At 55.6% G+C, this 54,767-nt stretch carries 51 protein-coding genes and 1 pseudogene (1 of these 52 only partly in view); 43 read left to right on the top strand and 9 right to left on the bottom strand.

Annotated elements, in window-relative coordinates; genetic code table 11:
- Positions 1-102: 102 nt before the first annotated feature.
- The 8 genes from F4V43_RS12680 to cysI all read left to right on the top strand — a co-directional run bounded on the left by F4V43_RS12680 (position 103) and on the right by cysI (position 9,822).
- The gene (locus F4V43_RS12680) at positions 103-780 is read left to right on the top strand and encodes a response regulator transcription factor (protein WP_150458592.1); all 678 of its coding nucleotides are present in this window, start codon (positions 103-105) and stop codon (positions 778-780) included.
- Entirely contained in the window at positions 777-2,162 is a 1,386-nt protein-coding gene (locus F4V43_RS12675) for a sensor histidine kinase (RefSeq protein ID WP_150458591.1), read from the top strand. The genes F4V43_RS12680 and F4V43_RS12675 overlap by 4 nt, the downstream gene beginning before the upstream one ends.
- Positions 2,163-2,233: 71 nt before the next feature.
- Positions 2,234-3,358, top strand: coding sequence for an ABC transporter permease (locus F4V43_RS12670; protein ID WP_150458590.1), 1,125 nt, complete (start codon positions 2,234-2,236; stop codon positions 3,356-3,358).
- The gene (locus F4V43_RS12665; RefSeq protein WP_150458589.1) at positions 3,355-4,062 is read left to right on the top strand and encodes an ABC transporter ATP-binding protein; all 708 of its coding nucleotides are present in this window, start codon (positions 3,355-3,357) and stop codon (positions 4,060-4,062) included. The genes F4V43_RS12670 and F4V43_RS12665 overlap by 4 nt, the downstream gene beginning before the upstream one ends.
- 208 nt (positions 4,063-4,270) lie before the next feature.
- The gene (locus F4V43_RS12660) at positions 4,271-5,560 is read left to right on the top strand and encodes an Nramp family divalent metal transporter (RefSeq protein ID WP_150458588.1); all 1,290 of its coding nucleotides are present in this window, start codon (positions 4,271-4,273) and stop codon (positions 5,558-5,560) included.
- Positions 5,561-5,698: 138 nt separating this feature from the next.
- The gene (locus F4V43_RS12655) at positions 5,699-5,932 is read left to right on the top strand and encodes an LSm family protein (RefSeq protein WP_150458626.1); all 234 of its coding nucleotides are present in this window, start codon (positions 5,699-5,701) and stop codon (positions 5,930-5,932) included.
- A 277-nt stretch (positions 5,933-6,209) separates the two neighbouring features.
- Positions 6,210-8,066, top strand: coding sequence for an assimilatory sulfite reductase (NADPH) flavoprotein subunit (locus F4V43_RS12650; protein ID WP_150458587.1), 1,857 nt, complete (start codon positions 6,210-6,212; stop codon positions 8,064-8,066).
- 34 nt (positions 8,067-8,100) lie between these two features.
- On the top strand, positions 8,101-9,822 hold the full coding sequence (gene cysI, locus F4V43_RS12645; RefSeq protein ID WP_150458586.1) for an assimilatory sulfite reductase (NADPH) hemoprotein subunit: 1,722 nt from the start codon (positions 8,101-8,103) through the stop codon (positions 9,820-9,822).
- A gap of 76 nt (positions 9,823-9,898) precedes the next feature.
- On the opposite strand, the gene F4V43_RS12640 is transcribed toward cysI, so the two are convergent.
- A complete protein-coding gene (locus F4V43_RS12640; protein WP_150458585.1) occupies positions 9,899-10,408 on the bottom strand; it encodes a DUF3231 family protein in 510 nt (169 codons plus the stop codon).
- A gap of 186 nt (positions 10,409-10,594) precedes the next feature.
- Between F4V43_RS12640 and F4V43_RS12635 the strand changes: the two genes are divergently transcribed.
- A complete protein-coding gene (locus tag F4V43_RS12635) occupies positions 10,595-11,440 on the top strand; it encodes a neutral zinc metallopeptidase (protein ID WP_150458584.1) in 846 nt (281 codons plus the stop codon).
- Between the two features lie 135 nt (positions 11,441-11,575).
- Here F4V43_RS12635 and F4V43_RS12630 read toward each other — a convergent pair whose 3' ends face one another.
- From F4V43_RS12630 to F4V43_RS12615, 4 genes are read right to left on the bottom strand one after another with little or no spacing between them, the layout of a single operon-like run.
- On the bottom strand, positions 11,576-12,187 hold the full coding sequence (locus F4V43_RS12630) for an AAA family ATPase (RefSeq protein ID WP_150458583.1): 612 nt from the start codon (positions 12,185-12,187) through the stop codon (positions 11,576-11,578).
- A 33-nt stretch (positions 12,188-12,220) separates the two neighbouring features.
- Positions 12,221-12,799, bottom strand: a complete 579-nt coding sequence (locus F4V43_RS12625; RefSeq protein WP_150458582.1) for a GNAT family N-acetyltransferase — start codon at positions 12,797-12,799, stop codon at positions 12,221-12,223.
- 16 nt (positions 12,800-12,815) lie between these two features.
- A complete protein-coding gene (locus tag F4V43_RS12620) occupies positions 12,816-15,335 on the bottom strand; it encodes an FAD-dependent oxidoreductase (protein WP_223879876.1) in 2,520 nt (839 codons plus the stop codon).
- Positions 15,322-15,621 (bottom strand): ArsR/SmtB family transcription factor, encoded by a 300-nt coding sequence (locus tag F4V43_RS12615; RefSeq protein WP_150458581.1) that lies wholly within the window; start codon positions 15,619-15,621, stop codon positions 15,322-15,324. Before F4V43_RS12615 ends, F4V43_RS12620 begins: the two co-directional genes overlap by 14 nt.
- 516 nt (positions 15,622-16,137) lie before the next feature.
- Here F4V43_RS12615 and F4V43_RS12610 point away from each other — a divergent pair.
- The 9 genes from F4V43_RS12610 (at position 16,138) to F4V43_RS12570 (ending at position 26,822) form a co-directional block, all read left to right on the top strand.
- Positions 16,138-16,581, top strand: a complete 444-nt coding sequence (locus F4V43_RS12610) for a DMT family transporter (protein WP_408638324.1) — start codon at positions 16,138-16,140, stop codon at positions 16,579-16,581.
- A gap of 18 nt (positions 16,582-16,599) precedes the next feature.
- Positions 16,600-17,298: a Crp/Fnr family transcriptional regulator gene (locus F4V43_RS12605; RefSeq protein ID WP_150458580.1), complete on the top strand. Its 699-nt coding sequence runs from the start codon at positions 16,600-16,602 to the stop codon at positions 17,296-17,298.
- Positions 17,299-17,328: 30 nt separating this feature from the next.
- Positions 17,329-17,787: a DMT family transporter gene (locus F4V43_RS12600; RefSeq protein ID WP_150458579.1), complete on the top strand. Its 459-nt coding sequence runs from the start codon at positions 17,329-17,331 to the stop codon at positions 17,785-17,787.
- Positions 17,784-18,188 carry an NUDIX hydrolase gene (locus F4V43_RS12595; protein ID WP_150458578.1) on the top strand — a complete coding sequence of 135 codons (405 nt, stop codon included), beginning with the start codon at positions 17,784-17,786 and terminating at the stop codon, positions 18,186-18,188. The genes F4V43_RS12600 and F4V43_RS12595 overlap by 4 nt, the downstream gene beginning before the upstream one ends.
- Before the next feature lie 173 nt (positions 18,189-18,361).
- Positions 18,362-19,888 (top strand): methyl-accepting chemotaxis protein, encoded by a 1,527-nt coding sequence (locus F4V43_RS12590; RefSeq protein ID WP_150458577.1) that lies wholly within the window; start codon positions 18,362-18,364, stop codon positions 19,886-19,888.
- A gap of 158 nt (positions 19,889-20,046) precedes the next feature.
- Positions 20,047-21,522, top strand: a complete 1,476-nt coding sequence (locus F4V43_RS12585) for a DHA2 family efflux MFS transporter permease subunit (protein WP_150458576.1) — start codon at positions 20,047-20,049, stop codon at positions 21,520-21,522.
- 241 nt (positions 21,523-21,763) lie between these two features.
- Positions 21,764-23,053 carry an arsenic transporter gene (locus tag F4V43_RS12580; RefSeq protein WP_150458575.1) on the top strand — a complete coding sequence of 430 codons (1,290 nt, stop codon included), beginning with the start codon at positions 21,764-21,766 and terminating at the stop codon, positions 23,051-23,053.
- A 309-nt stretch (positions 23,054-23,362) separates the two neighbouring features.
- Positions 23,363-25,246: an LTA synthase family protein gene (locus F4V43_RS12575; protein ID WP_150458574.1), complete on the top strand. Its 1,884-nt coding sequence runs from the start codon at positions 23,363-23,365 to the stop codon at positions 25,244-25,246.
- Between the two features lie 139 nt (positions 25,247-25,385).
- Positions 25,386-26,822, top strand: coding sequence for an amino acid permease (locus tag F4V43_RS12570; RefSeq protein WP_150458573.1), 1,437 nt, complete (start codon positions 25,386-25,388; stop codon positions 26,820-26,822).
- Between the two features lie 12 nt (positions 26,823-26,834).
- On the opposite strand, the gene F4V43_RS12565 is transcribed toward F4V43_RS12570, so the two are convergent.
- The gene (locus tag F4V43_RS12565) at positions 26,835-27,467 is read right to left on the bottom strand and encodes a LysE family transporter (RefSeq protein ID WP_150458572.1); all 633 of its coding nucleotides are present in this window, start codon (positions 27,465-27,467) and stop codon (positions 26,835-26,837) included.
- A 322-nt stretch (positions 27,468-27,789) separates the two neighbouring features.
- Positions 27,790-28,236, bottom strand: coding sequence for a hypothetical protein (locus F4V43_RS12560; protein WP_150458571.1), 447 nt, complete (start codon positions 28,234-28,236; stop codon positions 27,790-27,792).
- A gap of 223 nt (positions 28,237-28,459) precedes the next feature.
- Between F4V43_RS12560 and F4V43_RS12555 the strand changes: the two genes are divergently transcribed.
- The 6 genes from F4V43_RS12555 to F4V43_RS12530 all read left to right on the top strand — a co-directional run bounded on the left by F4V43_RS12555 (position 28,460) and on the right by F4V43_RS12530 (position 33,540).
- Entirely contained in the window at positions 28,460-29,323 is an 864-nt protein-coding gene (locus tag F4V43_RS12555) for a Ku protein (protein WP_150458570.1), read from the top strand.
- Positions 29,324-29,326: 3 nt separating this feature from the next.
- Positions 29,327-30,235 (top strand): DNA ligase, encoded by a 909-nt coding sequence (locus F4V43_RS12550; protein ID WP_150458569.1) that lies wholly within the window; start codon positions 29,327-29,329, stop codon positions 30,233-30,235.
- Positions 30,236-30,270: 35 nt separating this feature from the next.
- On the top strand, positions 30,271-31,119 hold the full coding sequence (gene ligD, locus F4V43_RS12545; protein ID WP_150458624.1) for a non-homologous end-joining DNA ligase: 849 nt from the start codon (positions 30,271-30,273) through the stop codon (positions 31,117-31,119).
- A 103-nt stretch (positions 31,120-31,222) separates the two neighbouring features.
- The gene (locus F4V43_RS12540) at positions 31,223-31,543 is read left to right on the top strand and encodes an iron-sulfur cluster biosynthesis family protein (protein ID WP_150458568.1); all 321 of its coding nucleotides are present in this window, start codon (positions 31,223-31,225) and stop codon (positions 31,541-31,543) included.
- Between the two features lie 135 nt (positions 31,544-31,678).
- Positions 31,679-32,206 carry a PadR family transcriptional regulator gene (locus F4V43_RS12535; protein WP_150458567.1) on the top strand — a complete coding sequence of 176 codons (528 nt, stop codon included), beginning with the start codon at positions 31,679-31,681 and terminating at the stop codon, positions 32,204-32,206.
- A gap of 164 nt (positions 32,207-32,370) precedes the next feature.
- Positions 32,371-33,540 carry a YhgE/Pip domain-containing protein gene (locus F4V43_RS12530; RefSeq protein WP_150458565.1) on the top strand — a complete coding sequence of 390 codons (1,170 nt, stop codon included), beginning with the start codon at positions 32,371-32,373 and terminating at the stop codon, positions 33,538-33,540.
- An 83-nt stretch (positions 33,541-33,623) separates the two neighbouring features.
- Here the strand turns inward: F4V43_RS12530 and F4V43_RS12525 are convergent, their stop codons facing one another.
- Positions 33,624-35,006: an MFS transporter gene (locus F4V43_RS12525; protein WP_150458623.1), complete on the bottom strand. Its 1,383-nt coding sequence runs from the start codon at positions 35,004-35,006 to the stop codon at positions 33,624-33,626.
- A gap of 122 nt (positions 35,007-35,128) precedes the next feature.
- On the opposite strand from F4V43_RS12525, the gene F4V43_RS12520 reads away from it, so the two are divergent.
- The 7 genes from F4V43_RS12520 (at position 35,129) to F4V43_RS12490 (ending at position 41,659) form a co-directional block, all read left to right on the top strand.
- Positions 35,129-36,031, top strand: coding sequence for a LysR family transcriptional regulator (locus F4V43_RS12520; RefSeq protein WP_150458564.1), 903 nt, complete (start codon positions 35,129-35,131; stop codon positions 36,029-36,031).
- 137 nt (positions 36,032-36,168) lie between these two features.
- Positions 36,169-36,897, top strand: a complete 729-nt coding sequence (locus tag F4V43_RS12515; RefSeq protein ID WP_411898462.1) for an amino acid ABC transporter substrate-binding protein — start codon at positions 36,169-36,171, stop codon at positions 36,895-36,897.
- A gap of 36 nt (positions 36,898-36,933) precedes the next feature.
- The gene (locus F4V43_RS12510) at positions 36,934-37,593 is read left to right on the top strand and encodes an amino acid ABC transporter permease (protein WP_150458562.1); all 660 of its coding nucleotides are present in this window, start codon (positions 36,934-36,936) and stop codon (positions 37,591-37,593) included.
- A gap of 15 nt (positions 37,594-37,608) precedes the next feature.
- The gene (locus F4V43_RS12505) at positions 37,609-38,352 is read left to right on the top strand and encodes an amino acid ABC transporter ATP-binding protein (protein ID WP_150458561.1); all 744 of its coding nucleotides are present in this window, start codon (positions 37,609-37,611) and stop codon (positions 38,350-38,352) included.
- Between the two features lie 72 nt (positions 38,353-38,424).
- A complete protein-coding gene (locus tag F4V43_RS12500; RefSeq protein WP_150458560.1) occupies positions 38,425-38,898 on the top strand; it encodes a GNAT family N-acetyltransferase in 474 nt (157 codons plus the stop codon).
- Between the two features lie 77 nt (positions 38,899-38,975).
- On the top strand, positions 38,976-39,560 hold the full coding sequence (locus F4V43_RS12495; protein ID WP_150458559.1) for a TetR/AcrR family transcriptional regulator: 585 nt from the start codon (positions 38,976-38,978) through the stop codon (positions 39,558-39,560).
- Between the two features lie 158 nt (positions 39,561-39,718).
- The gene (locus F4V43_RS12490; protein WP_150458558.1) at positions 39,719-41,659 is read left to right on the top strand and encodes an FAD-dependent oxidoreductase; all 1,941 of its coding nucleotides are present in this window, start codon (positions 39,719-39,721) and stop codon (positions 41,657-41,659) included.
- A 14-nt stretch (positions 41,660-41,673) separates the two neighbouring features.
- Here the strand turns inward: F4V43_RS12490 and F4V43_RS12485 are convergent, their stop codons facing one another.
- Positions 41,674-42,207: a hypothetical protein gene (locus tag F4V43_RS12485; protein ID WP_150458557.1), complete on the bottom strand. Its 534-nt coding sequence runs from the start codon at positions 42,205-42,207 to the stop codon at positions 41,674-41,676.
- 317 nt (positions 42,208-42,524) lie between these two features.
- Here F4V43_RS12485 and F4V43_RS12480 point away from each other — a divergent pair, with 317 nt between their 5' ends.
- The 12 genes and pseudogenes from F4V43_RS12480 to F4V43_RS12425 form a co-directional block, all read left to right on the top strand.
- A complete protein-coding gene (locus tag F4V43_RS12480; protein WP_150458556.1) occupies positions 42,525-42,893 on the top strand; it encodes a YidH family protein in 369 nt (122 codons plus the stop codon).
- A 206-nt stretch (positions 42,894-43,099) separates the two neighbouring features.
- The gene (locus F4V43_RS12475) at positions 43,100-43,930 is read left to right on the top strand and encodes a hypothetical protein (RefSeq protein WP_150458555.1); all 831 of its coding nucleotides are present in this window, start codon (positions 43,100-43,102) and stop codon (positions 43,928-43,930) included.
- A gap of 173 nt (positions 43,931-44,103) precedes the next feature.
- On the top strand, positions 44,104-45,015 hold the full coding sequence (locus tag F4V43_RS12470; protein WP_191089569.1) for a glycerophosphodiester phosphodiesterase: 912 nt from the start codon (positions 44,104-44,106) through the stop codon (positions 45,013-45,015).
- Positions 45,016-45,284: 269 nt separating this feature from the next.
- Positions 45,285-45,527: pseudogene (locus F4V43_RS12465) on the top strand (MerR family transcriptional regulator); the annotation flags it as partial.
- A gap of 117 nt (positions 45,528-45,644) precedes the next feature.
- On the top strand, positions 45,645-47,294 hold the full coding sequence (locus F4V43_RS12460; protein ID WP_150458552.1) for an amidohydrolase: 1,650 nt from the start codon (positions 45,645-45,647) through the stop codon (positions 47,292-47,294).
- 45 nt (positions 47,295-47,339) lie between these two features.
- The gene (locus tag F4V43_RS12455; RefSeq protein ID WP_150458551.1) at positions 47,340-48,590 is read left to right on the top strand and encodes an MFS transporter; all 1,251 of its coding nucleotides are present in this window, start codon (positions 47,340-47,342) and stop codon (positions 48,588-48,590) included.
- A 3-nt stretch (positions 48,591-48,593) separates the two neighbouring features.
- Positions 48,594-49,373 (top strand): GntR family transcriptional regulator, encoded by a 780-nt coding sequence (locus F4V43_RS12450; RefSeq protein WP_150458550.1) that lies wholly within the window; start codon positions 48,594-48,596, stop codon positions 49,371-49,373.
- Between the two features lie 161 nt (positions 49,374-49,534).
- Positions 49,535-50,953: an aldehyde dehydrogenase family protein gene (locus F4V43_RS12445; RefSeq protein WP_150458549.1), complete on the top strand. Its 1,419-nt coding sequence runs from the start codon at positions 49,535-49,537 to the stop codon at positions 50,951-50,953.
- Positions 50,954-50,986: 33 nt separating this feature from the next.
- Positions 50,987-51,742, top strand: a complete 756-nt coding sequence (locus F4V43_RS12440) for a sulfite exporter TauE/SafE family protein (protein ID WP_150458548.1) — start codon at positions 50,987-50,989, stop codon at positions 51,740-51,742.
- A 27-nt stretch (positions 51,743-51,769) separates the two neighbouring features.
- Complete coding sequence (ald, locus tag F4V43_RS12435; protein WP_150458547.1) at positions 51,770-52,900, top strand: alanine dehydrogenase; 1,131 nt, start codon at positions 51,770-51,772, stop codon at positions 52,898-52,900.
- Positions 52,901-52,929: 29 nt separating this feature from the next.
- Positions 52,930-54,285, top strand: coding sequence for an aminotransferase (locus F4V43_RS12430; RefSeq protein WP_150458546.1), 1,356 nt, complete (start codon positions 52,930-52,932; stop codon positions 54,283-54,285).
- Between the two features lie 163 nt (positions 54,286-54,448).
- A protein-coding gene (locus F4V43_RS12425; RefSeq protein ID WP_150458545.1) for a hypothetical protein crosses the window boundary here: on the top strand, positions 54,449-54,767 show its start. The gene runs 560 nt beyond the window's last position; 319 of the gene's 879 nt are visible here — the first part of the coding sequence; it begins with the start codon at positions 54,449-54,451; its stop codon lies beyond the right edge, outside the window.

Raw genomic sequence — 54,767 nt, 5'->3', positions numbered from 1 at the left:
AGGTGGTCCCTCTCAGCTTAGAAAATTCTACTTTTGGGACAGCCTCTTTTTTTATGCTATACTGACAGTCATGAATTCAAGGCGGGAGAGTGAAGGTTCATCATGAGAACGATGCTGGTAGCCGACGATGATCCCCATATCCGGTCGCTGCTCCGCCAGGTGCTGACCGGAGAGGGATATCAGGTACTGGAAGCGGCGGACGGCTTGGAAGCCAGGGAGCGCCTGGAGGCTGCGCCGGTTGATCTTGCTATACTGGATGTGATGATGCCTGGGCTGGACGGACTGGAGCTGTGCCGGATCATCCGCGATACGTACGACATCCCGATTATTCTGCTCACGGCGCGGCAGCAGCTCAGCGACAAGGAGCAGGGGTTCCTTCAGGGGACGGACGATTATGTGACCAAGCCGTTTGAACCCGAAGAGCTGCTGTTTCGCATCAAGGCGCTTTTCCGACGCTATGACGTGCCTTCCCTGGACAAAATCCGGATCGGCCGCGTGCTGATCGACCGGCGGAACTATGAGATCACCGCAGGCGACGAGACGCTGCTGCTGCCGGTGAAGGAATTCGAGCTGCTCGCGCAGCTTGCCCAGTATCCCGGGAGGCTCTTCTCGCGCAGCGAGCTGATTGAGCGGGTATGGGGCTTGGATTATGAAGGAGACGACCGGACGGTCGATGTCCATATCAAAAGGCTGCGGCAGCGGTTCGCCGAGCATGACGGGAGCTTCCGAATCCGGACGATCCGGGGAATCGGCTACAAGCTGGAAGCGGGGAACGCATGAAATCCCTCTATGTGCGAATGTGCGCGGTCTTCTGCTCCGTCGTTGTCGCCAGCAGCGTTCTAGCTTTTCTGATGTCCAATCTGTATTACCAGGTCAATGTCAAGTCGAGAAACGACGCCAAATTGACGCGGATGGCCCTTGAAGTCAGCCGCTTCGGCGAATCGCATGCCGGGGAACTGGACAGCTACCTGCGGACGACCGCCGCTCTCGGCTACAAAATCTATCTCACCGACGGCAGCGGCGAGAACCGGTTCTACGGGCAGCCGTTCCGAGAGAACGACCTGCCGGAGGCCGAAGTGGACGCCGTGCTCGCCGGCGGCATCTACCACGGAATTGCCGATTTTCCGAGGGAAGCGTTCGTAACCGGCTTCTTCGACAATGAGCTTCGGAATACGGTCGGGGTGCCGCTCGGTTATCAGGGCCGGAGCTACGCCCTGTTCCTGCGGCCCGATCCGGTCACGCAGTTCGGAGAACTTCGCGGTTTTTTTGCCATGATTATTGCCCTTACCCTGCTGCTGAGCCTCGTGTTCCTGCTCATTACAGTGCTGCATGTCGTCCGCCCGATTGTCCGGCTGACGGAAGCCGCCCGCACCATTGCCCGGGGAAGGTACGACATCCGTCTGAACACAAGGCGGCGGGATGAGCTGGGCGATCTGGCCCGCAGTTTTACGGCGATGAGCCGCGAATTAGAACGCACGAACCGGAGCCGCCAGGAGTTCGTGGCCAATGTGTCGCATGAGATCGAATCTCCGCTGACCTCGATCCAAGGATTCGCCCATACGCTCCGCGACGACGGGCTTGCGCCGGAGAAGCGGCGCGAATATTTGGCGATTATCGAAGAGGAGAGCCGCCGTCTGTCCCTGCTCAGCAAGCAGCTGCTGACCTTGTCCGCGCTCGATGACGACCCGGGCCGACTGGAGCTGTCCCGCTTCAACCTGCGGGACCAGTTCCGTCAGCTGGCCCGGATGCTGGAGTGGCGACTCAGCGAACGTCAGCTGGCTCTGCGCCTGTCGGTTCCCGACCTGGACACGGACGGCGATGCCAATCTGCTGCACCAGGTCTGGATGAATCTCTTGTCCAACGCCATCAAGCACACGCCGCCCGGCGGGGAGATTACCGTCAGCGCCGCATCCGCGAAGGGGGGCGGCTGCACGGTGGAGATCCGGGATACGGGCGAAGGCATTCCCGCCGAGCGGCTGCCGCTGATCTTTGACCGATTCTACAAAGCGGACGAAGCCCGGACAAGGGAGGCGGGCGGCAGCGGCCTGGGCCTTGCCATTGTCCGCAAGATCGTGGAGGTGCACGGCGGCTCCGTGGAGGTATCCAGCCAGCCGGGACAGGGGACCGTATTCACAGTGCATCTGCCCGGCCGCCATTTGTAACCTGTTATTCATACTGCGTTCATTTTTCTCCGGTAGACTGAGTCCATCACGGATTCAAGGAGGAGAACTAGATGTTTCTGGCTTTGCGGGAAATGCGCCATGCCAAGTCCCGGTACGCACTGATCGCAGCCATCATGCTGCTGATTTCTTTTCTGGTGCTGTTCGTAACCGGACTTGCCAAAGGGCTGGCTTATGCCAATATTTCGGCTCTGGATCATATGAAGTCCCCCGTGTTTGCCGTTCAGGAAGATGCGGAGCGGAAGTTCCGCGGCTCCATGCTGGACGGGGACCAGCTGAGTGCGGTCCGGGCAGCGGCCGGGGAAGAGAATGCCGACTGGCTCGGCGTTCAGACCGCCACCTTACTTGCGGGCGGAAGCGGAGGCAAGCTGGATGTGACCTTGTTCGGAATCGACATGAAGCGTTCGCTGGCTCCCGAAATTGCGGAAGGGCACGCGGTCTCCGAAGCCGGGTCAGGCGAAGTTGTGGCTGATCTCAAGTTGAAGGAGTCCGGCGCCCGAATCGGCGGGAAGCTGGAAGACCCGGTCTCCGGGCTGAGCTGGACCATCGCCGGCTTTGTCCGGGACTACTCCTACAGCCATACTCCGGTCGTCTTTCTGAATTCGGCCGATTGGCTGAAATACAAGCAGGCGACGAGCGGGGCCGGGAAGAAGCTGACGTCGGCGCCTTACAACGCCATTGCGCTGACGGCCGGGGCCGGTCAGAACAATGAGCTGGCCCGCGCGGCCAAGGCCCAGGGGCTGGAGCTGCTGACGAAGAACGAAGCGATCCGGGCGGTGCCCGGCTATGCGGCCGAGCAGAATTCCCTGCTGATGATGATTGTCTTCCTGTTCGTCATTTCCGCGTTCGTGCTGGCCGTCTTCTTCTATGTCATCACGATTCAGAAGACCGGCCAATTCGGCATCCTGAAAGCAATGGGCACCCGGACGGGCTATCTCGGCTGGAGCGTGCTGTCGCAGGTGCTGACGCTATCCGTGGTCAGTATCGGCGCCGGCACCGCGCTCACCCTGCTGGTGAAGGGGATGCTGCCCGAAGCGATGCCGTTTCGGCTGGAGCCGGACACGATGCTGCTCACCGGAACGCTCTTCCTGGGTGTAGCCGCAGCGGGATCGCTCGTATCCGTGCTGCGCGTGGCCCGAATTGATGCGCTGGACGCAATCGGGAGGGCGGCGGCATGAATAAGACTCAATTGAAGATGAGCGGCGTAACCCAGACTTACGGGGACGGTGACCGTACGCTGACGGTGCTGCAGAACCTCGATCTCGAGGTCCGCGAAGGCGAATTCGTCGCGGTTCTCGGCCCTTCGGGCTCCGGCAAGAGCACGTTCCTGTCTCTGGCCGGGGCGCTTCTGACCCCGACCGGCGGCGAAATCTCCATCGGCGGCGAGCTGTTGTCGGGCAAAAGCAAACGCGAGCTCGCCGATCTCCGGCTCCGCCGGATCGGCTTCATGTTCCAGAGCGCCCACCTGCTCCCTTATCTCAAGGTGGAAGAGCAGCTTCATCTGGCCGCCCGGCTCGGCGGTCTTCCGGCAGGCGAAGGCAAGCGCAAGGCAGAGCGCCTGCTGAAGCGGCTCGGTCTGTGGGACCGGCGCCGCCATTATCCCGAGCAGCTCTCCGGCGGAGAACGCCAGCGGGCGGCAATCGCCCGCGCCTGGATGAACGATCCGGCGCTCCTTCTGGCGGATGAACCGACGGCAAGCCTCGACTACGAGCGGGGAATTGAAGTCGTCCGAATGCTGGCGGACGAGGTGAAGGAGGAAGGCAAGGCGGCGGTAATGGTAACCCACGACGAGCGGATGCTGGAATGGTGCGACCGGGTGCTGGTGCTGGAGGGCGGCCGGCTGCGGCCAAGAGCGGAAGCGGCAGGAGGCGGGAAGAAATAGAGCCGGCGAATTGAGCCGGCGCAGCAAGAGAATGATCGGCGGCAGTCCGGAGAGAACCCGGACTGCCGTCTTTTTTGCATGAAATCTGAATTTAGGCGGGGGAATGGTTTACAAAACGGGTATGAAAGTCTATAATGAACGTAATCAAAAGTTGCATTGAGCAAACATTTATGACTTGGACTAATATTTAGGCGGGGAGGAAAGAAAGATGGAACCAACATACACTGTTAGCGCTGCCCGAAGCAAGGACGCGCATTCCCGGACCGCCGAATCGGTCTTTCAGGGAGGGGGGAAGGGTCTGCAGCGGCTGATTCCGTTCCTCGGGCCGGCCTTCATCGCCGCTGTGGCTTATCTGGACCCCGGCAATTTTGCAACCAATATTACCGCAGGCTCCACCTATGGGTATATGCTGCTGTGGGTCATCTTCGGATCGAATCTGATGGCGGTGCTTATTCAGACGTTGTCCGCCAAGCTCGGCATTGCCACCGGACGCAATCTGCCCGAAGTCGCGCATGACCGATTCCCGAAGAAAGCCTCCTGGTTCCTCTGGGTCCAGAGCGAGCTGGTCATTATGGCTACCGATCTGGCGGAGTTTCTGGGAGCGGCGCTTGGACTCTATCTGCTCTTCGATATTCCTATGCTGCCCGCCGCGCTGATTACGGCCGTCGGCTCCTTTGCCATCCTGGGGCTTCAGCGCCGCGGCTACCGCTGGCTTGAGGCCGGCATCGCCGCCATGATTCTGGTGGTCGTCCTCGCTTTTGCCTTCCAGGTGTTCATGGCGAAGCCGGATATGGCCGCCGTCGCGCATGGCCTCGTTACTCCTCGCTTTGACGGCGTGGACAGCGTTCTGCTGGCCGCCGGCATTCTGGGGGCAACCGTAATGCCCCATGCCATTTATCTTCATTCCTCGCTGACCCAGAACCGCATCGTCGGCAAGAACGATGAAGAGAAGAAGCGCATCTTCAAGCTTGAATTTATTGATATCATTATCGCGATGCTGATTGCGGGAGCCGTGAATATGGCGATGGTCATCGTCTCCGCGTCGCTGTTCCACAAGAGCGGTCTGGCCGTCGAGGATCTGGAAGTGGCCTATTACGAATTCGGCCGCCTGATCGGTCCGGTTACCGCAGGAGCCTTCGGTCTTGGCCTTCTGATTGCCGGACTCTCCAGCGCCTCGGTCGGCACGATGGCCGGCGATGTCGTCATGCAAGGCTTCATCAACAAGAAGATCAATGTGTATCTGCGCCGCGCGATTACTACGATTCCGCCGCTGGCCATCATTCTGTGCGGGGTCGATCCGACCCGGGCGCTGATTATCAGCCAGGTCATTCTCTCGTTCGGCATTGCCTTTGCCTTGATCCCGCTTATTATGTTCACGAGCAGCAAGTCGGTGATGGGCGGTCTCGTCAACCGTAGGGGCACAACGGTGCTTGGCTGGATGATTGCGGCCCTTGTCGTCGCGCTTAACCTGTTCTTATTGGTGAAGACGTTCGTCTGATCCTGGTCTCTTCCTACAAAATGGCCCAAGACGGTTCCTCCCTCCGCGGGAGCGGATACCGGGCTTGGGTCATTTGCCGTTTCCGCTTCTCCCCGCCCCGCATAGCATGACGGCATAAGGGAGGAATGATGCTCAATGATGGATGCATATTATAACTGCATGCAATTGAAGAACCGGCGCGTCAAGATTCTGACCCACGACGGCCAGCAGTATCAAGGCGTGATCGTGAATGTCGACCAACAGAACGTGTATCTCCGTCCGGATCAGAAAAGCGCCTCGACGTCGGCGTTCACCCCGTACGGCTACGGGTACGCCTATAATCCGCTTATCACGCTAAGTCTGTTCACCCTGCTTGCCATTGCGCTGATCTGACGCCGACAGCCGTGCCTGCACGCGCGCAGGAAGCACCCCGCCCGCCCGGATGGGCGGGCTTTTTGCATGCGGAAGAGGGACACAGCAGAACGAACCAGCACCCGGCAGAGACAGGCGGGCGGCCCGGATACGGGAAGGTATAAAGGGAATTGATAGCTTCCATAAATTCAAGCGAATTGACCGTTCCCGGAACCTGTGTTAGCTTCAATACAGAAAACATTAATCTGGACTAAAATACTAGGATTTGGACCAGGGCCAAATTTGCGGGGTGGAAATTGTGGAACTTCAAGTAACCAACAGTCCTTTTAATCAAGAACAGACCGAGCTTCTGACGCGTCTGTTGCCGACGCTGAACGCGTACCAGCGCATCTGGCTCAGCGGATATTTAACCGCCGCACCGGGAGAAAGCCTTGCCGTCTCCGGCTCTCCGGCAGCCGGAACCGGGACGGAGGCTTCCGGCTCGGCGGCTCCGGCTGCGGCGCCGTCTCCGGCGGTCTCCCGCGAGGTGACCGTCCTGTTCGGATCGCAGACGGACAACTGCCGGGGGCTGGCCAAGAAGCTGGCGAAGAAGCTGGAGGAAGGCGGATTTGCCGTCACGCTCTCGGCCATGAGCGATTTCAAGCCGAATAATCTTAAGAAGGTGGAGAACCTCCTGGTGCTGGTCAGCACGCATGGCGAAGGCGAGCCGCCGGACAATGCGCTGGCCTTCCATGAGTTCCTCCACAGCAAACGGGCGCCGGGACTGAACGGTCTCCGCTACTCGGTGCTGGCGCTTGGCGATACCTCTTACGAGTACTTCTGCCAGACCGGAAAGGACTTCGACAAGCGTCTGGAAGAGCTGGGCGGCGAGCGGCTCGTGCCGCGGGTCGACTGCGACGTGGACTTCGACGAACCGGCGGCCGGCTGGATGAACAGCGTGATCGGAGCGCTGTCGGCGGAGAGCGGCTCGGCTTCCGCCGCTGCCGGAATTCCGGTGACGGCTCCGATCGACGCGGGCGGCGAACCGCAGTACTCCCGCAGCAATCCGTTCTATGCGGAAGTGTTGGAGAATTTGAACCTGAACGGCCGTGGCTCCGACCGGGAGACCCGGCATATGGAGTTGTCGCTGGAAGGCTCCGGGCTGACCTATGAGCCGGGAGACAGCCTCGGCGTCTACCCCGAGAACCATCCGGAGCTTGTGGCCGAGCTGATAGAGGCCATGGGCTGGGATGCGGAAGAGCGCGTGACCGCTGGGAAGTCCGGCACTCCGCTTCCGCTGCGCGACGCGCTCACCCGGTATTATGAGATTACGGTACTTACCAAGCCGCTGCTTGCCAGCATTGCGGCGACTGCGCCGGCTAGCGGAATCGGCGGACTGCTGGAATCCGGACGGGAAGAGGAGCTGCGCAGCTATCTCGCCGGCAGCGATCTGCTCGACCTGGTCCGCGACTACGGTCTCCGTGGCCTGTGCGCTCCGGAACTGACCGGCCTGCTGCGCCGCATCCCGCCCCGGCTGTATTCGATCTCGAGCAGCCCGACAGCGCATGAGGGTGAAGTCCATATCACCGTCCGTGCCGTTCGTTATGAAGAGCGGGGCCGGAGCCGGTACGGCGTCTGCTCCGTCGGACTTGCCGAACGCGTCCGGCCCGGGGACAAGCTGCCGGTCTTCATCCAATCGAACTCGAACTTCAAACTGCCCGAGGACCCGCAGACGCCGATCATTCTGATCGGACCGGGAACCGGCGTAGCGCCGTTCCGGTCGTTCCTCGCCGAGCGCGAGGAGACCGGCGTATCCGGGAAGAGCTGGCTGTTCTACGGCGATCAGCATTTCTCCACCGATTTCCTGTACCAGACCGAGTGGCAGCGCTGGCTGAAGGACGGCGTGCTGACCCGGATGGATGTGGCCTTCTCCCGGGATACCGACCGCAAGGTCTATGTGCAGCACCGGATGCTGGAGAAGAGCGCCGAGCTGTACCAATGGCTGAAGGAAGGCGCGGCCGTCTATGTATGCGGAGATGAGAAGCGGATGGCGCATGACGTTCACGCCGCGCTCGTACAGATTCTCCGGGAACACGGCGGCCTTGCGGCTGAAGCGGCGGAGGACTATCTGACAGAGCTTGTTCAGCAGAAACGTTACCAGCGGGATGTCTACTAAGACTTCCCCGGCACTGCGAGAGGAGAATGGAAACATGGCACTGAATGAACTTTATCCGCCCCAGGACCGTCCCCACAGCGATGTGGAGGACATTAAGCGGCGCAGCGATTATTTGCGGGGAAGCCTGGAAGAGACGCTGGCGGATCCCATAACCGGCTCGATTCCCGAGGACGACAACCGCCTGATGAAGCACCACGGCAGCTATATGCAGGATGACCGCGATCTGCGGGCCGAGCGCGCCAAATCCAAGCTTGAGCCGGCCTACCAATTCATGCTGCGCGTCCGGGCTGCGGGAGGCGTCGTTACGCCGAACCAGTGGCTGATGATGGACCGGATCTCCCACAAATACGGCAACGGCACGATCCGGCTGACCACCCGCCAGTCGTTCCAGCTGCACGGCGTAATCAAGTGGAACCTCAAGAACACGATCCGGGAAGTCAACGAAGCGCTATTGAGCACCCTGGCGGCTTGCGGCGACGTCAACCGGAATGTGATGTGCAATCCGAACCCTTATCAATCCGACATTCACAGCGAAGTCTATGAGTTGGCCCGCCGCGTGAGCGATCACCTCGATCCCCGCACGCGCGCTTACCACGAAATCTGGCTGGACGAGAAGAAGGTCGTCGATTCCCGCGATGCCGGCGAGGTGGAGCCGATCTACGGACCGGTCTATCTTCCGCGCAAATTCAAGATCGGCATCGCCGTTCCGCCGTCCAACGACGTCGACGTCTTCTCCCAGGATCTCGGATTTATCGCCATTGTGGAGAACGGCGTTCTACAGGGCTTCAATGTCGCGGTAGGCGGGGGAATGGGCATGACCCACGGCGACACCAAGACGTATCCCCAGGTAGCCAAGCTGATCGGCTTCTGCACGCCCGACCAGCTGATCGAAGTGGCCGAGAAGACCGTTACCATCCAGCGCGACTACGGAGACCGGGCGGTGCGTAAGCACGCGCGGTTCAAGTATACGATCGACGACCGCGGTCTGGACTGGCTCCGCGGCGAACTGCACAGCCGTCTGGGCTGGGAGCTGGCCGAGGCCCGGCCGTTCAATTTTCTTCACAACGGCGACCGCTACGGCTGGGTCAAAGGCTCGGACGGCAAATGGCATTACACCCTGTTCATCCAGAACGGACGCATCCAGGATGAGGAGGGCTACCCCCTCATGACGGGACTGCGCGAGATTGCCAAAATCCATACCGGGGACTTCCGGTTGACCGCCAACCAGAACCTCATTATCGGCGGCGTCACGCCCCAGAAGAAGAAGAAGATTGAAGCGCTGATCGCGCAGTATGCCCTGACCGACGGCGTTCACTATTCCGCACTCCGCCGCAATTCGATGGCCTGCGTAGCGCTTCCGACCTGCGGCCTTGCGATGGCGGAATCGGAGCGCTACCTCCCGTCCCTTCTCGACAAGCTCGAACCGATGCTGGAGCAGAACGGGCTGCGGGACGAGGATATCGTCATCCGCATGACCGGCTGCCCGAACGGCTGCGCCCGTCCTGCGCTGGCGGAGCTGGCGTTCATCGGGAAGGCTCCGGGGCGGTACAATATGTACCTGGGCGGCGGATTTACCGGCGACCGGCTGGCTAAGCTGTACCAAGAGAACATTACTGAGAGCGACATTCTCGGCACCTTGGAACCCATGTTCGGGCGCTACGCCAAGGAACGCTTGGCAGGAGAGCATTTTGGCGATTTCGTCATTCGGGCCGGGTATGTAGAAGCGGTTCGGGACGGACGCGAATTTCACGCCTGACACAGATAAAGTCAAGCAAGAAGAAGACCTTCGGGAATCCCGAAGGTCTTTTTTACGATGGGACTGACCGCTGTCCTTATTCCGGTCGCTTGGCAAGCAGCGGAGGAGGAACCAGCCAGCCCTTCTCCTTCAGCAAGTGCAGCGTCTTCAGTCCAAGCGCGGCCTTGGATGCATGGTACTTGGCGAACAGCGCGCCGATGTCTTCGCGGATGCTCTGGCCCATCACCATGCTGCAGGCAACCAGAGCAGATGCGTTGTCGGCGGCCAGCTTAGCCGCAATCTCGGGATCGGTGAACCGGGCTCCGGCCGGAATATCTTCCAGTCTGGCTTCGGCTCTGTCCGGCATGGAAGGGGCCAGGGCCAGACCCTGGTCCGTCAGCAGCTTGTCGCATTCGCTCACTTCCAGCTCGGCCTGATCGATAAAGGAATCCAGCAGCTTCTTCAAATCCTTGTCTCCGGCATGAAAGTGATAGGCCCGGTAACAGGAAATGGCGCCCTTGGCTACCATGGAAGCCTGCCAGACCTGATAAATTTCTCCGTAGTGCATCGGTTCGTCTTTAGAGTTGCCTCCCAATATTCCGCTCAAGCAATGATCGCTCCTTTGAGTTGAATTTCGCAAGCGCCGTTAGGTTGCCCGTCTTGCGAAGGTTCCATTCCGTTCGCCAAACGGATTCGCAAAAAGAGGGTCGTTTCCCGCCCAAGTGGGGTATATGTCATATAACGAGCCTGAATCTAACGAGAATGGAACCCAGAAGAGCAAGGAGGCTGACTTATGAAATGGCAGGGTAGAAGAACAAGCAGCAATGTGGAGGATCGCCGGGGCATGAGCGGCGGCGGCAAGCTCGTCGGAGGAGGAATCACCGGCGTCATTATCGTAGCTATCGTGACCCTGCTCAGCGGAGGAAGTCTTGGCGACGTGCTCGGCACGGTGCTGTCCACCAATTCGGGAACCGTGGCGGGTACCCAGCAGAGCGCAGTATCGCAAGAGCAGCAGGAGGAGCTGTCCCAGTTCGTATCGGTCGTTCTCGCGGATACCGAGGATGTATGGGGCGAGGTGTTTAAGGAGCAAGGCATGACTTATAAGAACCCGACGCTGGTCCTGTACAGCGGAAGCGTGCAGTCGGCCTGCGGGTACTCCAGCTCGGCCGTGGGGCCGTTCTACTGCCCGGGCGATCAGAAACTGTACATCGACCTCAGCTTCTACAACGAGCTTCAGAGCGAGTTTCAGGCGCCCGGCGATTTTGCCATGGCCTATGTCATCGCGCATGAAGTCGGCCACCATGTCCAGACGCTGCTCGGCACCACAGACAAATACAGCGCCCGGATGCAGCAGGATAATGCCTACCAGGTCCGCTTTGAGCTCCAAGCCGATTATTTGGCGGGGGTCTGGGCCCATTACGCCCAGGACAAGAACCTGCTGGATGTCGGAGACATCGACGAGGCGTTGACGGCCGCAAGCGCGGTCGGGGACGATACGCTGCAGAAGAAAGCGCAGGGCTATGCCGTTCCGGAGAGCTTCACCCACGGCTCGTCGGAGCAACGGAAGCGCTGGTTCCAGAAAGGATTCGATTCCGGAACCATTGAAGGCGGGGATACGTTTGGCGCCCGGTCTTTATAGCGGCACTTCCGAATTATTGTGACCCAAGAACAAGGAACAAGAAGAAGCCGGCGGATTCGCCGGCTTCTTCTTGGCATGTGCATGTGCATGGTACAGATACAAGTGCAGAATGTGCAGATTGAGAATGGACCGCTCTTACGGTCTGGCCGCCTCGGCACTGCCGGCATAGAGCTGCCGCTCCAGTTCCAAGGCCGTGGCATTCACGTCGGGACTTGAATTGTCGATCTTGAGCACACGGCCCTCCGGCAGCGGCCAGGTTACCGACCGGACATTCAGCGCGGCGCGGAACTGCTCCCAGTTGCGGAGCTTCCATTCATCCAGCTTCAGGTGCCGTCCTTCGATCCGGGAGCGGTAGAGCTCCTCGTTGGCGAGATGGACCAGCACGACATACACATCGACCTCTTCCGTAGTGCGTCCGATCTTGGCCAGTTCTTCGGCGATCCAGCCGGGATTGGCCGCTTCCTTGGTGAAGGGGCCGACCACGAAGGAATCGACGCCGAGCTCCACATTGTCCAGGGCCGCATCCATAGTAAGGCGGTAGCCGAGATCGCGGCAGTACTTCTTGTAATCGGCCGAATCGCGGTCGTTCGGGTCCAGCCCGAGCATGGTCATGATGACATCCGAAGCCGGCCGCATCAGCACGTCCATATCAAAGAACGCACATTTGCGGCGGGAAGCAAGGGCTTTGGCCAAGGTCGTCTTGCCGGCTCCGGCAGGTCCAAGAAAGAATACCAGTTTGCTGTTCATCGTCAGCTCTCCTTTATGCGGATACTCGGATGGTCACTCCCGTTTATCATAACGCATAAAGGCAGCTTTGTGAAAAGTTTCGATGCATTGAAACAGCGCGCGTCCGTCGCGGGGTACCGGCTGTGCCGGATCTAGGGGTCTGACATAAGCCCGATAGGGTTCGGGGACCCAGATGTAAGTGTGCACATACTCTGTCGGGACAAAACTGAGCCGTTCCCAGAACCGGTTCCGGCTGTGGTCTTCCGGGGTCTCGCCGGCTTCCGCCTCGATCAGAAAGCCGATGGCTTCGCCGCTACGGCGATCCCGCCGCTCAAGCTCCTCCACCAGCCGGGCTCCGATTCCCCGGCTGCGCAGATCGGAGCGGACAGCCAGATAATCAATGAGCCGCAGGCTGGAGGCCTCTTCCGCAAGCGGAACCGTACCGGACAGCGCGAAGCCAATGGCTTCGCCCTCCAACCTTCCGACGGCAAGGGAGGCCAGCCGGCGTTCCAGCATGGCCCGGAGTACCCGCTCCGGCTTCGCTCCGTGCGGAAAGGCCTCTTCATAAATCGGTCGGATTTCCGCCCAGACCGCTTCATCCCACTGTTGATAATCGTCGATCTGCCATTCCATCCGTATCACCGGCCTTTTAAATAAACAGATTATGATTAGCGCGGTCGGCGCGGCCCAGGTAATGGCCGACACCGCCGACGCCGACTTCGTCGATCAATTCTTCGCGGGCGATGCCCATGAGATCCATCGACATCTGACAGGCCACCAGCTCGACGCCCTGGCCGATGGCGGTCTTCATCAGCGATTCCAGCGACTCGACGTTCTTGCTCTTCATCAGCGAGCGGATCATGACCGGCCCGGCACCCAGCATATTCATCCGCGAAAGCGCCAGCTTGCGGCTGCCGCGCGGCATCATCATGCCGAACATGCGGCCCATGAACGACTTGCGAATCTTCTGGCGTTCCGGCTTGCGCAGAACGTTCAGACCCCAGAAGGTGAAGAACATCGTCACCTTTCTTCCGCTGGCAGCGGCTCCGTTGGCAATAATGAAGGAGGCGATGGCCTTATCGAGATCGCCGCTGAACACGACCATGGTACTTGCGGGATCGGCGGAAGGCGGGAGCGGGGCGAAGGAGCTTTCGCGCTGCCCGTCCTTAGCGGAAGCGGAGGAACCGCCGCCTGCCGTCTTGCGGATGACAGCCTCAATGATTCCATCCGGACGTCTGTGAAGACCGGTCAGGGTATTGCCCGTCATCGTGGTCCACGCCTGAACGTCTTCATAGAAGCCAGGGTCGGTTGCCGTAATCCGTAGCGAAGCCCCGTCGGCCATTCCATCCACGCTCTGCTTCAGCCGGATCAGCGGTCCCGGGCAACACAGCCCGCAGGCATCCAGCTCTTCCTCCGCCGTATTGGCCGCGGGAGACGGAAGGGTCTCCGTTCTGCCGTTAGCCGGATTCGCCGACTGTCCCGGCTGATCATCTTTTGGGCGGTAGCCGGACATCAGCCAGGTTTTGTAGCCGCCGGACAGATTGCGTACCCGGTAGCCGCGCTGCGTCAGAATCCGCGAGGCGGTATAGCCGCGCAGACCGACCTGGCAGTAGACCCAGATTTCTTTGGACGGGTCCAGACGGTCCAGCGAGCCGCGCAGCTCGTCAACCGGAAGATGAACTGCGCCGTCGATATGGCCGTTCGCAAATTCCAGCTCGGTCCGCACATCGACCAGCATTGTCGTCTCAGGGTCCCGGTTCTCCAGTTCATCGGCGGTGTATACCCGGACCATTCCGGTCCGGACGTTCTCTGCGGCATAGCCGAGCATATTCACCGGGTCTTTGGCCGAGGAGTAAGGCGGAGCATAAGCCAGTTCCAGTTCGGTCAGATCTTCGGTTGTTCCGTTCATCCGGATCAGAGTTGCAATAACGTCAATGCGCTTGTCGGCGCCGTCGGCGCCAACAGCCTGGGCGCCCAGAATACGGCCGTCGGCGGCGAAGAGCAGCTTCAGCACAAGCGGCATGGCCCCCGGATAATACGAAGCATGGGAGTTCGGATGCACATGGATGACCTGATAAGGAATTCCGTCCCGCTTCAGGGACGCTTCGTTGCGTCCGGTTGCCGCGCCGGTCAGCCCGAATACTTTGACAATGGCTGTGCCCTGTGTTCCTTTGTACTCGGTCCGAAGCCCGGAGACGTTGTCGGCGGCAATGCGGCCCTGCTTGTTGGCCGGACCCGCAAGCGGAACGGCAGTCGGTCCGCCGAGAATGAAATCTTGGGTCATGACCGCATCGCCGGCGGCGTACACGCCTTCCAGCGAAGTCTCCATATACGCATTGACCTCAATATGCCCGCGGGGACCAAGCTTCAGTCCGCTGCTCCGCAGAAAATCGGTATCCGGCTTCACACCGATCGCCGCGATCAGAAGATCGGCGGACAAGGACCGTCCGCCGGCGAGGGAGACGGACATGCCGCCGTTCTCCAGCTCCCGCGCTTCGGCCAGCGAATCGCCGAGCAGAATGTGAACGCCGCGGCTCTCCAGCTCCTGGGCCAGCATAGCGGCCATTTCCGGGTCGAACGGCGCGAGCAGCTGCCGGCCCGCTTCAATGAGAGTGACATCCAGGCCGAGCAGTTGAAGATTCTCGGCCATCTCTACGCCGATGAAGCCGCCTCCGACGACGATCGCCGAGCGTGCGCCCTGAGCGGTTGCCTGCTCGCGGATCCGGTCGGTATCCGCAATATTCCGGAGCGTCAGCACACGCGGGCTGTCCAGTCCCGGAAGCGGAGGGAGGAGCGGCTTGGCGCCCGGAGCGAGAATGACCGCGTCATAGCTCTCTTCATAGTCGCCGCGTTCCCGCGAGCGGACCGTGACCGTCTTCCGGTTGGGATTCAGGGCAACGACCTCGCTCTCCGTGCGGATATCCAGCCCGAACCGGGCGGTCATCGCTTCGGGAGTCTGCACGAACAGGCGGGACCGGTCCTTGATTTCGCCGCCGATGTAATAGGGCAGACCGCAGTTGGCAAAAGAAATATGAGGGCCGCGCTCGAACATGACAATGTGAGCGTTCTCGTCCAGACGCCGGAGCCGGGCGGCAGCGGATGCGCCGCCGGCGACGCCGCCGACAATGACAATTTTGCGTGAATCAGGCTGATGATTAAGTGCGTTCAATGGGTAATCCCTCCAGTAGAATCTTGATGATTTGTTTGACCTTCTCGTCTTTGACTGAATAGTGAACTTCCAGGCCGCTGCGGTCTGTCTCCACGATGCCCAGAGAACGGAGCTTCTGCAGATGCTGGGACACCGTAGACTGGGGAAGCTCCAGACATTCCTGCATATGCGAGACATTGCAGCTTCCCTGCTCCACCAGGCCCCGGACTATGCAGAGGCGAACCGGATGCGCCAGCGCCTTGAGCAGATCGGCACTGCGATGATAAGCTTCAAAATTGGATTCCATCCGTCTGCATCCTTCCTAACTGTTATTGTTATATTGTAATATTACGATATAACGATTATTAAATCAATCGTTTGTTTCATTCTTCCAGCAATCGGGTAATAAAAGGCAGGTGGGAAGTGGTCCCTTATCAATTGTCGGTAGGAAAACACAAGCCTGTTTCTTGGATTTCCGAAAGGTAGTTGATTGCCATGAAACATCGTAAGGGAAGGAAGAGACGGCGTTTTCGCCAGTTCTTTTCCGGTAAATCTCCTTAGCAACTGGAAGCTTGCTTAATCTGTCTCATTGAGTACCGTTTATTCGATCCAACACTTCTCACCTTTCGATACGGCCCTGCGATCTGATCGCAGGGTCTTTGCTTGTGTGGAAAAGAGACCATAGAAGAGAGAATAGAAGAGAAGGATTTCGGAAAAGATACGGGTTTGGGACATATGTCCTTCACCGAATGTCGACAATCGCCTTTAATTACATAGAGAGAACGAGAGATGGAGAAGCAGGCCTTAAGGAGTGTAACGACAGATGAAGAGAATAACCCTGATTAAAGGCATGACCGCCGCTTTTCTGGGCGGAGCCTGCATTACCCTGCAAAGCGTGGCGAATACCACCATCAGCCGGTCGCTGGGGACCTGGCAGGCCGCCTGGCTGACCCAGTTCACCGGCTTTATCATGGCCCTTCTGATCCTGCTTGCCGTCCGGGACGGCAGCTGGGCCGGCATGAAGCGGACCCGTCCGCTGTACCTCAGCGGCGGGGCGCTCGCCGCGGTTATTATTTTCAGCGAAATCAGCGCGATCCGGATGATCGGCGTTACCTTCAGCATCTCGGCGCTGCTGATTGCGCAGCTCGGCCTGGCCTTTCTGATCGACGCCAACGGCTGGTTCGGAACCGTCAAGCAGAAGATGAAGCTGCCGCAGTTCATCGGCTTGGCGCTGATGATCGGCGGAATTATTATTTTGAAATTATAGCGAAGGCGGCTGAAGAAGATGAGAGAGATCAACGACCGCAGCCGGATTGCCGCTTATCTGCGCGAACACGGTATTGAAGAGGTCTTCCATGAAGAACTGCTGCCCGGTCTTTCACTGTACGCGTTCGAACCGGGCGAATCCGTCTGCGTACAGGGTCAGGCCGCCGACACGCTCTATGTGCTGGTCCGGGGGCGCATCAAGGTCTTCAATACTTCCGAAGGCGGCAAGACGCTGATCATTTCGTTCAAGACACCGCTTGAAGTTATCGGCGACATTGAATATATCCGGGGCATCGACATTATCAACACCGTGGAGGCCATGTCGGAGACCCATATGATCGGGGTTCCTTACCGCTGGCTGCGGCAGCACGGGCAGAGCCACGCGCCTCTGCTGAATTTCCTGCTGGAGATTATCGCCGGCAAATTCTACAGCAAATCGGAATTTTTAAGCTTCAATCTTATGTATCCGGTTGAGGTTCGGCTGGCCAGCTACCTGCTCGCCGTCTCCTCCGAAGGCGGCGAGCAGGGGAAGGGGGGCGGAGCAGTTCTGATTAACCTGGTCGATACCGCCAACCTGATCGGCACGAGCTATCGTCATCTGAACCGGGTGCTGCAGAAATTCTGCCGGGACGGATTGATCGAACGGGGCAGAGGGGTTCTTCTCATCCGTGAGCGGGATCGTCTCGCGGAGATTGCCGGAACCAACATCTATGAATGAATGCTAAGAAAGCAACGGAGGAAAATCCAAATGATTACCGGAATTCTGCTGGCGATGCTCGCCGGCTCACTGGTCAGCCTGCAAAACGTATTTAATGCCCAAGTGGGCAAGCACACGGGTTCCTGGTCGACAACGGCCTTGGTCCTTGGACTCGGTTTTGCCGCTTCATTTGCAATCAGTCTGATTACGGAAGGCGGAGGAACATTTACCGCACTCCGCCATGTTCAGGTCTGGCATTTGTGCAGCGGGATTATCGGAGTCGGCGTCGTCTTCTGCCTGATGCAGGGGATGAAGCTGCTGAGCCCCACTTTTGCCATTTCCATTGTGCTCATCTCCCAGCTGGGGTTTGCCCTGCTGTGGGATTCCATGGGCTGGATGGGATTGTCGAAGGTTCCGTTTGAGCCGAATCAGCTGATCGGCGTGCTGGTCATTGCGGCAGGCATCGTCGTCTTCAAGATCGGCGGAACAGAGAAGGAGGGACAACGATGAATGCATCTGTTATCGACAAGGTAGCCTGGATCTGCATGGAGAATGGCCGGCTGCTGGCCGTCCGGTCGAAGGGGAAGGCGCTGTTCTACCTGCCCGGCGGCAAAAGAGAGCCCGGAGAGAGCGACGAAGCCGCACTCCGGCGTGAAGTGGAGGAAGAACTGTCCGTCCGGCTGCTTCCGGACAGCATCGCTCCCTTCGGCGTCTTCAGCGCCAAGGCGGACGGGAAGGCCGGCGGCGTCCAGGTCCGAATGACGTGCCTGACCGCCCGGCATGAGGGAGAGCTGGCCGCCGCTTCGGAGATTGAAGAATGGGCCTGGCTGTCAGCCGCCGACAGAGACCGGATGTCGGCGGCGTCACGCTTGATTGCCGACCGTCTGGCCGAACGGGGCGAACTGAAATGAGCTGAACAGGTAAGCGCATTGCGCCGTCTTCCGGGTTACCGGAAGGCGGCTTTCTTTTTTTGGGCAGCCCAGTCCGGCGGAACGTCTCAGCTATTCAAATTTGAAGAATTCCGTCCGATAGATTCCTTGAGCGCACCCGCGTATATTGAAGTCATCACAAAGGATGGTGTCCCATGCAGGACCGTAAAAACCGATTCATGCTGTGGTTGTCGGCCGTAGTAACATTAGTCGGATTAATTATTTATGTGATTAATAAATGGATTTATGCTTTTCATGATCTGATGTCCTCCGGTTCACACGGCATGGAAACGGCCGCCGAGGATACGCCCGTTCTGGCTGTTGTCCGGGTGGCTCTGGTGCTCTCTCCGGTGGTGCTATGGGCCGCAGCCTGCTATTTCTATTCCCGCAACCGGGGACACGGGCTGATTCGGGTTCTGCTGACGCTGACATTGACCTTCTCCAGTATAGCGATTACGGCGGGGAGCGGAGGCAGTGTGGAATTCCATTTCTCGATCTTTATGGTTCTTGCGGCTGCGGCCTATTATGACAGTATTCCGCTCATTGTTCTGATGGCCACGCTCTTTGCCGTTCAGCATTTGGCCGGTTACGCCATTGCGCCGCAAGTCGTCTTCGGAACGGACCGCTATCCGTTCTCGATGGTGCTTATTCACGCCTTCTTTCTGATCCTGACCGCTGCCGCTACCATCATGCAGATTCGCTCGAAACAGTCGATTACCCGCCAGCTCGACGAGAGCAACCGGCTCAAGCAGCAACAGCTTGCGGAGCTGCTGGAGGACGTCAAAGCGATGTCCTCCAGCCTGGAGGGCAGCGCCGAGTCTCTCGCTGCGGCCTCTTCGGAGGCGGTTCGCCTGAACCGCGAGGTTCGCGTGATCCACGAAGAGAATCATGCGGCGCTCAGCGAGCAATCGGCTTCTCTGGACCGGATCGAAGAGCGTCTGGGACAGATGAACACGACGGTTCAGGATTCGCTGGAGGCTTCCGGTGCGATGCAGCTTCAGGCAGCGGCGACCGAGCGCAATATGGGAGAGAATGTGGAGAGAATGGAGCATCTCACCGGCTTCATGGACCAGACGGCCGGACTGATCGGCGATGTCCACAGCACGATGGAAGAACTTCGCCAATCGGCCGATTCCACCGGAACGATGGTCGGATTGATTCAAGGGATAACCGAGCAGATCCAGCTTCTGGCGCTGAACGCTTCTATTGAAGCAGCCCGGGCCGGAGAGAACGGACGGGGCTTCGCGGTAGTGGCGGGAGAAGTTCGCAAGCTCGCCGAGCAGAGCCGGCGGACTACGGATGAAGCCCAAGCCACGCTGGCGGCGATTCGCAGCCAGACCGAACGTACCTACGCCGATGTAGGCAGGGGGCGGGAAGCGGTCCAACAGTCTTTGGGACAGCTCGGAGCCTTCAATGAGGGATTCGGCGAAATGCGGGATACTATCCATGATTTGCTCGGCTTCATCGGCCGGATCAATGAAATGATCGGAGACATTCAGGAAGGGACCTCCGGAGTGACGGAAGAAATCAAGCATATTATGACCCAGATAGAAGAAGGTTTCTCTTCCATGCAAGTGCTGACCGAAGCGAGCCGCAACCAGACCGCCGTATCGGAACGGGTGGACTCGGAAGCAGGCAATCTCGGAAGACAGGCCGAGCAGCTTCGCGGTCTGCTCCAATAATGAAGAATCCAGCGGAGTCCGCCCGTGCCGTGTGCGCACGGCGGACTTTGCTGTGCAGCGGGCATACTAATGAGGCGGGAAATATTGAACCAAGAGGTGGAATCCTGAGTGGCATGGGTATTAATCAATAGTAGAAGATACCAAAAGGAGCTGGGATGATGGAAGTTGTACAACCCCCTTTCAAAAAGGCGCCGATCGTCGCTTCGCTGCTGATCGCGGCTTTTGTTGCCATTCTCAGCCAGACGCTGCTGAATGTGGCCCTGCCCAAAATGATGGATGATCTGAAAATCGGCGAGAATACCATCCAGTGGTTGATTACCGGCTATATGCTGGTCAACGGCATTCTCGTGCCTATCAGCGCCTATCTTATCGGCCGATTCACCACCCGGCAGCTGTTCTTGGCGGCGACCGGCTTGTTCACCGCCGGAACCGTACTGTGCGCCGCAGCGCCCAGCTTTGAATTCCTCTTGGCCGGCCGGTTGATACAGGCCGCCGGAGCGGGAATTCTGATGCCTCTGATGTCGATCGTATTTCTCACGATCTTCCCGATTGAGCAGCGCGGGAAGGCAATGGGGATGATGGGCCTTGCGATGATATTCGCCCCTGCGGTCGGTCCGACGCTCTCCGGTTGGATTGTGGAGAACTATTCATGGCGTGTGCTGTTCTATATCGTTCTTCCGATCGCCGTGATCGGTCTCGTGTTCGGCGCTGTCTCCATGCGCAATGTCGGCCAGACGACGAGACCGAAATTTGACACGTTGGGCGTCACGTTCTCAACGCTTGGCTTTGGCGGTCTTCTCTACGGCTTCAGCGATGCTTCCAACGACGGATGGGACAGTCCCCGTGTTCTCGTCAGTCTGATTGCGGGTGTGGTTTTTCTGATTCTCTTTGTCTGGCGGGAAATGAAGACCGAGAAGCCGATTCTGGAGTTCCGTGTTTTTAAATACGACATGTTCTCCCTGACGACGGTGATCAATGTGATTATTACGATGGCCATGTTCTCGGCCATGATTCTGCTGCCGATCTTCTTGCAGAACATCCGGGGATTCTCTCCCGTCAAGTCAGGTCTGCTGCTCCTTCCCGGAGCGCTGCTTATGGGCTTGATGTCGCCGATTACGGGCATGATCTTCGACCGGATCGGCGCCCGCTGGCTTGCGGTGATCGGTCTGCTTATCACGACCCTGACCACGTATGAACTCAGCCGACTGACCGTTAGTACGACCTATAACCATATGCTGCTGCTCTATACCCTGCGCATGTTCGGCATGTCCATGCTGATGATGCCCATTCAGACGGCTGGGCTTAACCAGCTCCCCCGGCGTCTGAACGCCCACGGCTCAGCCATGTCGCAGACACTGCGGAACGTAGCCGGCGCTCTGGGAACAGCGCTTCTGGTCACTCTGTTCATGAATGCCTCCGAAGACCGGGGCAAGGAGCTGGTTCAAGCTGCGGGCATCAACCCCGCGGACCCTGCCAATCAGACCAAGATGCTGGAGATTACGCAGCAGGCGACCGTCTACGGCATCAATCATGCGTTTGTCGTCTCGATGTGGATGGCCGTCGCCGCTCTCGCGCTGGCTTTCTTTATCCGCAGAGTCGAGCCTAACCGGGAGAAAGACGTTCACGCCGAATAAAGGGTGAACCTGCCCCGGCCCGGAGCTTTGCGGGCCGGGGTTTTTTTGCCGGACGTTCTCTCCCGTACCCACGACGCATCGTGAAGGCTTGCCAAACGGACGGCCGCCCAGTAGTATATGGATGGTTATGGCTGAATCCGAACCGTCAGCCAGTATTTGAAGAAACTTAAGAGCCGGCGGCTTGCGAAGGAACAGAAAGCAGGGCCAGCGGGTCGAATAAGAGAAGAGGGAGCTTGTTGTCGTGTCGGCTTTGATTGCAGCAATTATATTTATATTCACGTTGATCCTGGTGATCGGGCAGCCGCGGGGCTTGTCCATCGGCTGGTCCGCCTGCGGCGGTGCGGCGGTTGCGCTCCTGACCGGGACGGTAGACTTCGGGGATGTCGCCGATGTGACCGGCATCGTCTGGAACGCAACGCTGGCCTTTGTCGCCATCATTCTGAACTCCCTGATCCTGGACCGGATCGGGTTCTTTGAATGGGCTGCGCTTCACATGGCCCGGGCAGCGCGCGGAAACGGCATCCGGATGTTCGTGTACATCTCGGTGCTGGGGGCGCTGGTGTCCGCCTTCTTCGCCAATGACGGGGCAGCGCTCATTCTGACCCCGATTGTGCTGGCGATGGTCCGGGCGCTTCAATTTGACGAGCGCCGTGTATTTCCGTTCATTATTGCCGGCGGCTTTATCGCGGATACGACCTCGCTGCCGCTGGTCGTCAGCAACCTCGTGAACATCGTATCCGCGGATTTCTTCGGCATTACCTTTACCGAATACGCCGTCCGCATGTTTCTGCCGAATCTGTTCTCGCTCGGAGCCAGCATTCTGGTGCTGTTCCTGATGTTCCGCCGCAGTATTCCGCGGACATTCGACGGCTCTGTGCTCCGGGCACCGCGCGAGGCGATTCGCGATCCCCGATTGTTCGTATGGTCCTGGTACCTTCTCGGCCTGCTTCTGGCCGGCTATATGGCCAGCGGGCTGTTGCATATTCCGGTGTCGATTCCGATCGGAATCATTACCCTGGTGTTCATGCTGGCCGCCCGCAGGAGTCCCGTCCTGTCGATGAACGAAGTGCTCCGCAGCGCTCCCTGGTCGATTGTGTTCTTCTCTGTGGGGATGTACGTAGTAGTCTATGGTCTTCAGAATGCGGGTCTGACCGACCAACTGGCATCCGTCCTGGATTGGCTGGCTCGCCAAGGTGTGTTCGCAGCCGCCATGGGAATGGGGTTTATCGCTGCGCTGCTCTCTTCGGTCATGAACAATCTGCCGACCGTTATGATCGACGCGCTTGCGATCAAGGCGACAGCGGCGGACGGATTAGTGAAGGAGGCGCTCATCTACGCCAATGTCATCGGTTCCGACCTCGGACCGAAGATAACGCCGATCGGTTCTCTGGCCACGCTGCTCTGGCTTCATGTGCTCGCGGGCAAAGGGGTGAAGATCGGATGGGGAACCTATTTCAAGACCGGCATTCTGCTTACCGTTCCAACGCTGTTCTTGACCCTGCTTGGCCTGTATCTGGTTCTTCTGTTCTAGAGCACCGGAGGGAACTGGATCACAGCCGAAAGCCTCCCCTCGGTGCTAAGATTCACTCGGAAGGGGGGCTTGGCGGGTGGTTCGGCAGCGATGTCGCCTGCTTGAACGGCAAATAGGGTCAACGCTGTGTTGACACAGCCACCAAAAGTCATTACTCTTTATAAGGTGCTTATTATCCGTCAACAGGTCGGTATGGGGTCAGTGAGTGGGGGTAACTCTGTCTGTAAATGGGGTAATCACTTATTAATGCCGTTTACTGTTGAAAGCCAATGAAATGAAACCAATATCAGAAACAGAGGAAGTAATGAGATGAAGAGAATACTATCTGCAACAAACCGCCCGATCTTCTGGTTCAGTCTGGTCCTTCTGCTGAAGAGCGCGGTGGCATGGTATGTCGTCTTTAACGAGGGACCCAACTGGAGTATGGCTTTTACCGAAATTCCGTTCTTTATCATCGTATTCAGCCTAATTGAATGGTTCTCGTCCAAGCGCAAAATCCTCTACTACATGATTGCCAACCTGTTTATCAGCTTAATCTATTTCTCGGTACTGATGTATTACAAGTATTACGGTGTTATCGCCACTTACCATGCGCTGCAGCAGGTTGACAAGGTCACCAAGGTCGGAGAGAGCACCTACTCCCTGATCGCTCCGTATTATCTGTTCATCTTTGTAGATATCGTCTTCTTCCTGATCTTCATGCTTCGCCCGAAATACGTGAAGCGGATGAGGGAGAGGGGACGCTACCGGATGAACCGGACGGCCTTGATTGTGCTGAGCGCCGTCTCTCTCGGAATCTGCCTGTTCAGCATCTGGCCGAACCATGCCAGCATGAATGAGATCAAGAAGGCGGAGAGCATGGGGATTCTGAATTATGAAGTGTATACCCTGTTCGCCGACACGACGGAGGAAGAAGAGCTGGTTCCTGCCGCCGAGATTACCCAGGATGCCATCAACAAGACCAAGGGCATTGAGATTCCGGCCGCACCGCTCTTCCAGGGCGTCGACAAGGGCAAGAACCTGATTGTCGTTCAGATGGAGTCGTTCCAGAATTTCCTGATCGGGCTGAAGATTGACGGCCAGGAAATTACGCCGAACCTGAACAAGCTGGTCAAGGAAACGAGTTATTTTGACAATTTCTACACCAATGCCGGACAGGGCACCACTTCGGATGCCGAGTTCGTCGTCAACACCTCGTTCTTCGTGCCGAAGAATGAACCGGCCACTTCTTCCGATTACATGCAGAAGGACCTGCCGAGTCTGCCGAAGCTGATGTCCGAGAACGGATATTTCACGGCGACGTTCCATACGAACAGCGTGGATTTCTGGAACCGCAAGGCCCTCTATAAGGCCATCGGGTTCGAGAAGTTTTATGACCAGAAATTCTATGGAGACGAGGATCATATCGCATTCGGATCTTCGGATGAAGTCCTGTACGCCAAAACGGTTCCCGAGCTGAAGAAGCTCGATGAACAGAACAATCCGTTCTATGCCATGGTCATTTCCATGAGCGCGCACCACCCGTTCCGCCTGCCTGAAGAGAAGCAGCGGATCAAGCTTCCCGACGAGTATGACGGCACGCTGATCGGGGACTACATTGTCTCCCAGAACTATGCCGACTACGCAATGGGACAGTTCCTGGAAGAGCTGAAGAGCAGCGGATTGTGGGATGACAGTCTGATCGTATTCTACGGCGATCATCAGGGCGTTCCGATGTACGCGCTGGATAATCCCCAGAAGAAGCTTCTTGCAAAGCTGGTCGGACACGAATACGGCTATACGGATATGTTTAACATTCCGTTCATCGTTCATTCGCCGAGCGGCCAACTTCCTGCGCAGATGTCCGGAACAGGCGGCCAGGTTGACGTGCTGCCAACGGTAGCCAATCTGCTGGGCGTGTCTCTGGACCACCAGCTGCACTTCGGGGAAGATCTGTACAACCAGAAGACGAACCTGCTTCCGGTCAGACACTTCCTGCCGACCGGCTCGTTCATCAATGACAAGAGCATCTATGTAACCGGCAAAGAATATGCCGATGGAATCAATTACAATTTTGCCGACAACAGTCCGCTTGAGAACGGCTCGACGGAAGAGCAGTTCAAGGCAGCCCAGCGGCTGCTGCTGCTCTCCCACAGTTATCTGAGCCAGCTTCCGAACGAGGCGAGTCAGACGCCGGCCACTCCCGACAAATAGCAGCTAACCGAAAGAACCCGCGCAGAAGGCGCGGGTTCTTTTTGCTGAGCGCAAGAAGCAAATATTCTCCGGGCTTTGGGGGAGGCTAGGAAGGACAGGCGCTATGCCTACTCACACCTCAACAGTAAGGAAGGCGAACATGAACTCATCTTCGGACAAGAACCAAGACGCGCAAAAGCTGAAATGGTGGCAGCTCAGTCTTCTCGGCGTGGCCGGGACGATCGGGACGGGGTATTTCCTCGGCTCGGGGCTTGCCCTGTCCATCGGCGGCCCGGCCGTGCTGGTGCCCTATGTATTGGCTGCAATCGGAACATATGTCGTCTTCGACGCACTCGCCCGCATGACCGCCCAGCAGCCGGAGCAGGGCTCATTCCGTTCCTATGCGGAGAAGGCATTCGGCGGTTGGGCCGGGTTTGCCAGCGGCTGGAATTACTGGTTCTCGGAGCTGCTCATTATGGGCAGTCAGCTGGCGGCGCTGTCTATCTTCTCGAGGTTCTGGTTTCCGGCGGTTCCGATGTGGGCATTCGCGGCCGGGTATGCGGTGCTTAGCCTGATGATCGTCTTTTTTGGCAATAAAGGCTTTGACCGGGTCGAGAATATACTTGCCGTGATTAAATCTTCGGCCATTATCATGTTCCTAATTCTGGCTGCGGCCATGCTGGCAGGCTGGATCGGGGGCGCCCGCTATGCGCCCCGCTTCCCCCGAGGGGGCGGCTGGCTGCCCAACGGAACAATGGGTGTCTGGTCGGCGCTGATCTTTGCATTCTACGCCTATGGAGGCATCGAAGTTCTTGGCATCATGTCCAATCGTCTGCGCAAGCCCGAGGAAGCGCCCAAGGCCGGCAAAGTCATGCTCTTGAGCCTGACCGCCGTCTATGTGCTGTCCATTGGCCTGGCGGTGACGCTGGCGCCGCTGAAAGCCTTCAATTCCAAGGTCAGCCCCTTTGTGACGGCGCTTCGCAGCGATCATCTCGTCTGGGTGCCGCATGTCTTCAACGGTGTGCTGATCGTAGCCGGCTTCTCCACCATGACCGCTTCGCTCTATGCTATCACATCCATGATGATTACCCTGTCCGAGAAGGGGGATGCGCCGCATATATTCGCGCGGAAATGGAAGGACCGCTATCCGTTCTTCGCCCTCTGCCTGATCACCTGCGGTCTGGCCGGCGCCATCATCATGGCTCTCGTACTCCCGGGCAAGGTATACGAATACATCACCACCGCCGCAGGCCTGATGATTCTGTACAACTGGTCCTTTATCCTGCTCTCGTCCGCCAAGCTGCTGAAGGGAGGGCGGCTGAGCGGCCTCAAACGCTGGACCGGTCTTCTGCTGATCGCCGCCGCCGTAAGCGGGACTTGGTTCCATAAGCTCAGCCGCCCCGGCTTCTTCATCAGTCTGATCGTCATCGGTCTGATCGCGCTCTGCGACTGGATCGTTCAGCGGACCCGCGCAGGCAGAGCGAAAGAAGCAGCGGGGTCGGGGGGAAGGAAGAGACCCGGCGCTCGGGCCCGCATCACTTCCGATCTTGGGGATTTCCCCGCCCGCCTTCAGCGGCAGAAGCGCCGTGACCGCTAAGCCGGGTGACGGCTAGACAAGAAAGAGCATCCGGGCGGCTTGGACGCCGAAATAAAGGCCGAATCCCACCAGAGACAGCCCGGAGAGGACGGAGATTCCCCGCAGAACGCCCGGGGTCATGATTCTGCGGAACAGGCTGGAAGCCGCAGCCATCGAGATATCCCAGAGCAGAATGCCCAGCACGATGCCGCCGCTGTGGACCAGCAGCTCTTCCATCGGATACTCGGCGGCGGCCTTGGCCAGTACCGAACCATAAATGCCGAGCCAGAAGAGGATGGACAGCGGATTGAACAGCGACATCAGAAAGCCGGAGACGTAGGAACCCAGCAGCGACACCTGAGGGTCCCGCGCCCGGACTTCCCGGAGCTGCCGGGCCTTCAGGATGCTCTCCACTCCGGTATACACCAGCACAAAGAATCCGAAGAGCCAGAGAAACGCTTTGACATACGGAGAGTCCAGCAGGTGAATCATTCCGAAATAGACCAGCAGCATGTAGATCAGATCGGCGCAGATCGCTCCGAGACCGACCAGCCAGGCATGCCAGAATCCGCCGCGGAGGCCCTTGTCCAGTTGGGCGGCATTGATCGGGCCGATCGGAGCGGAGAGCGAGAGCCCCAGCAGAATGTAACCCATGAAGATCTGAATGATGTCCTCCTCCTTTTGTAACCCAGTTTATTCGGACAAGAAGGAGACTAGGACTATCCGGAGCAAAAAAAGCCCGGCAAATCGCAGGATTCGCCAGGCAGGTGGAAGAGAGCCGCGAGCGGCTGGAACTGCTTTTACATCGACAAGGCCTTATTCGCAGCGGCGATTGACGGCAGAGAGCAGCTTGGGAAGGTCGCAGGCCGGATGCAGTCCCTGCTCCAGCCTGAGGATGAATACCTTGGCATGCTGCGCAATAGCGGCAAGCAGCTGCGGGTTTGGGAATCATAAATACTCGATGTATATCCTCCTTAGGCGGTATGCATCAGCCTATTCCGCGAAGGGAGGAGGGATGATCGGACTCCGGTTGAAGCTGTATCTGCTCCCGGTAGCCGGCAAGCGATTCGTCAATAATCCGGCCGATCAGAAGCGGATCGGCATCCCAGAGGAGAGCCTGCGCATACTGCCAGGCATTCTCCTCGATGCGCAGGCGAATCCCGGCTTCTTCCCGTTCCGTAAGCGGGCCGTCCAGGGCATCCGCCAGACCGGGAAGCTCCCGGTCCTGGGCATGGCCCAGTTCATGGGCAAGAACTACCTCGATATATTCCTTCAACCGCTCCGTCGAACCGAACAGCCGGACGCACTGGGCAACAATCGATGCCTTGTACAAGAAGACCGTGTGGCTGTCCAAATGGTATTTGCCTCCAACCAGCCGCTTGCCGGGGAAGCGGGGCTCAATGACCACCGGTATGTTTTGGCGGGAACGGCTCACCAGATCGGCTGCCGTCCGCTCGAATAATTCGTCTTTCAGATGCCTCGACCCGCTTTCACTAAGTTGTCTTGATTCCAGTGTACGCCGTTTTGAAACCGATTTTTAATTAAATTTTGAACAAAATGATGACAATTCCGGAAATGACCCGCCACGCCGCTTGATTGCCGCCTTGCCGCTTCGGTTAATGAATGTACAAAGAGCGAACCGAAGGAGGCGAACGGGCATGCAGACGATCTGGAAGGGAGCGGTCAGCTTCGGGCTGGTCAACGTTCCCGTCAAAATGTATACCGCTACGCATGACAATGATATTCCGCTGCGGATGATTCACCGCAAGCACAACGAACCGATCCACTACAGCCGGACGTGTCCCAAGTGCGAACAGGAAGTCGCCTGGGAGGATATCGTCAAAGGCTATGAATATGAAGAAGGACACTACGTCACCTTTGACAAAGAAGAACTGGATGAATTGGCCTCGGAGACTTCGCGTGAAATCCGCATTTTGGATTTTGTCGATCTGGCCGAGATTGACCCGATCTACTATCAGCGCACCTATTATCTGTCGCCCGAAGAGACCGGCGCGCATGCCTACAGGCTGCTGGTCGAGGCGCTGAAGTCCACGAAGAAGATCGGGATCGCCAATGTCACGATCCGCCAGAAGAGCAGCCTTGCGGCGGTGCGCGTCGTCGGCGACGTGCTGTCGCTCGTGACCATGTTCTACGCGGAAGAGATCCGCGACCGCAAGGAAATCCCGAACCTGCCGGAAGCCGAGAAGGTGGACCGCCGGGAGCTGGATATGGCCCGCATGCTGATCGACCAGCTGACCGGCAGCTTCGAGCCCGAGAAATACAAGGATGAATACCGGGAGCGCCTGATGGAAGCGATCGAAGACAAGATCGAGGGCAAGGAAGTCAAAGTCGCCCCGGAAGTGAAAGTAACGAATGTGCTGGATCTGATGGATGCTCTTCAAGCCAGCCTGAAGCAGCTTCAGCCCTCCGACCACACTGACAAGAGCGCTTCCTCGTCCGCCGGCGGCGCCAAGAAGCCGGAGAAACGGCGCAAGCCGCATAGTAAGCGGACCGGAGCTTAGGCCGTGCAGGCTTTTGTGCCGATGTCGCCCATCCTGGTCCCGGAGCTGCCGGCGGGCCCGGAATGGGCGTACCAGCTCAAATGGGACGGCTTTCGGATGATTGCGGCGGTGCAGGAAGGCCGGGCGGCGCTGTGGTCCAAAAAAATGCGGCCCAAGGGCGCCGTCTATCCCGATTTGACCAAGGCGCTGGCCCGGCTTCCGGGCCGCCTGGTACTCGACGGCGAAGCCGTGATTCTGGACCCGGCCACGGGACGGCCCAGCTTTCAGCAGATGCAGAAGCGCGACAAGCAGCAGGACCCCGGCGCCATCGCGGAGGCCGCCCGGCGCAGCCCGGTCCAGTTCGTGCTGTTCGACCTTCTGTACGAGCAGGGGGAGGATCTGCGCGGGCTTCCCTGGGAAGAGCGCAACCGGCGTCTTCAGGCCCTTGCCGCAGGCTGGGGGCCGCCTTTTTTTGTCGCGGACAGTCTGGAGGACGGGGCGGCGCTCTGGAGGTGGGTGGAGGAGCACGGCTGGGAAGGCGTCATTGCGAAACGGAGAACCAGCCCTTACCGGGAGGGCAAGGAGCATGGCGACTGGTACAAGCGCAAGCTGTCTTTTCGCTATGAGGCGCAGGCGGTGGCGGTGCTCTACAAGGAAGGCCGGCTCTCGAGCCTGGCCATGATCCGGGAGGGGCGCTACTTCGGCCGGATTTCCTCCGGACTGAACGAAGCGGCCAAGTCGCAGCTGGCCCGGCTGGAGATGGACGGCTCCGCGCACGATTACTTCCCGGGGGCGCTGCCCGAAGGGCTCCGGGGGACGGTCATCCGCTGGCTTCGCCATCCGCTCGCCGTTACGGTTACTGGGCGGGAACGGACGGAGGTAGGCCTGCTGCGCCATCCCAAGCTGCTGGAACTGGAGGGGATTCCGCTGTGAACGTCACGCTGGAAGTGGAAGGACATCTCATCGAAATGACCCATCCCGACAAAATACTCTGGCCCCTTGCAGGCATCCGCAAAGCGGATTATCTGCGCGCCCTGGTGGAGCTTGCCCCTTATCTGATCCCCTACTGCCGGGACCGGTATCTGACTACAATCCGCTATCCCGGCGGGGTGGAGGAGAAACACTTCTACCAGAAGAACGCGCCTTCCCCGCTGCCTGAGTTTGTCTCAACGGCGGAATATAACGGAGTGCGGTACGTGCATCTCGATTCGCTGCCGACCCTGCTGTGGCTGGGCAATCTGGGAGCGCTGGAATTCCACCCTTCCTTCGACCGGATCGGAAGAAGCGACGCCGCGGAATGGGTGCTGGATATCGACCCCAGCGAAGGCCGCGAAGCGGGCGTGATGGAGGCGGTCTCGCGGATCGGCGATACGCTGGAGGGTCTGGGGCTGTCTTCGGTGCCGAAGACGTCGGGGGCGGACGGGGTACAGATTCTCATTCCGCTGACGGAAGGCTATTCATTCGGCCAGCTGCACCGGCTCGGAGGGTTCATGGGTCACTATTTGGAGGATAAATACCCGAAGCTCTTTACCACCGAGCGCCGGCTGAAGGACAGACAGGGACGGTATTACGTCGATTATGTCCAGCAGGCTGCCGGCAAAAGCCTTGCGGCGCCGTATACGCCGCGCGGGCGGAAAGAGGCGACGATCAGCACGCCGCTGACCTGGGAGGAAGTGCGGGGCGGCGCAGATCCGCGCGCCTTCCATCTGGGCAGCATCGGAGCGCGGCTTGCGGAGAAGGGCGATCTTCTGGCCGGGGCGCCGCGCCAGAACCTGGACGCCATCCTGAAATTCATCGGCGCGGCTTCGGAGTCGTGAAGAGGCTTTTGTCACAATTGGAGTGACTCCTGTCACACGCATCAGAGAATTGTTCATCCTATACTCGGTGAACACTACACGAACGAAGAGGGAGCGAGAGCGTATGCGCATTGAGCTGGATACCTTGACCGAAGAGCGTCTCCGACACAGCCTGAAAGGACGACCGGGGATATTCAAGCTGTATTACGATACGGAGGATTGCGGCTGCAACGGCGTGCTGGTTATTCAGATCGTGGAAGAGCCGTATCCGACCGATATCCGGATTCAGGAGGAGCCGTTGGCCTTCGTCGTGGACCGGCAGCAGGAGAGCCAATTCGACGAAGAGATGCGTCTGCGGGCCGATCCGGACTATCCGTCCTATTCGCTGTCCAGCGACGGAACCTGGTTCGGCGTGAATATCCGGGTGAAAGACTTGCGGCCTTAGGGCCGCTGTTACTCACTGCCCATCGGGACAGGCTGCTTCTTTCGACATGGAAGAGGCAGCCTTTTCATTTATCCCCCTTTATGTTACGTTAGGTAGAGGTTCAGGCCCCGAAATAACAACCAAGGAGATACAAATATGTCTCTTCAGATTGCCGTGCTGGGCATGCTTTGGGACAAGAGCAGCCATCCCTATGAGATCAAGAAGCTGATGCTTCGCTACAATCTGGATCAGGTGGTCAGCATTACGGACGGCGCCCTGTATTACAGCTTTGCTTCCCTGGTCAAGAAAGGCTATGTAAGCCCGATTGAAGTCGTTCACACCGATAACCGTCCCGACAAGACGATGTATGCCATTACCGATAAAGGACGCCAAGGGCTTGTGGACGAAATATACAAAAGCTTCAAGAAGAGCACGGACCTCAAATCGCTCTCGCACGTGCTTCCCTTCCTCAAGCATGCCGACAGCGACAGGCTGGCGATTCTGATCGAGGACACGATTGAGAAGCTGGAGAAGCGGATTGCATTTATCGAGACGCATCGCCTACTGTTTCCCGAAGCGATCAGCCAGGAAGAAATTCAGCTGCTGGCCCAATATTCGGAAGAAGGGCTGCGAAGAGAGAAGACCGCGTTTCAGGAGCTTTTGAAGATTGTCAAAGCGCATTGAGGAGGCGTTTACATGCCAGGCCTTATCCGGATTTGGACGGATAAGGCCTTTTTGCTGCGAGGAAGGTTCGGACGAAAGCCGATTGACATCTTAAATTTAAGGAGTATAATCTAACCAGTGTACTTTAGACAGAGTATTATAGATACCAAAGTGGAGGTTGGAGAATGAAATCATTTTTGAAGAACAAGGGGATTATGGCCGGTGCCTTCATGATGCTGTTCTACCAGATCATTATGATCAGCATCTTCATGTGGGGCTACAGCGCTGTCCCGAAGAATGTAACGGATCTGAAAGTTGCCATTGTCAATGAGGATCAAGAGACGGGAGCCCGATTGGCTGCGCAGCTGAGCGGGAACTTGCCGTTCAAGCTGGTAGACGGCTTGTCGCTGGAGAAAGCCAAGACGGAGCTGAATGAACGCGATTTGCAGCTGGTCATTCATATTCCGCAGGATTTTACCGCCAAGATGACCGCCCAAGGCGAACAGGCCAACCTGGACTTCCTGGTGAATCAGTCCAATTCGCAGATGATTACAAGCAGCATTCAGAACGTTGTGAATCAGATCTCCAAGCAGCTTGTGGCCCAGACCCAGACCCAGAGCTTCACGGCCTTGCTGGAGCAGACGCAGATGCCGAAGGAGCAGGCAGAACAGACGGTGAACAGCGTGATGAACAAGATTTCGCCGAACATCATCTCGACCCATGTGCCGCCGGCAGGCATGCATAACCTGATGGCGCCGATGTTCCTGTCCATGGCTTCCTATGTAGGCGCCATGATTTATTCGATGATGAGCATCGGAGCGCTCAACAAGCTGAAGGGCCAACTCGGCAAAGGCAGAGCCTTCCTGTCTCTTCAGGGCGTCAACGTGCTTCTCTCGCTGATTGTGCCGCTCGTCGGCGTCTCGATCTACTTCGGCATTCACGGGTACGGAGCTGAGGCCTTCATCAAGACCTGGCTGACGCACTCGCTGGAGATGTTCGCCGCCATTGAATTCACGAGCATATTCTGCATCCTTGCCGGCCAAGCAGGCATGCTGATCAATATGCCGCTCGTGCTGATTCAGAGCATCGCTTGCGGCGCGGCCATTCCGCAGGAAATGATGCCGGGCTTTTTCAAATTCATGAGCTACATTTCGCCGATGTTCTACAGCGTCCATCTGGATTACAATACCCTCTTTGGCGGCGGTGGCACTTCCGGGTACCTCACAGGCCTGGCGCTGCTTGCAGCCGGGGCGCTGCTCGTCAATACGGTCATTCACAGTCTGAAGCCGGCCGGGGCCAAGAAGGCTCCTGCGGCGGAAGCCGAAGCGGCAGGCGTGCCGTCCGTGCAAATGTAACGGTGCATGTGTAACCAACGGATTCTTCCTTAACTCTTAATAAGCGGGCTGCTGTCCTTTAAGGATAGCAGCCCGTTTGCGGTCTAACGTCCATCTTCCTTCTCCGGCTGGTGTCTCCGGCTCAAGATCAGAAGCAGGAACGCGACGGCAGTCAGTCCCCCGCCCAGCCAGCGCAGCCCCGCCGCGGTGAACCGGTCGCCCATAACCAGGCCGATCAGCAGGGAAGCCAGGATGGTGCCCAGATAGCGCGACGTATTGAAGACGCCGGAGGCGACGCCGATGATTGTCTTCGGCGCGCTTCGGAACAGGGCGGCCTGCATCGCCACACTGTTCAATCCGTTGGCAGCTCCAAAGGCCGCCAGAGACGCCGCTATCCCTAGAAACGAGGAATGGCTGGTGACCGCGGTCAGCAACAGAGAACCCAGCGTCATCAGGACGGCGGCGCCGGTCAGCGCGGGACGGGGCCCGGAACGGTCTACCCACTTGCCGGCCGCGGGGGCGACTGCGAGAGAGCATAAGCCCAGGCATAGCATGAGAAGGCCCGTCTGATACTCGCTGAGGCGGCGAACCGTCTGCAAGAAGGGCGGCATGCCGAAGAACAGCGAGTAATAGAGAAGGTTGACCAGCACGTATTCCAGATTCACCCGGTACAGAGCCGGGTTCTCATGGAAGGTTCGAAGCGGGATGAACGGCGACGGAGAGCGGTACTCATGCCGAACGAAGGCGATCAGCAGAACGGCTCCCAGGCTCATCAGGCTAATCGCAGCCGGACCGGCATGTCCCGAAGACTTGGCGGACAGAATGCCCAGCAGCAGGGCGGTCAGTCCAAATGCGAAGAGAAGCATGCCCGGAATGCCCAGTGTCGGTATCCGGCTGCGCAGCGCAGACAGTCTGGAATTGGCCGGAAGCGGCGCATCATCCGGGACCACCTTGCGGGCGAGCAGATAACCGGCCGCCGTCAGCGGCAGATTGACGAGGAAGATGGCTTCCCACCCTCCCCAATAGGTCAGAAGTCCGCCGACGAACGGTCCCACCGCCGCTGCGCCCGACAGGAAGAGGGACAGTGCGGACAAGGCTGCGCCGGACTTGGCGCTGATATGAATGCGAACCAACGCCATTCCGACTGCGGCCATCATGCTCGTTCCGATAGATTGCAGGATGCGCAGAGCGACCAGCCAGCCGAAGCCGGGAGCCAGCGGCGCGAGCAGGGAAGCGGTGAATACCATCGTCTGTCCTGCCAGAAATATCCGCTTCGAGCCCCATACGTCGCTTGCCTTGCCCATAACGGGCTGCGCAACGGCGCTTGCGATATAGAAGGCAAAGATAATCCAGGAAGCGGACGTATATTCCATTCCAAAGGTTCGCTGAAGCCGAATCAGAGCAACGGAGATCATGGAAGAGTTCAGCGGATTCAGCATGATGCCGAGTCCGACGGCCAGCAGCAGCCATTTCTGTCTTGAATTCATCATCCTCAACCTCCTCGAATGGAATGAAAAGTTACCCTTCATGCTACTCTCCTCTGCTGATTACTTCCAACGCATTATATGTTATATTATCATTTATCGGGGAGAATGAAGGAGGGGCAGAAATGGAATTACTGCAGCTTCAGTATTTTGTGGAAGTAGCCAGAATCGGGCATGTCACCGAAGCGGCGAATCGTCTGCACGTGACCCAGTCTTCTCTCAGCAGGACGATTCACCGGCTGGAAGAGGACCTCGGGGTGCTTCTCTTTGACCGTATCGGGCGCAGAGTCCGGCTGAACGCCAATGGCGCGCGCTTCCTTGAACGGGCCCAGCGGGCGTTGTTTGAATTGGAACAGGGGCGGCAGGAGCTGAGCGGCCAGAGCGGGGCGGCTAGCGGCACGCTTGAGCTTGCCGTCAATACCGCCAGCATGCTGCCGGCCATCCTTGGCGAGCTGCGGGGCAGAGAGCCCTCCATTCATTTTCATGTCCAGATGATGCCTCTCGATGAGATGGCGGCCTGCCTTCGGCGGGGCGAAGCGGACTACTGTCTGGTCTCCCCGCTGTTCGAGCAGGAGGACATTCAGTGTGAACTGATCCATACCGATCCGATTGTCTTGGCGGTTCCCGCGGAACACCGTCTTGCCGGTCGCTCGGCGTTATCTCTTGCCGACATTGGAGAAGAGGAGCTGGTTGGGGTCAAGAAAGGCTACGGGACACGCGATCTCATCGACTCTCTGTGCCGGTCGGCAGGCGTAACGCCGCGGTACATCTATGAAGGGGATGAACCGGCGCGGATTCTCGACCTGGTCGAAGCCGGAATCGGGGCAGCCTTTGTACCGGGCACCGCCCGGGATTACCGCAGAGCCGTGGCCTATATCGGCTTCGAGAATGAAGATCTGGTCCGGGAGATTGCGCTGCTGCGTCACCGTGGACGTTACTTGTCCGATGCGGCCCGGAAGTTCCGCGATGTTGTGGCCGATTATTTTGAACGAAGCAGGAACGGAAGGACAAATCACCCAGAAGAGTAAGACTTCTCTATCGACGGATCTCCCCTGCTATGTTATTATGATAAACTGATAACGTGGTAGTGAACTAAAGCGGGAGGCCTAGAGAGATGAGAAGAAGAGGGATAGGGAGTTTAATTGCAGTTATTGGACTTACAGCCATGACGCTGCTGTCGGGATGTTCGGGCTCGGAGAACGGGGAGGGCAAGCTCGTCATCGGCATTGACGATAAGTTCGCGCCGATGGGCTTCCGGGACGACAACAACGACATCGTCGGCTTTGATATTGACTATGCCAAGGCGGCAGCAGAGAAGATGGGCCGTGACGTGACCTTCCAGCCGATTGACTGGTCCGCCAAGGAGTCGGAGCTTAACAGCGGCCGAATCGACATGATCTGGAATGGCTATACGATTACGGACGAACGCAAGGAGAAAGTGCTCTTCACGAAGCCTTATCTGGAGAACAGCCAGGTCGCCGTCGTGCTGGCGGATTCGCCGCTTGCCAAGCTGTCCGATCTCGCCGGCAAGGAAATCGGGCTGCAGAGCCTCTCGTCGGCATCAGACGCGCTGGAGGCCAGTCCGATCAAGTCCGAAGTCGGGAAGGTCTCGGAGTTCCCGGACAACGTTCTGGCCCTGACGGATCTGAAATCCAAGCGTCTGGATGCGGTGATTATCGACGAGGTCGTAGCCGATTACTACATGTCCAAAGAACCGGGTACGTTCAAGGTGCTGGATGAGTCGCTCGCTCCCGAACAGTACGGCGTCGGCATCAAGAAGGGCAACGATGAGCTGCTCGGAGATCTGCAGAAGGCGCTGGACGAGCTAAGCAGCGACGGAACCGCCGATGAAATCTCCACGAAGTGGTTCGGAGAGAATAAGGTACTGAAATAACGAAGACATTGCTAGACTTGGGAGTCGGTTGAAGACATGAATCTGGACTATATTATCCAAATCTCCGGTCCGATGCTGGAAGGCGCCCGGACGACGATCCTGCTCTTTCTGATCGTAATCGTCCTGTCGATCCCGCTCGGAATGCTGGTCACCCTGATGGCCCGCAGCGCGGTCAAGCCTCTGGCCTGGATCGCGCACACGTACATCTATGTCATGCGCGGCACGCCGCTGCTGCTCCAGCTTCTGTTCTTCTGCTTCGGACTGCCGCAGATTCCGGTCATCGGCCCGCATCTGGTGCTGGACCGGTTCGTGGCGGCCAGTCTGGGCTTCATTCTGAACTATGGCGCCTATTTCGCGGAGATCTTCCGCGGCGGCCTGCTCTCCATCGACAAAGGCCAATACGAGGCGGCGCAGGTGCTGGGTCTGAACCGGTGGCAGACGCTGCGCAAGGTCGTCCTGGCCCAGATGTTCCGCGTTGCGCTGCCGGCGGTCGCCAACGAGTCGATCACGCTGGTCAAAGACACGGCGCTGCTGTACGCCGTTGCGGTTCCGGAGCTGCTGAACTATGCCAAGACCGCCGTGAACCGGGATTTCACGGTGACGCCGTTCGTCGTCGCAGGCGTTATCTATCTGCTGATGACCCTCGTCCTGACCCTGCTGTTCAAGGGACTCGAACGGCGGTTTAAATATGAATAGAAGGAATGGCCGCGTATGGGAAGCATAATTGAAGTGGAACAACTGCAAAAGTCATTCGGCGCTCTGGAAGTCCTGAAAGAGATTACCTTTGAGGTGAATCCGGGCGAAGTTATCGCCGTCATCGGGCCCTCCGGGTCGGGCAAGAGCACTATGCTGCGTAGCCTGATTCATCTGGAGGAAGTGAACGGCGGAACCATCCGGATTCACGGCAAGCCGCTGGTCGAGAAGGGCGGCTATGCGGAGAAGCATCAGATCCGGGAACTGACCGCAAGCATGGGAATGGTCTTTCAGCATTTCAATCTGTTCCCGCACCTTACCGTCCGAGGCAATCTGGAGCTGGCTCCGCGCACGCTGAATCGCGGCAGCGACGAAGCTATCCGGGCGCGAAGCCTCGAGCTGCTTGCCAAGGTAGGGCTGGCGGACAAAGCAGACTCGTACCCGTCCATGCTCTCGGGCGGCCAGAAGCAGCGGGTGGCCATTGCCAGAGCGCTGATGCTGCAGCCAGAGATTCTGCTGTTCGACGAACCGACCTCGGCGCTGGACCCGGAGCTGACCGGCGAGGTGCTGCGGGTCATCCGGCAGCTTGCCGAGGAGAACATGACCATGCTGATTGTGACGCATGAAATGGCGTTTGCCCGGGATGTGGCGGACCGAATCTTCTTCATGGACCGGGGGGAAATCGCCGAATCGGGAACCCCGGAAGAAATCTTCGGAAGCCCGCAGACGGAGCGGACCCGGGCGTTCATTGGGCAGGATTAGAGCGGTATGCTGGCGGCTGTTCCTTCTCTTGCAGAAGGAGCGGCCGCCTATTTATATGGGGAGGAAAATACCATGATACGGACGATTACACCGGCAGACAACCCCGGTATCGAAACGATTATCCGCCAGTGCCTGATTGAGTTCGGAGGCAACCGGGAAGGACTGGCCTGGCAGGACGAGAGCTTAAACCGCTTATCGGATTATTATGAAGCGGAGGGACGGGCTTACTGGGTCGCCTTCAGCAGCACCGGCCGTATGCTGGGCGGCTGCGGCATCGCCGAATTCGGCTCTCCGGAGCAAGGCGTCTGCGAGCTTCAGAAGATGTATCTGCTTCCCGAGGCGAGAGGGACGGGTGCGGCGGCGATTCTCCTTCGGACCGCGCTGGAGTTCGCCGAGCAGCATTACCAGTCCTGCTACCTGGAGACGCTTCAGACAATGGAAGCGGCGAACCGCTTCTATCTCAAGCACGGCTTCCGTCCGCTCCCGGCCCCGCTGGCCGGGTCGGAGCATTTTGCCTGCGATGCCTGGTATATGCGCAAGCTGTGAAGGCTGTGTTGCAGGCCGGAAGGATAGGATCCTATAATGTAAGACATGAAGAAAGCAGGGAGAAGGAGCAGCAGAAGATGAGAGAGATGAAGAACGTAGAGGAGCGGATTCTGGACCGTGCGCTGTATTTGATGGGGAAGAACAAGCGATGCGACATTTCCATCCGGGCCATTGCCAAGGAAGCCGGAGTCAACGTAAGCGCGATTAATTACTACTTCCGGACCAAAGAGGAAATGCTTCGGCTCGTGAAGGAATTCTACATCGGCAACACGCAGGCGGTGCTGGACATTCTGAAGGACCGGACGCTGGAAGACGAGGAGAGGCTCCTGCTGGCGGCCAATGAAATTATGGAATATGCGCTCCGGTTCCCCGGGAATATGGTGATCCACACACATTCCCTTACTGCTGCCGCTTCCGACGAAGCTTCGGCAACCATTGTGAGTCTGTCGGAAGAGATCGGTCTGCTGCTGCAGCAGGCGCTCGGGCGAATCGCACCCGGAGACGAGATGGCGCTGCATTTTAAGTATGTCATCTTCACTTCTTCGGTGAATTACCCTGCCGAATCCGAAGAAATGGCGCCCTCTATCCAAGACTTGCTGGAAGACAGGGAAGGACGTCTGAAGTATCTCCGTCTGCTCCTGGATTCCTTGAAGGCGGTCTAGCCGGGGATGAGGTTCGCAGAAAATTCAAACACTTTGTTTGAAACGTATTGTATCAGTTTCATTTCTCTTTTATAGTAGAGTTACAGGCCTTTCTTCTTTGAATCTATGTGAAATGAATCACTTACCGGTCTGTAAAAAACCGCAGGGGAGCATTTGAAATGGCATATGAAACGCTTTTTAGCCCGATTCGCATCCGGGGGCTCGAACTTAAGAACCGGGTGGTATTCCCGGCCATGGGTACCAAAATGGGGACGGAGGACCGGTTGGTCACCCAGCAGCTGATTGATTACCATGTGGCCCGGGCGGAGGGCGGCTGCGGACTGAACTTCGTTGAAGTCTGTTCGGTGTATGGCCCGGCCTCGCCCCGGAATTTTCTTGCCATTTCCGATGATCGCTATATCCCCGAATTGAAGCGTCTGGCCGATGCGGTCCATGCGGCCGGCGGCAAGGCGGGCATTCAGCTCTGGCTGGGCGGTATGGCGGTGGGCAGCGATCCGGACGCCGCTATGATTATCCCAAGCCCTGTACCCGTGAAGGGAACCGATGTTGTGCTGCCGGCCGCCACCCGGGAGACGCTGCGTGAAGCGGCGCAGGCTTTCGGCGAGGCCGCCCGGCGCGCTGTAGAGGCCGGTTATGATACTCTCGAGTTCCACGCAGGCCATAATTATACGCCGCATTCCTTCCTGAGCCCGTATTTTAACCGCAGAACCGACGAATACGGCGGAAGTCTGGAGAACCGGGCCCGGTTCCTTCTGGAATGCATTGAAGCCATCCGCAACAATGTGCCGGAAGAGATGCCGCTGTTCATGCGGATCGACGCGCACGACGATTATCTGGAGGGCGGCCTGACGATCGAAGAAGTCATTGAATTCTGCAAAATGGCCGGTACGGCCGGCGTTGACGTCCTGGACGTCTCCCGCGGAAACTTCTCTTCGGCGGCCATTAAATACGAAGTGCCGCCGATTGACCTCCCCCGCGGATTCAATGTAGACAATGCCGCCCGCATCCGGCGGGAGACCGGCATGGCCACGGTGGCCGTCGGCCGCATCAATGCGCCGGACCAGGCCGAAGAGATTCTGGCCGCCGATAAGGCCGACCTGGTCGTTATGGGCCGGGCGCAACTGGCCGATCCCGACTTTTGCGAGAAAGCCCTGACGGGCCGCAGCCATGACATTGTGCAGTGCGTAGCCTGCAACCAGGGCTGCTATGACGGCTTCGTCTCCGCAGAAGTTCCGTTCATCACGTGTCTGCGCAACCCGGCACTCGGCCGGGAGGCCGAATTCCGGCTGAAGGCGGCAGAGCAGCCGAAGAAGGTCCTGATCGCAGGAGGCGGCATTGCCGGTCTGGAAGCAGCTATGGTGCTGAAGCGCCGCGGACATGAACCGATTGTCTGCGAGGCGACCGGCTCGCTGGGCGGGCAATTCGCCTTGGCCGGCGAAGCGCCGCGCAAGGAAGAAATGAAGGCAGCCGCCCTCTCCCGAGGCGAGCAGGTCATCCGGGAAGGCGTCGAAGTCCGGCTGGATACTCCGGTCACGCTGCAGCTGCTGGAAGAGCTTCAGCCCGACGAGGTCATCTCGGCCATCGGCGCCGCTCCGATGGAGCTTCGCGTTCCGGGCAGCGAACTCTCCTTCGTAACCAACTCGCATGACGTATTGTCGGGCCGCGTCCCGGTATCGGGCCGGGTTGTCATTGTCGGCGGCGGTCTGGTCGGTCTGGAAGTGGCGGAATATGTTCACGGCAGCGCTTCGGAGATTACGGTCGTCGAAATGCAGGAGAAGGTCGCCAAGGACTTGGGAGACCTCCGGTCTATCTGCGTGATGGAGAATCTGCATGCTTCCGGTGTCCGGATTCTGACCCATACCCGCTGCCTGGAGATTCAGGAGGAGGGCGTGGTGCTGGAGACCGAAGGCGGGGCGCTTACGACGTATCCATGCGACGCGGTCGTCATCGCCATCGGAGCCCGGTCGCGCGATTTCAGTCCGGTGCGCACGTATTGTGAAGATCACCGCATCCCGTTCCATGTGATCGGCGATGCCCTGAAGGCCCGCAGGGCGCTGAACGCGGTCAGCGAAGCCCACGAAGTCGCCCGCTCCATCTAGAGCGGCTAGAGCGACTAGAGCGGCAGCATCCCTTTCATCTGTTGGGTCGCAATTCTCATCCGAAGCGGGTCAAGCTTATGAGCTTGTCCCGCTTTTTCTATACAGGCTCTAAGCTCGGCTTCGCTCTCGCATACCGAAACATGCTCCAGCCATATACTGTAGGGGGTCCGGCGCACCACGGACAGATGCAGCGGATAGACGCTGCGTGATTTCAGGATATACCAGCCAGGCTCCATCCGGTTCCAGGGTGCCCGAAATACCGAGAGGAACGGGAGACGCCGGTGGGCGGTCCAATCGTGCTCCTGCTGAATCTGACGGATCTCGCGGTAAATATCGGTCGTTATCCGCTCATCGCAGCAGGTGAAGTGGGCGGTGAACGCCATGAATTGCTTTAATTTGTCGATCTGTCGGCTGCCGAAGCCGTAGCCAACAATGAAGCGTTGCTCCTCCTCCTCGAACCACAGAGCCGCAAAGCTGGACTCCTCCAGACTCACGGGGTCCAGCATCCGGGGAAGAGTTCCGAAATAATAGGTTTTTGTCAATGGCATCCGATTACAGCCTCCTGTCGTCCGAAATTGGATTATCCGAATCTTACCCGAGAAGCGGCAGGGAAGTAAAAAGCATTTAAAGCCTTTTAAAGCGCGCTGTCCCAGAAATCCGCAAAATCTCTCGATAAAACCCGTTCCGGCTTCATCGGATCGGTGTTTTTCTAAGGGTAGCGGCGAGTTTCTTCAAAATTAAGACAATCTGAATGCAGACACCTAAGTTCTTATAGTTTCTTAACGGGTTTCTTAAGACCGTTCCTTTGGGAGCGGGAAGGGTATATATTTAAGAGCCGAATCGAGTCTGCCGCAAGGAGGTCTATATGAATCAACCCCTGCATGAAGAGAGATACACCCAGCAGCACTTGGCCAACGAGAGAACGTACCTCGCCTGGGTACGGACCAGCATAGCCGTGATCGGCCTTGGATTCCTGAGCGCGGGAATCGCTTTTCGAACCGAAGCCCTGGCTTCCGTAGGCCACTGGATCGCTTCCATCGGAGGCGTGGGCGCCGTTCTTCTCGGCGCGCTGATTCAGCTGCTGGCCACGCTGGATTTTCAGCGGAGACGGAGAGAGATCAACGCCGGAGTCTTCCATTCCCGCTCGATTCCCGTCTGGTCGCTGTTTATCGCCATGACAGTAATTTGCAGTCTGCTGATTATCCTGGTTGTAATGATGTTCTACGACGCATAGGAAGCAAGGAATAAAGAGATGGCCTGGAGAAAGCGTAATGCGCGCAGGAATTTACAGCGGACAATTTCGACGATTGGCTGCAGTTCAGACTCCATTTGACGAATTCCTTATTATGGTATAATCTGGATCAGAATAGGGTTTCGGGGGTGTAGAATTTGGTCAGTCTGGATTTGAGCAGCATTGACGACTTGGACGCGTTGACACGTATGCTGAAATTAACCTACATCAACGAGGATTGGCGTCCGATGATCACCATTGCCGATAAATTATACGATGAAGCCTGTGTGAATTATCACGATCATCAACAGCAGAGGGAACGAGGAGATAAGGTTCTGTACTACTCCGAAAAACCTTTATTATATTATTTCGGATACAGTCAATTAACGAAAGGGCTGGCATTACAGAAGCTAGGGAGATATCAAGAGTCCAGAGCCTGTATCGAGAAGTATAGAGACTTGTCGTGGATGGAACGGTCAAGCGATTTTGATTACAAGATTATTAATGACTTCAAATCATTTGCCATCGGGAATACGTATACCTTAGATTTGTTGGAGGGCAGGGAAGAGGTGCTGCCGCTCTATGTCGATCATATTTCCCGCAATAAGGAAGACATCCTGGAGTTGCTGGCCGGAATCATAACCCTTCTGGAGGCGGCTTTAAAGAACAATTTTCAGATCGATGGGATTCTGGAGGAGTTCGCAGAGGCACTAGATCAAGTGAAGAAGCTATGCCATGAGAATTCGGTGAACATCCGATACTTCACGGAGTATTTTTATCTTTATTCGCTCTACCAATTTAAGACGAAGAAGTATTATACTGCTTTTGATGTACTCCTGGATAGCTTATCTTATAGTGTTAAATTCAATGATAATATGGCATTTAAGAAGAATGTAGCGTTTTACGAAACGCTTAGGCAACACGCAGAGCGGGACCAGAACGAAAAATACGGTATACAGTTGCAAGCCGTCTTTGAACGAGTGCTGCAGGATGAAGTACATATTTCTCTCAGCAGTCTTTACGACCCTTCTTATCGTTAGTTTGGGGAGAGTAATTCCATAGAGACCCGCGCATAGCGCGGGTTTTTGTGTATCATTATCCCCTAAGATCGAGAAGCAGACCCCTGGGGTATAATAATGCAATGGTTGACAGAAGGGTATCCAATCCCTCATCATGGAGGACTGATACAGGATCAAGAATCGAGGTTGTTCGCATGAAGAAGATGGAGACCAACCGATGGTATTTTATCGGAATACACGCATTATTGCTGATCACATGCCTAATGATTCTTTATGCCTTTTCTCCTTCCATACGGATCAGAGTGGCAGATTGGATAAGACCGGCAGATTCCGTATCTACCGTTGCTCACCGGGGAGCTTCCGGATATGCCCCTGAGAATACAATGCCTGCCTTTCAGTTAGCCCTTGAATTGAATGCAGACTACCTGGAGCTGGACATTCAACTTACCAAAGATAAAGTCCCTGTCATTATCCATGATCCAACCGTTGATCGAACGACGAATGGAACCGGCAATGTACGCGACATGACTTTGGAGCAGATCGAGAGGCTTGACGCCGGTTCCTGGTTTAACGACAAGTATCCGATGTTCGCAAGAGATCGTTACGCCAACCTCCAAATTCCCACATTGGATCAGCTCTTTGCGGAATTTGGAGGGAGAGTTCATTATTTGATTGAAATTAAGGATCCCAGCTATAACAAGGGAATTGAATCTTTGTTGAATCAGTATATTGAGCGATATGATCTGGATAACAAGGTAACCGTTCAATCCTTCAGTGAGAAGAGTCTGAAGAAAATCCATGACATCAATCCGGAAATTCCCTTGTACCAAATTGTCTGGTGCGATTCTCCCTACACTCAATTCATGGATATTTCTTTCAAAAGAATCAAGTCTTATGCCGTTGGAGTCAGTCCGAACTTCCAGGGAATAAACGCGGCCTTTGTGAACCAAGCCAAGAAGAAAGGCCTTAAGGTTATGATTTATACAATTAACTATCAAGGAAATATGGAAAAAGCCATTCATTGGGGCGCTGACGGAGTTTACACCAATTATCCGGATCGCTTTCAGGAAGTCTTGGATAAAAGGAAAGAAGAGACTGGATTCTGAACGGGTTGAATTTCTGCTGAATTGTTTAACTCAAAAGAATTTAAGAAGGTTTAATCATTTAACAATTGATTGATTAACCAGGCGATTTGTCTACGGATAAATCGCCTTTTTTTGTTATATAAGTAAAAAGTAATCTGCCACTACTAAAACGACTTGTAAATCGCCCTTATTTTAAATTAAAAATCTATACAAACTAATTATTTATATGTAATAATAAATAACATTAAATATTATATATGTTAACATATCTGATAGAAAGGAATTACTCTATGGCTATGAGTGAAAAATTCAAAGACAAGAAAGTTATTATGATTGGAACCGTCTGTGAATTGACAGGGTTATCTGCGAGAAAGATTCGTTATTATGAAGAACGCGGGCTATTATTCCCCGGACGCTCGTCAGCAGGTAATAGGAAATATTCGTTCTCAGACATAGAAGCCTTAATGGAAATTGCAAACCAGCTCGAAGACGGAACGAAAACGAATGAGATTAAAAAAGAGTTAAAGAGAAAAAATATGTAAGATTATATAACACACAAAAAGACAGAAAGACATATAACTTTATAATTCATGTTGTAAAGACATCACTATGTGAGGACAACTGACTCATGTTTAAAAGGGGGAAATCTAATGGAGTCGATCGATTTACTGATTACTCATGCCAACGTGCTCACAATGGATGAATCAAACCGGATTGCGGGATCGCTCGCTGTTACAAATGGACGGATAAGCGCCATTTGGTATCATCCGGAACCACCCTATCACGAGGTAAACGTCACTAGCCGTACGAAGATCCTGAATCTAAAAGGTGCAACGTTAATTCCTGGATTCATTGAAACGCACAATCATCTTTTGCAATGCGGTTATATCAAGGGAAGTATTGATTGTGGAATTCTTCGCATTAAAACGATCTCAGGTTTACTTCGTGATATCGAAGAGAAAGCAGCGACGACACCTGCAGGGCAATGGATTCAAGGTTTTGGCTACGATGACACACTGCTGGAGGATATGCGCCATCCTACCCGGTTTGATTTGGATAAGGTGTCGCCCGATCATCCCGTCTTTATTACCCATATCAGCGGACATTTAGGGGTTGCCAATTCCAAGGCGTTGGAATTGGCAGGAATTGACGACTGTACGGCCGGAAGCAAAGCAAACTTTGAACAAAACGACAAAGGCGAATTAAACGGAGTGTTGTATGAAAGTCACGCGATGGGACTTGTACAGAGGGTTATTCCGATGTTGGACGAGGCAACATTCATCAAGCAGCTAGGGGAGGCTGCGCAGGATTACATCGCTCAAGGTATTACTACGAATACAGATGCTGCTATACCTGATCTCACTACTCTGAATATCATGCTGAAAGCGGCTGAGCTAGGACTTCTCCCTATGCGTATGCAGCTGATGATCATGCATGGACTGCTCACGAGCAAAGGAGCCTATGCCGGCTATGACGCCAAGCGCTTGGACGATGAGATCCGGAGTCGTTCGAATGGGCAAGCACGATTGGATAGCGCCAAGATGTTTCAGGATGGTTCGATACAAGGACTCACAGGTGCCTTAAGGGAGCCTTATTATTGCAATGATAACCTACGTGGGGAACTTTTCCATGAGCAAACGGCTTTCAATGAAGAGGTAGCAGATTTGCATAAACGCGGATTCAGGATCGCGATTCACGGTAATGGCGACCGGGCGATCGGTTCAATTCTTGATGCTTATGAATATGCGCTAACAATTGATCCAAGGGTGGATCACCGTCATCGGATTGAGCATGTCCAGACGGCTACGAACGAAGATCTCGATCGCATGCAGCAACTGGGAGTGGCGGGCTCATTTTTTATTAATCATGTGTATTACTGGGGGGAGCGGCACGACCGGATCTTCCTTGGCCCGGAACGGGCGAAGCGGATTAGTCCGCTCCGGGACGCATTAGACCGGAGGCTCCTGTTCACGCTTCACTCGGATTGTCCGATCACGCCGATCTCCCCCTTATTCTTGATCTGGGCAGCAGTAAACCGAATGACCACGGAAGGAAGGACGTTGGGACCGGACCAGAAAATCGATGCCCTCTCGGCATTAAAGGCGATGACAATTGAAGGAGCCAAATTGAATTTTCAGGAAAAGGAAGTTGGAAGCATTGAAGTCGGCAAATGGGCCGATTTCGCAGTATTGGATGAGGATCCTCTGAGAGTCAATCCTTTGGACATAAAGGATATCTCTGTTCTTTACACAATTGTTGGCGGTCAGATTAAATATGAGAATGTTAAAATCAAAGTCTAAACATATGGAATCATTTGTAAAATTTATTTAAAGGAGGAAGTGCGTTTGAGTAGAGCGGCAGCCTTAACGAACTCTAAAATGATTATTTTCATGCTTTTTTTGGGTAATTTGTTCTCTTCATTTGACCGGTTCGTTATAAATTATGGCATTGTACAAATATCCGATGAGTTTCAGCTGAATGCTTCTGCCAGCGGTTTCATTCTAAGCATCTTCTTCTTGGGATATGCAATCATGCAAGTTCCCGGCGGCTGGCTGTCCGACCGCTTCGGTGAAAAAATTGTTTTGTTCAGTTCCATTGTCGGTTTTTCTCTTTTCACGGCACTAACGGGCTTGGCGTGGTCGGTAACTGCACTTCTTATCATCCGACTTTTGTTCGGAGTGGCAGAAGGAAGCTTTTTCCCGGCAGGTTCGAAATTAATTTCGACAAGCATTGAAGAGAATAAGCGTTCACGGGCGATGTCCATTTTCCTGTCTGCGTTGACGGTGGCTGGCGTCGCTGCACCAATTCTTACAACCGTGTTCCTCGTACAGCTGGGCTGGAGAACCATGTTTATTATCATCGGTGGATGCGGGCTCTGCATCGCGGTTCTCTACTGGATTGTGCTAAAACCAAATATAAAAAATCAAAGCACGAGATCGAAAACCGGTGTGGCAACACCGGAACAATTAACAAAAGGGAGTTTTAAGCGCTTGTTAAAAACTCCCTTGATCTGGCGGCTCGTTATTGCCTCTTTTGGCTACGGTTTTATCAGCTGGGGCACGTCTTCCTGGATTCCCACTTATCTCGTAAAAGAACGGGGAATCAGCCTGTCCTCTCTAGGACTTCTGCAAATGATTCCGGCACTTACCGGGGTTATATTTTTTCTGATCGCCGGTGTTATTATGGATAAAATGAAAAGCGGAACCGAAAAATGGCTTGGAGCGTTTAGCGGGATCGCGTTGGCAGTCACTGTCTATCTCATGTTTCACGCAGAAACAATTACAGGTGTAATTGTCTTCCAATGTCTTATTCCGGTATTTTCTGCTTTCCTTTCTGTCATCATTTATAGTCTGCCTATAAAACGTCTTCCGGAAGAAACAAGCGGTTCGGCCGTCGGGCTTGTTAATATAGGAGCTCAGGTCGCCGGATTCGCAGCGCCGCTAGGAATAGGTCTTATCATTGATTCCTTTAATGGCTCATACGACGGTGTAGTCTGGTTATTGTGTGCGTTCGGCCTTCTAATTTTCTTGTCTTTCTTAACCCTGCAATCCGGCAGGAAACCTCTTGCAATATTGAATATACCTGAAGGAGGATGACCATTGATCGATCTGAACAGCAAGTTACCTTATTACTCCCAGCTTAAGGAATCTATACTTAATCAGATAAACAGCGGGGCTCTGAAGAAGGGGGATAAGATTCCTTCGGAGCTTGATTTGGCCGAACAATATGGGATCAGCCGGCCCACGGTTAGACAAGCGATCGGAGAACTTGTGCAGGAGGGCTATCTGGTTAAGAAAAGAGGGCTGGGTACCTTCGTCTCTTCTCCGATCATTACGGGTAATGCCAACATGTTCACCACTTTCGCGGAGGAAATGATGGCGAGCGGGCTTGTGCATCGCGCGAAATTAATCAGTGGCTGCATTGTGCAAGCGTCCGATAAACTGGCTTCAGAGCTAATGATCAAGCCCGGCAGCAAGGTGTTCGAGATTGTTCGCCTCCGGCTGGCCAACGATGAGCCTCTAGCCATTCGTACTTCATTTATCCCTTGCGATCTATATCCCGATTTATTGCAAGAGGATCTTGAAGATGTACCGCTATATGTTCTGTTTGAAAAGAAAGGACTGGTTGCAAACGGCTCTACACAGTCTTTCCAGGCTGTCGCGGCATTGCCGGAGGAAGCCGAACTGCTTCAGGCAGAACATGGTTCTCCTATGATGCTTTGCAGCGGCGTTGCCTATAACGAGAAGAAGTTGCCTATCGAGAAGTATAAGGCCTTGCATCTTGGCAACCGATTCCGGTTTACGATAGAGCAATCTATACGATCTCCCGCTGCACTAAGGCAAGAAGGGATAATGTCATTTGAACAAATCCACTTTTAAAGGGGATAGGCAAGTGAGGAGTGCCCCTGCTCATCACTTGCCTATCCCCAGGAAAATAATATGTTAGATAATCTTACAAATTTGAAGAAAACCGGTTCCGGGTAATTATAATAATTTTATAATTACAGTTGTAAATACATCATTACAAGTGAGGGAATGATATGGCTGATTCTATAAGAAAAATTGAAAAAATGTATTCCGTTAACCCTTCCACGAAACAAGTCCTTGCCGAGTTCAAGATGATGAGCAGGGGAGAAATCGAGAATTCCATTATCGCAGCTGCAGAGGCGCAGAAAGCTTGGAGACGAACGCCCGCTCCCATTCGGGGAGAATTTCTGTTCAAGATCGCTCAGCTACTGGAAGAACAGGTAGAGGAGTGGGGGAGGCTGGTCACGGAGGAAGTTGGCAAATGTTTACGGGACGGTATCGGGGAGATTCAGCGCAGTATTTCGTTTCTGCGGTTTTTCGCCGGTGAAGGGTACCGTATGAAGGGAGAGACAATTCCTTCCCGCCAGCCTGACATTTTTAGTTATACGAAGCAGCAGCCTGTCGGAACAGTAGGAGTCATTACACCGTGGAACGTACCACTGGCAATTCCGGTATGGAAGATCGCACCAGCCCTTGTTGCGGGCAATGCTATCGTATGGAAGCCTGCTCCCCAAGCATTGATCATTTCCCGCAAATTCATTGACCTGCTGGAGGAAGCGGGATTGCCTCGTAATTTGGTCACTATGCTGATTGCCGACGGCCCGCTTGTCAGTGAAGTGTTCGCAGAGAATAAGCTGATTAATGCCGTGACATTTACAGGTTCTACCCGAACAGGGAGAATAATTCATCAGGCACTCGCTCCACGAGGCATTCGTTTTCAGGCGGAGATGGGTGGTAAAAATCCGTTTATCATCCTGCCGGACGCTGATTTGGAACGTGCCTGCCAGGATATCGTGTCAGGCGGACTTCTCGATGCGGGACAGCGCTGCACTGCAACCAGCCGAATTTTTGTACACGAGGCAGTTTATGAAAAATTCCGCGACCAGATCGTCCGCACTCTGGAGAAGGTCAAGATTGGTCTGCCGATGGATGAATCATCGATCATCGGCCCTGTCGTAGATCAGGGGCAATATGATACTATTCGCCGATATATTGAGATTGCAAAGTCAGAAGGTGCAGTACTTCTGTACGGTGAAGATGAACCGGAAGAGGAATGGGCCAAGAACGGTTACTTCATCAAGCCGAAGCTGTTCGACCGAGTGACGCAAGATATGACGATCGCCAATGAAGAAATCTTTGGTCCAGTGCTCGCTCTCCTCCAATTCTCCGATCTGAAGGAATGCTTAAAGCTCTGCAACTCCATTGAGTACGGGTTATCTTCAAGCATATATACAAAAGACATCGCTTCAGCAATGGAGTATATCGATGAGATCGAGTCCGGACTTGTACACGTTAATATTCCGTCGACTTACAGTGAACCACAGATGCCGTTCGGAGGCATCAAGGCGACGGGCATAGGCGGGTTTCGCGAACAAGGGAGCCATGCAATCTTGTTCTATACGGAATGGAAAACCGTTTATGTCCGGGCTTGAACTGTGGAGCGGAGTTAGAGGAGCTGAGGAGGAATGAGCGTTAGTCTCGGGGCCGTGCTCCTTCTGTTTGCGGTACTCAGCGGTCTGGCGAAAGCTGGCTTCGGTTTTGGAGCGGGAATGCTGCTGAACCCCATTTTAACCCTTTTTGTTCCATCTACAACAGCGACGACACTGCTTGCTCCCATTCTATGGTTCAGTAATTTTACTGGGGCGAGTGTACATCGGAAATCCATCCAGTGGGGGCTAATTGCGAGAATGCTTCCGATGGGGATAGTTGGAACGGCGGCAGGAACCTTGATGTTAGCCTATGTCGATGAACGGATTCTGAAGACAGCTATTGGCATCGGCGCAGTCACCATGGGGGTGCTGCTGCTGTGGGCCCGGAAGAGAAAGCGAACGCCTGAAGTCGATGATCCTCCAAAACACGGCAAGACGAAAGCTGTGATCCATCAGCTGGGAGCCACTGCCTCCGGCTTCGTCGGTGCAACAGCGAACTCGGGCGGACTGCCCTTAATTCTAATATTTGTACGCGATTCCTCTGTCGGTAAGAAGCAGTTTACTGCCAACATTGCAATGCTGCTGGCAGTGATGGATACAGTGAAAGTGGTTTCTTATCTGACATTGGGTGTGTTGTCGGTTCGAAATCTCCTGCTTGTCCTGCTGTTTGTCCCATTCATCTATGCGGGCGGTTACGTAGGAAAGAGGCTAAATGAAAAAATTTCAGAAAAGTCTTTCTATGTCGTGATTCATGCCATTATATTCATTACCGGAATTTTATTAATCTTTTAATTCTAATCAGTGAGGAGCCATTCAATTATGATTATTGGCGTACCAAGAGAAATTAAAAATAACGAGAACCGGGTTGCAATAACACCGGCAGGCGTGTTCTCTTTCGTCACCGCAGGCCACGAGGTTTGGATTGAAAATAACGCAGGACTTGGAAGTGGAATTACGAACGAAGCCTATATCCAGGCAGGAGCCCAAATCGTTTCTTCCGCTAGTGAGGCTTGGTCGGCAGAGATGGTTATGAAGGTGAAAGAGCCGCAAAAAGAAGAATACAACTACTTCCGCGAAGGAATGATTCTGTTTACATATCTGCATCTTGCCGCAGAGCCGGATCTTACTCGGGAACTTATCGCGAAGAAGGTAACCTCGATTGCGTACGAGACGATTCAATTGGACAACGGAAGCTTGCCGCTGTTGACACCGATGAGTGAGGTGGCGGGCAGAATGTCCGTTCAGGTCGGAGTTCATTCTCTGGAGAAGTTTCAGGATGGGAAGGGAATTCTGATCAGCGGAGTGCCTGGTGTTAAGGCAGCTAACGTCGTGATTATTGGAGGCGGCGTTGTAGGGACGAACGCGGCAAGAATGGCACTCGGATTAGGCGCGAACGTTACTATCCTGGACGTTAATCCTGAGAGACTGAGACAGCTTGACGATCTGTTCGAAGGGAGAGTGCAGACCGTTATCTCCGACCGGTTCCATATTGCTGAAGAGGTCAAAAGGGCCGACCTCCTGATTGGCGCAGTCTTGATACCAGGAGCCAGAGCGCCGCAACTTGTTACCGAAGCCATGATCAAGGAGATGGAGCCGGGTTCTGTAGTCGTTGACGTTGCTATCGATCAAGGCGGATCTATCGCGACCGTGGATCATACAACTACTCACGATCAGCCCACCTATGTAAAGCACGGCGTCGTTCACTATGCCGTGGCCAACATGCCGGGAGCTGTTGCCCGTACATCAACTTACGCCTTGGCCAATGTAACGAGTCAATATGGACTTTATATTGCAAATAGCGGATTTAAAGAAACTGTACTCCGTAATCCATCCATTGCGGAAGGCGTGAATACGTTCCAAGGGGCTGTGACATTTAAAGCCGTTGCCCTGGAACTGAGAGTACCTTATACATCGTTAGATAAGCTTGTCGCGCAGGAAGCTGTATCCTGACGCCAAATATAACAGAAGGGGAGATTGTAATGAGCACCGGAGACAAGCAACTGGAACTGATTGAGAAAGACAAAAACTATCTGTGGCATGCGTTATATAAAGACTCGGGTAAACAAAGCCCTATGATCGCGGCGTCTGGGGAAGGTTCTTGGTTCTATGATACCGAAGGCCACCGCTATTTCGATGGGGTCTCAGGCCTGTGGTGCTTGAATCTGGGCCACGGGAGACGGGAAATCGTAGAAGCGGCTGCTGAACAGATGATGAAGTTATCCTATTCTCCGCTAACTTTGAGCCATGAACCGGCAATCGAACTTTCTGCCAAGATCAGTGAACTGCTGGGAGGAGGGATCTACAAGACGTTCTTCTCCAATAGCGGATCCGAGGCTAACGAGACTGCATTTAAGATCGCCCGGCAATATCATGCGCAGAACGGTAATCCCGGAAAGTACAAATTCATATCCCGTTATCGGGCTTACCATGGCAGTACGCTGGGAGCCTTAAGTGCTACAGCGCAGGCCAATCGACGCTTTCACTATGATCCTCCAGCACCCGGTTTCCTGCATGTGGAGCCTCCCTATAGGTATCGTTCGATGTTCGGCGATACGGCAGACGCGGATATGAAAGCAGCGGATATGCTGGAGCAGACGATCATCTGGGAAGGAGCAGGCACAATCGCGGCAGTCATTATGGAGCCGTTCATCTCGGGTGGTGGCGTTATCATACCTACGGATGGTTATCTGCAGCGCGTCGCGGAGATTTGCAAGAAATACGATGTGCTTCTCATTATGGATGAAGTGGTGTCTGGCTATGGGCGCACAGGCAAGATGTTCGGATTCATGCACTCTGAAGGAGTACAGCCAGACATCATCACGATGGCGAAAGGGCTGACAAGTGGCTATCTTCCGCTTGGTGCGACGTCCGTCAAGGAAGAAATTTACGACAAATTCAAAGGAACGGGGCCAAATCAGTCGTTCCGGCATGTGTCCACATACGGCGGTCACCCTGCCTCTTGTGCGGTGGCACGGAAGAATATCGAAATTATTGAGAGAGAAAATATCGTATCGAGAGTGGACCATTACGGCCAACAAATTCTAGGTCGTCTTCACCAACTAATTTCCCATCCGAACGTAGGGGAGGTCCGCGGCGTAGGCTTCCTGTATGGTATCGAACTCGTTGAGGATAAAGCGACAAAGACGCCCGTATCCGAAGCCGTCATGGGTCAAGTTATTGCTGCTTGTAAGCAAAAGGGAGTCATCATAGGAAGAAATGGTGAGACTGTCCCAGGCTTCAGCAATGTGCTCATTATCGCCCCTCCGCTCTCTTCTGAGGAAGATGATCTTGTTTTTTTGATACGTACAATTAAAGAAGCAATTTACAGTCTGTGAAAGATAGAGAAGAAAGGTCTACTCTATAAATGGGGCTAACCCCGTAACGTGAGGCTCCGTTTAAAGGAACGGAGCCTTTTTCATCGTAATCATATGTCAAATCTATTTGACCACAGTAATATTCTGTTATACACTGGGTTTAAATGGTATTTTAGGGGTGATTATGTTGGTCGATCTTGACTTGAGAGATATTGACGATTTAGATGCACTGACACGCATGCTTAAATTGACATACTCATATGAAGATTGGCGTCCCATGATAGCAATTGCAAATAAGCTATATGACGAAGCCTATAGATTATATTCTATCCAACTAAAAGACTACAGTGATACGGGATCGCACACATATAACAGACCCTTATCGTATTACTTAGGTTTTAGCCAACTGGCTAAAGGAATCTCGCTTCAGAAGCAAGGATTCTATAAAGAATCAAGAAAATGTATTGAAAAGTATAAGGATCTGTCTTGGATAATTTGCTCAA

Source organism: Paenibacillus spiritus (assembly GCF_008710135.1).
GTDB classification, from domain to species: domain Bacteria; phylum Bacillota; class Bacilli; order Paenibacillales; family Paenibacillaceae; genus Paenibacillus_AQ; species Paenibacillus_AQ glufosinatiresistens.
Note: the sequence above shows the minus strand (reverse complement) of the source record. Positions and strands in the feature narration are given on the sequence as shown.

What these genes read in the sequence shown, in the direction of transcription:
- F4V43_RS12570 (WP_150458573.1), top strand. Translation starts at nt 25,386, where the DNA reads ATGAACTCATCTTCGGACAAGAACCAAGACGCGCAAAAGCTGAAATGG.
- F4V43_RS12605 (WP_150458580.1), top strand. Translation starts at nt 16,600, where the DNA reads ATGAGAGAGATCAACGACCGCAGCCGGATTGCCGCTTATCTGCGCGAA.
- F4V43_RS12675 (WP_150458591.1), top strand. Translation starts at nt 777, where the DNA reads ATGAAATCCCTCTATGTGCGAATGTGCGCGGTCTTCTGCTCCGTCGTT.
- F4V43_RS12660 (WP_150458588.1), top strand. Translation starts at nt 4,271, where the DNA reads ATGGAACCAACATACACTGTTAGCGCTGCCCGAAGCAAGGACGCGCAT.
- F4V43_RS12505 (WP_150458561.1), top strand. Translation starts at nt 37,609, where the DNA reads ATGGGAAGCATAATTGAAGTGGAACAACTGCAAAAGTCATTCGGCGCT.
- cysI (WP_150458586.1), top strand. Translation starts at nt 8,101, where the DNA reads ATGGCACTGAATGAACTTTATCCGCCCCAGGACCGTCCCCACAGCGAT.
- F4V43_RS12525 (WP_150458623.1), bottom strand. Translation starts at nt 35,006, where the DNA reads ATGAATTCAAGACAGAAATGGCTGCTGCTGGCCGTCGGACTCGGCATC.
- F4V43_RS12515 (WP_411898462.1), top strand. Translation starts at nt 36,169, where the DNA reads ATGACGCTGCTGTCGGGATGTTCGGGCTCGGAGAACGGGGAGGGCAAG.
- F4V43_RS12665 (WP_150458589.1), top strand. Translation starts at nt 3,355, where the DNA reads ATGAATAAGACTCAATTGAAGATGAGCGGCGTAACCCAGACTTACGGG.
- F4V43_RS12680 (WP_150458592.1), top strand. Translation starts at nt 103, where the DNA reads ATGAGAACGATGCTGGTAGCCGACGATGATCCCCATATCCGGTCGCTG.
- F4V43_RS12460 (WP_150458552.1), top strand. Translation starts at nt 45,645, where the DNA reads ATGGAGTCGATCGATTTACTGATTACTCATGCCAACGTGCTCACAATG.
- F4V43_RS12470 (WP_191089569.1), top strand. Translation starts at nt 44,104, where the DNA reads ATGAAGAAGATGGAGACCAACCGATGGTATTTTATCGGAATACACGCA.
- F4V43_RS12585 (WP_150458576.1), top strand. Translation starts at nt 20,047, where the DNA reads ATGGAAGTTGTACAACCCCCTTTCAAAAAGGCGCCGATCGTCGCTTCG.
- F4V43_RS12480 (WP_150458556.1), top strand. Translation starts at nt 42,525, where the DNA reads ATGAATCAACCCCTGCATGAAGAGAGATACACCCAGCAGCACTTGGCC.
- F4V43_RS12600 (WP_150458579.1), top strand. Translation starts at nt 17,329, where the DNA reads ATGATTACCGGAATTCTGCTGGCGATGCTCGCCGGCTCACTGGTCAGC.
- F4V43_RS12595 (WP_150458578.1), top strand. Translation starts at nt 17,784, where the DNA reads ATGAATGCATCTGTTATCGACAAGGTAGCCTGGATCTGCATGGAGAAT.
- F4V43_RS12530 (WP_150458565.1), top strand. Translation starts at nt 32,371, where the DNA reads ATGAAATCATTTTTGAAGAACAAGGGGATTATGGCCGGTGCCTTCATG.
- F4V43_RS12490 (WP_150458558.1), top strand. Translation starts at nt 39,719, where the DNA reads ATGGCATATGAAACGCTTTTTAGCCCGATTCGCATCCGGGGGCTCGAA.
- F4V43_RS12535 (WP_150458567.1), top strand. Translation starts at nt 31,679, where the DNA reads ATGTCTCTTCAGATTGCCGTGCTGGGCATGCTTTGGGACAAGAGCAGC.
- F4V43_RS12670 (WP_150458590.1), top strand. Translation starts at nt 2,234, where the DNA reads ATGTTTCTGGCTTTGCGGGAAATGCGCCATGCCAAGTCCCGGTACGCA.
- F4V43_RS12615 (WP_150458581.1), bottom strand. Translation starts at nt 15,621, where the DNA reads ATGGAATCCAATTTTGAAGCTTATCATCGCAGTGCCGATCTGCTCAAG.
- F4V43_RS12485 (WP_150458557.1), bottom strand. Translation starts at nt 42,207, where the DNA reads ATGCCATTGACAAAAACCTATTATTTCGGAACTCTTCCCCGGATGCTG.
- F4V43_RS12625 (WP_150458582.1), bottom strand. Translation starts at nt 12,799, where the DNA reads ATGGAATGGCAGATCGACGATTATCAACAGTGGGATGAAGCGGTCTGG.
- F4V43_RS12610 (WP_408638324.1), top strand. Translation starts at nt 16,138, where the DNA reads ATGAAGAGAATAACCCTGATTAAAGGCATGACCGCCGCTTTTCTGGGC.
- F4V43_RS12575 (WP_150458574.1), top strand. Translation starts at nt 23,363, where the DNA reads ATGAAGAGAATACTATCTGCAACAAACCGCCCGATCTTCTGGTTCAGT.
- F4V43_RS12655 (WP_150458626.1), top strand. Translation starts at nt 5,699, where the DNA reads ATGGATGCATATTATAACTGCATGCAATTGAAGAACCGGCGCGTCAAG.
- F4V43_RS12555 (WP_150458570.1), top strand. Translation starts at nt 28,460, where the DNA reads ATGCAGACGATCTGGAAGGGAGCGGTCAGCTTCGGGCTGGTCAACGTT.
- F4V43_RS12510 (WP_150458562.1), top strand. Translation starts at nt 36,934, where the DNA reads ATGAATCTGGACTATATTATCCAAATCTCCGGTCCGATGCTGGAAGGC.
- F4V43_RS12440 (WP_150458548.1), top strand. Translation starts at nt 50,987, where the DNA reads ATGAGCGTTAGTCTCGGGGCCGTGCTCCTTCTGTTTGCGGTACTCAGC.
- F4V43_RS12540 (WP_150458568.1), top strand. Translation starts at nt 31,223, where the DNA reads ATGCGCATTGAGCTGGATACCTTGACCGAAGAGCGTCTCCGACACAGC.
- ligD (WP_150458624.1), top strand. Translation starts at nt 30,271, where the DNA reads ATGACCCATCCCGACAAAATACTCTGGCCCCTTGCAGGCATCCGCAAA.
- ald (WP_150458547.1), top strand. Translation starts at nt 51,770, where the DNA reads ATGATTATTGGCGTACCAAGAGAAATTAAAAATAACGAGAACCGGGTT.
- F4V43_RS12630 (WP_150458583.1), bottom strand. Translation starts at nt 12,187, where the DNA reads ATGAACAGCAAACTGGTATTCTTTCTTGGACCTGCCGGAGCCGGCAAG.
- F4V43_RS12500 (WP_150458560.1), top strand. Translation starts at nt 38,425, where the DNA reads ATGATACGGACGATTACACCGGCAGACAACCCCGGTATCGAAACGATT.
- F4V43_RS12495 (WP_150458559.1), top strand. Translation starts at nt 38,976, where the DNA reads ATGAGAGAGATGAAGAACGTAGAGGAGCGGATTCTGGACCGTGCGCTG.
- F4V43_RS12475 (WP_150458555.1), top strand. Translation starts at nt 43,100, where the DNA reads ATGCTGAAATTAACCTACATCAACGAGGATTGGCGTCCGATGATCACC.
- F4V43_RS12430 (WP_150458546.1), top strand. Translation starts at nt 52,930, where the DNA reads ATGAGCACCGGAGACAAGCAACTGGAACTGATTGAGAAAGACAAAAAC.
- F4V43_RS12445 (WP_150458549.1), top strand. Translation starts at nt 49,535, where the DNA reads ATGGCTGATTCTATAAGAAAAATTGAAAAAATGTATTCCGTTAACCCT.
- F4V43_RS12590 (WP_150458577.1), top strand. Translation starts at nt 18,362, where the DNA reads ATGCAGGACCGTAAAAACCGATTCATGCTGTGGTTGTCGGCCGTAGTA.
- F4V43_RS12520 (WP_150458564.1), top strand. Translation starts at nt 35,129, where the DNA reads ATGGAATTACTGCAGCTTCAGTATTTTGTGGAAGTAGCCAGAATCGGG.
- F4V43_RS12635 (WP_150458584.1), top strand. Translation starts at nt 10,595, where the DNA reads ATGAAATGGCAGGGTAGAAGAACAAGCAGCAATGTGGAGGATCGCCGG.